The 57,671-nt window shown below is 72.9% G+C and carries 43 protein-coding genes (1 of these 43 running past the window's edge); 12 read left to right on the top strand and 31 right to left on the bottom strand.

Going from position 1 to position 57,671, the window contains the following annotated elements; translation table 11 throughout:
• The 3 genes in view from ACZ407_RS14875 to ACZ407_RS14865 are tightly spaced (at most 52 nt apart) and all read left to right on the top strand, a layout consistent with a single transcriptional unit that may run on beyond the window.
• Positions 1-7,396, top strand: partial view of an amino acid adenylation domain-containing protein gene (locus ACZ407_RS14875; protein WP_468128454.1) — the 3' portion only. Its footprint begins 494 nt before the window's first position; only the last 7,396 of its 7,890 coding nucleotides appear in the window; its start codon lies off the left edge, out of view; it ends in the stop codon at positions 7,394-7,396.
• Positions 7,397-7,448: 52 nt separating this feature from the next.
• Entirely contained in the window at positions 7,449-14,615 is a 7,167-nt protein-coding gene (locus tag ACZ407_RS14870; RefSeq protein WP_468128453.1) for an amino acid adenylation domain-containing protein, read from the top strand.
• Complete coding sequence (locus ACZ407_RS14865) at positions 14,612-15,892, top strand: MFS transporter (protein WP_468128452.1); 1,281 nt, start codon at positions 14,612-14,614, stop codon at positions 15,890-15,892. The genes ACZ407_RS14870 and ACZ407_RS14865 overlap by 4 nt, the downstream gene beginning before the upstream one ends.
• Positions 15,893-16,042: 150 nt before the next feature.
• On the opposite strand, the gene ACZ407_RS14860 is transcribed toward ACZ407_RS14865, so the two are convergent.
• The 13 genes from ACZ407_RS14860 to ACZ407_RS14800 form a co-directional block, all read right to left on the bottom strand.
• On the bottom strand, positions 16,043-17,044 hold the full coding sequence (locus ACZ407_RS14860; protein ID WP_468128451.1) for a methyltransferase: 1,002 nt from the start codon (positions 17,042-17,044) through the stop codon (positions 16,043-16,045).
• On the bottom strand, positions 17,041-18,786 hold the full coding sequence (locus ACZ407_RS14855; protein ID WP_468128450.1) for an ABC transporter ATP-binding protein: 1,746 nt from the start codon (positions 18,784-18,786) through the stop codon (positions 17,041-17,043). Before ACZ407_RS14855 ends, ACZ407_RS14860 begins: the two co-directional genes overlap by 4 nt.
• Before the next feature lie 19 nt (positions 18,787-18,805).
• A complete protein-coding gene (locus tag ACZ407_RS14850) occupies positions 18,806-19,216 on the bottom strand; it encodes a lasso peptide biosynthesis B2 protein (protein ID WP_468128532.1) in 411 nt (136 codons plus the stop codon).
• Positions 19,217-19,230: 14 nt separating this feature from the next.
• Complete coding sequence (locus ACZ407_RS14845) at positions 19,231-19,488, bottom strand: lasso peptide biosynthesis PqqD family chaperone (protein WP_468128449.1); 258 nt, start codon at positions 19,486-19,488, stop codon at positions 19,231-19,233.
• Positions 19,489-19,941: 453 nt separating this feature from the next.
• Entirely contained in the window at positions 19,942-20,421 is a 480-nt protein-coding gene (locus ACZ407_RS14840; RefSeq protein ID WP_468128448.1) for a helix-turn-helix domain-containing protein, read from the bottom strand.
• A gap of 90 nt (positions 20,422-20,511) precedes the next feature.
• Positions 20,512-21,171, bottom strand: coding sequence for an HAD-IA family hydrolase (locus ACZ407_RS14835; RefSeq protein ID WP_468128447.1), 660 nt, complete (start codon positions 21,169-21,171; stop codon positions 20,512-20,514).
• Between the two features lie 212 nt (positions 21,172-21,383).
• Complete coding sequence (locus ACZ407_RS14830) at positions 21,384-21,788, bottom strand: ubiquitination-like system serine protease family protein (protein ID WP_468128446.1); 405 nt, start codon at positions 21,786-21,788, stop codon at positions 21,384-21,386.
• Entirely contained in the window at positions 21,785-22,954 is a 1,170-nt protein-coding gene (locus tag ACZ407_RS14825; protein WP_468128445.1) for a ThiF family adenylyltransferase, read from the bottom strand. The genes ACZ407_RS14830 and ACZ407_RS14825 overlap by 4 nt, the downstream gene beginning before the upstream one ends.
• Positions 22,929-23,189 (bottom strand): multiubiquitin domain-containing protein, encoded by a 261-nt coding sequence (locus ACZ407_RS14820; RefSeq protein WP_033204305.1) that lies wholly within the window; start codon positions 23,187-23,189, stop codon positions 22,929-22,931. The genes ACZ407_RS14825 and ACZ407_RS14820 overlap by 26 nt, the downstream gene beginning before the upstream one ends.
• Before the next feature lie 108 nt (positions 23,190-23,297).
• Positions 23,298-23,582, bottom strand: a complete 285-nt coding sequence (locus ACZ407_RS14815) for a DUF3892 domain-containing protein (protein WP_468128444.1) — start codon at positions 23,580-23,582, stop codon at positions 23,298-23,300.
• 155 nt (positions 23,583-23,737) lie between these two features.
• Positions 23,738-24,763, bottom strand: a complete 1,026-nt coding sequence (locus ACZ407_RS14810) for an ImmA/IrrE family metallo-endopeptidase (RefSeq protein ID WP_468128443.1) — start codon at positions 24,761-24,763, stop codon at positions 23,738-23,740.
• 19 nt (positions 24,764-24,782) lie between these two features.
• Positions 24,783-25,691 carry a hypothetical protein gene (locus ACZ407_RS14805; RefSeq protein ID WP_468128442.1) on the bottom strand — a complete coding sequence of 303 codons (909 nt, stop codon included), beginning with the start codon at positions 25,689-25,691 and terminating at the stop codon, positions 24,783-24,785.
• An 80-nt stretch (positions 25,692-25,771) separates the two neighbouring features.
• Entirely contained in the window at positions 25,772-26,725 is a 954-nt protein-coding gene (locus ACZ407_RS14800) for a hypothetical protein (RefSeq protein ID WP_468128441.1), read from the bottom strand.
• A 512-nt stretch (positions 26,726-27,237) separates the two neighbouring features.
• Between ACZ407_RS14800 and ACZ407_RS14795 the strand changes: the two genes are divergently transcribed.
• Positions 27,238-28,611: a hypothetical protein gene (locus ACZ407_RS14795; RefSeq protein WP_468128440.1), complete on the top strand. Its 1,374-nt coding sequence runs from the start codon at positions 27,238-27,240 to the stop codon at positions 28,609-28,611.
• Positions 28,612-28,911: 300 nt separating this feature from the next.
• Here ACZ407_RS14795 and ACZ407_RS14790 read toward each other — a convergent pair whose 3' ends face one another.
• The 3 genes from ACZ407_RS14790 to ACZ407_RS14780 form a co-directional block, all read right to left on the bottom strand.
• Positions 28,912-30,900 carry a serine/threonine-protein kinase gene (locus ACZ407_RS14790; RefSeq protein ID WP_468128439.1) on the bottom strand — a complete coding sequence of 663 codons (1,989 nt, stop codon included), beginning with the start codon at positions 30,898-30,900 and terminating at the stop codon, positions 28,912-28,914.
• A 363-nt stretch (positions 30,901-31,263) separates the two neighbouring features.
• Complete coding sequence (locus ACZ407_RS14785; protein ID WP_468128438.1) at positions 31,264-32,595, bottom strand: class I SAM-dependent RNA methyltransferase; 1,332 nt, start codon at positions 32,593-32,595, stop codon at positions 31,264-31,266.
• 174 nt (positions 32,596-32,769) lie between these two features.
• A complete protein-coding gene (locus ACZ407_RS14780) occupies positions 32,770-34,818 on the bottom strand; it encodes an APC family permease (RefSeq protein ID WP_468128437.1) in 2,049 nt (682 codons plus the stop codon).
• A gap of 231 nt (positions 34,819-35,049) precedes the next feature.
• Here ACZ407_RS14780 and ACZ407_RS14775 point away from each other — a divergent pair, with 231 nt between their 5' ends.
• Together ACZ407_RS14775 and ACZ407_RS14770 are read left to right on the top strand one after the other, a co-directional pair.
• Positions 35,050-35,718, top strand: coding sequence for a potassium channel family protein (locus tag ACZ407_RS14775; protein WP_468128436.1), 669 nt, complete (start codon positions 35,050-35,052; stop codon positions 35,716-35,718).
• The gene (locus tag ACZ407_RS14770; protein ID WP_328968132.1) at positions 35,715-36,383 is read left to right on the top strand and encodes a potassium channel family protein; all 669 of its coding nucleotides are present in this window, start codon (positions 35,715-35,717) and stop codon (positions 36,381-36,383) included. Before ACZ407_RS14775 ends, ACZ407_RS14770 begins: the two co-directional genes overlap by 4 nt.
• A 135-nt stretch (positions 36,384-36,518) precedes the next feature.
• Here ACZ407_RS14770 and ACZ407_RS14765 read toward each other — a convergent pair whose 3' ends face one another.
• The 7 genes from ACZ407_RS14765 to ACZ407_RS14735 form a co-directional block, all read right to left on the bottom strand.
• Positions 36,519-37,301 carry a DUF3159 domain-containing protein gene (locus tag ACZ407_RS14765; RefSeq protein WP_468128435.1) on the bottom strand — a complete coding sequence of 261 codons (783 nt, stop codon included), beginning with the start codon at positions 37,299-37,301 and terminating at the stop codon, positions 36,519-36,521.
• Positions 37,302-37,304: 3 nt separating this feature from the next.
• Positions 37,305-37,724: an OB-fold nucleic acid binding domain-containing protein gene (locus ACZ407_RS14760; RefSeq protein ID WP_468128434.1), complete on the bottom strand. Its 420-nt coding sequence runs from the start codon at positions 37,722-37,724 to the stop codon at positions 37,305-37,307.
• A 96-nt stretch (positions 37,725-37,820) separates the two neighbouring features.
• On the bottom strand, positions 37,821-38,507 hold the full coding sequence (locus ACZ407_RS14755; RefSeq protein WP_468128433.1) for a response regulator: 687 nt from the start codon (positions 38,505-38,507) through the stop codon (positions 37,821-37,823).
• The gene (locus tag ACZ407_RS14750; RefSeq protein WP_468128432.1) at positions 38,504-41,176 is read right to left on the bottom strand and encodes a sensor histidine kinase; all 2,673 of its coding nucleotides are present in this window, start codon (positions 41,174-41,176) and stop codon (positions 38,504-38,506) included. The genes ACZ407_RS14755 and ACZ407_RS14750 overlap by 4 nt, the downstream gene beginning before the upstream one ends.
• A 148-nt stretch (positions 41,177-41,324) precedes the next feature.
• Entirely contained in the window at positions 41,325-42,107 is a 783-nt protein-coding gene (locus ACZ407_RS14745) for a DUF3710 domain-containing protein (protein ID WP_468128431.1), read from the bottom strand.
• A 1-nt stretch (position 42,108) separates the two neighbouring features.
• On the bottom strand, positions 42,109-42,642 hold the full coding sequence (gene dut, locus ACZ407_RS14740) for a dUTP diphosphatase (protein ID WP_468128430.1): 534 nt from the start codon (positions 42,640-42,642) through the stop codon (positions 42,109-42,111).
• Positions 42,642-43,226, bottom strand: coding sequence for a PaaI family thioesterase (locus ACZ407_RS14735; RefSeq protein ID WP_468128429.1), 585 nt, complete (start codon positions 43,224-43,226; stop codon positions 42,642-42,644). The genes dut and ACZ407_RS14735 overlap by 1 nt, the downstream gene beginning before the upstream one ends.
• Before the next feature lie 57 nt (positions 43,227-43,283).
• On the opposite strand from ACZ407_RS14735, the gene ACZ407_RS14730 reads away from it, so the two are divergent.
• Entirely contained in the window at positions 43,284-43,763 is a 480-nt protein-coding gene (locus tag ACZ407_RS14730) for a DUF3093 domain-containing protein (RefSeq protein WP_468128428.1), read from the top strand.
• A 91-nt stretch (positions 43,764-43,854) separates the two neighbouring features.
• Here ACZ407_RS14730 and ACZ407_RS14725 read toward each other — a convergent pair whose 3' ends face one another.
• The 4 genes from ACZ407_RS14725 to ACZ407_RS14710 form a co-directional block, all read right to left on the bottom strand.
• Entirely contained in the window at positions 43,855-44,799 is a 945-nt protein-coding gene (locus tag ACZ407_RS14725; protein ID WP_468128427.1) for a hypothetical protein, read from the bottom strand.
• A gap of 8 nt (positions 44,800-44,807) precedes the next feature.
• Positions 44,808-45,104 (bottom strand): DUF4193 domain-containing protein, encoded by a 297-nt coding sequence (locus ACZ407_RS14720; protein WP_226731851.1) that lies wholly within the window; start codon positions 45,102-45,104, stop codon positions 44,808-44,810.
• 396 nt (positions 45,105-45,500) lie between these two features.
• Positions 45,501-46,745, bottom strand: a complete 1,245-nt coding sequence (locus ACZ407_RS14715) for a sensor histidine kinase (RefSeq protein WP_468128426.1) — start codon at positions 46,743-46,745, stop codon at positions 45,501-45,503.
• A 5-nt stretch (positions 46,746-46,750) separates the two neighbouring features.
• Positions 46,751-47,404 (bottom strand): response regulator transcription factor, encoded by a 654-nt coding sequence (locus ACZ407_RS14710; RefSeq protein ID WP_150206941.1) that lies wholly within the window; start codon positions 47,402-47,404, stop codon positions 46,751-46,753.
• 249 nt (positions 47,405-47,653) lie between these two features.
• Between ACZ407_RS14710 and ACZ407_RS14705 the strand changes: the two genes are divergently transcribed.
• Positions 47,654-47,821: a hypothetical protein gene (locus tag ACZ407_RS14705; protein WP_468128425.1), complete on the top strand. Its 168-nt coding sequence runs from the start codon at positions 47,654-47,656 to the stop codon at positions 47,819-47,821.
• Between the two features lie 138 nt (positions 47,822-47,959).
• Here ACZ407_RS14705 and ACZ407_RS14700 read toward each other — a convergent pair whose 3' ends face one another.
• Together ACZ407_RS14700 and ACZ407_RS14695 are read right to left on the bottom strand one after the other, a co-directional pair.
• Positions 47,960-48,763 carry an inositol monophosphatase family protein gene (locus tag ACZ407_RS14700; protein WP_468128424.1) on the bottom strand — a complete coding sequence of 268 codons (804 nt, stop codon included), beginning with the start codon at positions 48,761-48,763 and terminating at the stop codon, positions 47,960-47,962.
• 56 nt (positions 48,764-48,819) lie between these two features.
• Positions 48,820-49,965, bottom strand: a complete 1,146-nt coding sequence (locus tag ACZ407_RS14695; protein ID WP_468128423.1) for a ferrochelatase — start codon at positions 49,963-49,965, stop codon at positions 48,820-48,822.
• 156 nt (positions 49,966-50,121) lie between these two features.
• On the opposite strand from ACZ407_RS14695, the gene ACZ407_RS14690 reads away from it, so the two are divergent.
• Both ACZ407_RS14690 and ACZ407_RS14685 read left to right on the top strand, forming a co-directional pair.
• Positions 50,122-51,378, top strand: coding sequence for an MFS transporter (locus ACZ407_RS14690; protein ID WP_468128422.1), 1,257 nt, complete (start codon positions 50,122-50,124; stop codon positions 51,376-51,378).
• Entirely contained in the window at positions 51,323-52,666 is a 1,344-nt protein-coding gene (locus tag ACZ407_RS14685; protein ID WP_468128421.1) for a D-arabinono-1,4-lactone oxidase, read from the top strand. Before ACZ407_RS14690 ends, ACZ407_RS14685 begins: the two co-directional genes overlap by 56 nt.
• A gap of 24 nt (positions 52,667-52,690) precedes the next feature.
• Here ACZ407_RS14685 and ACZ407_RS14680 read toward each other — a convergent pair whose 3' ends face one another.
• The gene (locus ACZ407_RS14680; RefSeq protein WP_468128420.1) at positions 52,691-53,641 is read right to left on the bottom strand and encodes a hypothetical protein; all 951 of its coding nucleotides are present in this window, start codon (positions 53,639-53,641) and stop codon (positions 52,691-52,693) included.
• A gap of 518 nt (positions 53,642-54,159) precedes the next feature.
• On the opposite strand from ACZ407_RS14680, the gene sepH reads away from it, so the two are divergent.
• Positions 54,160-55,191, top strand: a complete 1,032-nt coding sequence (sepH, locus tag ACZ407_RS14675) for a septation protein SepH (protein WP_468128419.1) — start codon at positions 54,160-54,162, stop codon at positions 55,189-55,191.
• A gap of 163 nt (positions 55,192-55,354) precedes the next feature.
• Here the strand turns inward: sepH and ACZ407_RS14670 are convergent, their stop codons facing one another.
• Positions 55,355-56,221 (bottom strand): sulfurtransferase, encoded by an 867-nt coding sequence (locus ACZ407_RS14670; protein ID WP_468128418.1) that lies wholly within the window; start codon positions 56,219-56,221, stop codon positions 55,355-55,357.
• A 193-nt stretch (positions 56,222-56,414) separates the two neighbouring features.
• On the opposite strand from ACZ407_RS14670, the gene ACZ407_RS14665 reads away from it, so the two are divergent.
• Positions 56,415-57,176 carry a VOC family protein gene (locus ACZ407_RS14665; protein ID WP_468128417.1) on the top strand — a complete coding sequence of 254 codons (762 nt, stop codon included), beginning with the start codon at positions 56,415-56,417 and terminating at the stop codon, positions 57,174-57,176.
• Positions 57,177-57,671: the final 495 nt, after the last annotated feature.

The following is a 57,671-nucleotide window of genomic DNA, read 5'->3' as shown; positions in this document are numbered from 1 at the left end:
GTACGCGGGCGGCGAGCCGGAGCCGGTGCGGCCCTACCGCGAGTACCTGGCGCACCTCGCGCGCTGCGACCGGCCCGCCGCCGAGGAGGCCTGGCGCGCCGCCCTGGCCGGCCTCGACGCGCCCGGGCGGCTCGCGGACGGCACCGGCCGGGTCGCCCCCGGCGCCACCCCCGAGGACGTGGTGGTCCGGCTGGACGAGGAGCGGACGGCGGCGCTGACCGCCCGGGCCCGGGAGTGCGGTCTGCTGCTGACCAGCGTGGTCCAGGGTGCCTGGGCGGCGCTCATGGCCCGCACCACCGGGCAGGAGGACGTGGTCTTCGGCCTCACCGTCAGCGGCCGTCCCGCCGAACTGCCGGGTTCGGAGCGGATGATCGGCATGCTGATCAACACCGTGCCGGTGCGGGCCCGGATCGACGCGGCCGCCCCGCTGCGCCGGATCTGCGCCGAGCTCCAGCGGGAGCGCGCGGAGCTGGTGGACCACGACCACCTGGGGCTGACCGAGATCCAGAAGCTGGCCGGCGCGCCGTCGGCCCTGTTCGACACCAACCTGGTCTTCGAGAACTTCCCGATGAGCGACTACGCGCTCGACCTGCCCGGCTTCGGCCTGGAGGCGCGGATCCGGTTCCGGGACACCACGCACTTCCCGCTGACCCTGGTGGTCGAGCCGGGGGCGGCGCTCGGGCTGCGGCTGAGCCACCACCCCGGGCTCGTCGGCACCGAGCGGGTCCGGGAGCTCGGCGAGCGGCTGGTGCGGCTGCTGGAGCGGTGGACGGCGACGCCGGACGCACCGGTGGAGGTCCTGGACGCGCTGACCGCGGCCGAGCGCCACCGGGTCCTGGCCGAATGGAACGACACCGCCGCCGCCCTCCCGGAGACGACGCTGACCGCGCTGCTCGCGGAGCAGGCGGCCCGGACCCCCGAGGACACCGCCGTCGTCTTCGAAGGGGAGTCCCTGACCTACCGGGCGCTGGACGAGCGGGCGGGGCGCCTCGCGGACGTGCTCGCGGCCCGCGGCATCGGACCGGAGAGCCTGGTCGCGGTCGCCGTACCGCGCTCCCTCGACCTGATGGTCGCCCTGTGCGGGGTGCTGAAGGCGGGCGCCGCCTACCTGCCCCTCGACCCCGGCCAGCCCGCGGAGCGCAACCTCGGGATCATGGCCGACGCCGCCCCGGCGCTGGTGCTCAGCACCGGCTGGGAGGTGCCGGGGACGCCGGTGCTGCGGCTGGACGCCCCGCTGCCCGCGGCGGATCCCGCTCCGCGGCCGGCGGTCCTGCCCGACCACCCCGCGTACGCGATCTTCACCTCCGGTTCCACCGGCCGCCCCAAGGGCGCCCTCGTCCCGCACCGGGCCATCGTCAACCGGCTGGAGTGGATGCAGCGGGAGTACCGCCTCGGGGCCGGGGACCGGGTGCTGCAGAAGACGCCGAGCGGCTTCGACGTCTCGGTGTGGGAGTTCTTCTGGCCGCTGCTGACCGGGGCCACCCTCGTGGTCGCCAAGCCCGGCGGCCACCAGGACCCCGCCTACCTGGCCGACCTGATCGCCCGGGAGTCCGTCACCACCGCGCACTTCGTGCCGTCCATGCTCGACGTCTTCCTGCGCGAGCCCGCCGCGGCGGGCGCCCGCTCCCTGCGCCGGGTGATCGCCAGCGGCGAGGCGCTGCCCCCGCACACCCAGGACGCGTTCTTCCGGGTGCTGCCCGGCGCGGAGCTGCACAACCTGTACGGCCCGACCGAGGCCGCGGTCGACGTCACGCTCTGGTCCTGCCGGGCCGGGGACGCCGCCGTCCCGATCGGCCGGCCCGCCGCCAACACCCGTACGTACGTCCTGGACGGCCGGCTCGCCCCGGTGGCGCCCGGTACCGCGGGCGAGCTCTACCTGGCCGGCGTGCAGCTGGCCCGCGGCTACCTCGGCCGGCCCGGGCTGACGGCCGACCGGTTCGTGGCCTGCCCCTTCGAGCCGGGGGCCCGCATGTACCGCACGGGCGACCTGGTGCGCTGGCGGGCCGACGGGGTCCTGGAGTACCTGGGCCGCACCGACGACCAGGTCAAGATCCGCGGCTTCCGCATCGAGCCGGGCGAGGTGCAGAGCGCCGCCGCGGCCTGCGCGGGCGTCTCCCACGCGGCGGTCGTCGTCCGCGAGGACCGCCCGGGCGACCCCCGGCTCGTGGCGTACGTGGTGCCCTCCCCGGGCGCCGCGCCGACCGCCGGCGGGGTGCGCCGCGAGCTGGCCGCCGCGCTGCCCGAGCACATGGTCCCGGCCGTGGTCGTGCTGGACGAGCTGCCGGTGACGCCCAACGGCAAGCTCGACCGGCGGGCCCTGCCCGCCCCCGCCGTGCGCACCGGCGCCCGCGGCGGCCGCACCGAGCGGGAGCGGATCCTGACGGGCCTGTTCGGGTCGGTGCTCGGCCTGCCCGAGGTGGGCGCCGAGGACGACTTCTTCGAGCTGGGCGGCCACTCCCTGCTGGCGATGCGGCTGGTGGCGCAGGTGCGCGGGGCGTTCGGCGCGGAGCTGGGCATCCGCGAGGTGTTCACCGCCCGCACCCCGGCCGCGCTCGCCGCGCTGCTCGACGGCGCGGACCGGGCCCGTCCCGCCCTGCGGCCGCAGGTGCGCCCGGCGCAGCTGCCGCTCTCCCCGGCGCAGCGCCGGCTGTGGTTCCTGGACCGGCTGGACGGGCCGAACCCGGCGTACCACAGCGCGGTCGCGGTCCGGCTCGGCGGCCCGCTCGACGTGGCGGCGCTGCGCGGGGCGCTGGCCGACCTGGCCGAACGGCACGAGATCCTGCGCACCGTCCACCCGGAGGCCGACGGCGAGCCCCGCCAGGTCGTCCTGCCCCCGGCCCCGCCGGTCCTGGAGCTCCTCGACGCGGACGGAGCGGCCGAGGCGGCCGGGCTGGTCGCCGAGATCGCGGGCCGCCCCTTCGACCTGGCCTCGCAGGTACCGCTGCGGGCCGCGCTGCTGGCCACCGGGCCGCAGGAGCACACGCTCGTGCTGGCCCTGCACCACATCGCCACCGACGGCGAGTCCTGGGGGCCGCTGCTGGCCGACCTGGCGCACGCCTACGCGGCCCGTACCGGCCGGGGCGCGGACCCGCGCACCCCGCTCGCCGTGCAGTACGCCGACTACACCCTCTGGCAGCGCGACCTGCTGGCCGACGCGGCCGAGGAGCAGCTCGCCCACTGGCGCACCGCGCTGGCGGGGCTGCCCGAGGAGCCCGCGCTGCCCACCGACCGGCCCCGTCCCGCCGTGGCCGACCCGGCGGGCGCCGCCCTCGGGTTCGAGCTGGACGCCGCGCTGACCGCCGAGCTGGAGGCGCTGGCCCGGGCCCACGGGTGCACCGTCTTCATGGTGCTCCAGGCCGCCTTGGCGGTGGTGCTGTCCCGGCTCGGGGCGGGCACGGACGTGCCGATCGGGACGGTCGTCGCCGGCCGTACCGACGAAGCCCTGGACGAGCTGGTCGGCTTCTTCGTCAACACGCTCGTCCTGCGCACGGACCTCTCCGGCGATCCGACCTTCGCCGAACTCCTGGAGCGGGTCCGGGACACCGACCTGGCCGCCTTCGCCCACCAGGACGTCCCCTTCGAGCAGGTCGTCGAGGCGGTCAACCCGCGCCGCTCGCTCTCCCACCACCCGCTGTTCCAGGTGGCGCTGACGATGCGCCGGGCGACCGCCGCGGCGGCACTGGAGCTGCCCGGGCTGACCGCGGTGACCGAGGAGGTCGACGTACCGCAGGCCGAGTTCGAGCTGGCGCTGCAGTTCACCGAGGGGACCTCCGCGCGCGAGGGGCTGCGTGCGGTCGCCAAGTACCGGACGGGCCTGTTCGACGAGGGCACCGTGCGCGCCCTGGTGGAGCGGCTGCGGGGAGTCCTGCGGGCCGCGGCGCGCGCGCCGCGCGGCCGGGTCTCGGCGCTGGAGGTGCTGCTGGAGCAGGAGCGCGAGCAGCTGCTCGGCGCCTGGCTGCCGCAGGGCCCGCAGGCGGCCGCGGCGGGCTCCGTGCACGAGGAGTTCGCCCGCCGGGCCGCCCTGCACCCGGACGCCGTGGCCCTCGTCTCGGGTCCGGACGAGATCACGTACGGGGAGCTGGACCGGCGGTCCGACCGCCTGGCCCGGCGCCTGGCCGGGTACGGGGTCGGCGCCGAGACCCCGGTCGGCGTGCTGATGGCCCGCTCCCCCGAGGTCGTCGTCGCGATGCTGGCCGTCCTGAAGGCGGGCGGGGCGTACGTGCCGCTGCACACCGGGCACCCGGCCGCACGCATGCAGAAGGTCCTGGCCGCTGCGGGCTGCCCCGTCCTGCTGGTCGACGAGTCCTTCGCCCCCCTCGGCCTGGAATGCGCCCGCACGGTCCTGGTCACCGCGGCGGACACGGCCGCGGCCGACCCGCAGGACGGGGAGTTCACGGCCGTGCCGTGCCCGCCCGGGCAGCTCGCCTACCTGATGCACACCTCGGGCTCCACCGGCGAGCCCAAGGGGGTCGCCGTCGCCCACCGGGAGGTCCTGGACCTCGTGGCCGACCGGGGCTGGCACACCCGGGGCGCGGAGCGCGTCCTGTTCCACGCGCCGCACGCCTTCGACATCGCCGACTACGAGCTGTGGGTGGCGCTGCTGTCGGGCTGGCAGGTCGTCGTCGCCCCCGAGGGGGAGCCGACGGTCGCCGGGCTGGGCGCCCTGATCCGCGGGGCGGGCATCACCGCCGTGCACCTGACGGCCGGGCTGTTCCGCGTGGTCGCGGAGGAGGACCCGGGCCTGCTGGCCGGCGTCCGCGAGGTGCTGACCGGCGGGGACGTGGTCAGCCCCGCCGCGGTCCGCGCGGTGCTGGCGGCCTGCCCCGGCACCGTGGTCCGCCACCTGTACGGGCCCACCGAGGCGACGCTCTGCGCCACCAGCCACCTGATCACCGGCGCCGCGGACGCCGAGGGGCCCGTGCCGATCGGCCGCCCCCTGGACGGCACCCGTGCGTACGTGCTGGACGAGCGGATGCGCCTGGTGCCTCCGGGCACGCCGGGTGAGCTGTACCTCGCCGGCGCGGGTGTCGCCCGCGGCTACCACCGGCGGCCCGCGGCCACCGCGGAGCGGTTCGTCGCCGATCCGTTCGGCGCGCCCGGGACGCGCATGTACCGCACCGGCGACCTCGCCCGGTGGCGGGCCGACGGGCTGCTGGAGTTCCTCGGCCGGGCCGACGAGCAGGTGAAGGTCCGCGGCTTCCGCGTGGAGCCCGGCGAGGTCGAGGCCGCACTGGCCGCGTGCCCGGGCGTCTGCCAGGCCGTGGTCGCCGTACGGGCCGCCGCGGACGGCGAGAAGCGGCTCGCGGGGTACGTGGTCGGGGACGTGTCCGGGCCCGCGGTGCGGCGCCGGCTGGAGCGGCTGCTCCCGGACTACATGCTGCCCTCGTACGTCCTGGTCCTGGACGCGCTGCCGCTGACCCCCAACGGCAAGGTGGACTACCGGGCCCTGCCCGAGCCCGCGCTGCCCGGTGCCGGCGGACGGGCCCCGCGTACGCCCCGGGAGGAGATCCTGGCGGGGCTCTTCGCCGAGGTGCTCGGCCTCGACGCGGTCGCCGCCGACGCGGGATTCTTCGAGCTGGGCGGCCACTCCCTCCTGGCGACCCGGCTGGTCAGCCGGATCCGTACGGCCCTCGGGGTCGAGCTCTCGCTGCGGGACGTCTTCCGCGCGCAGACCGTGGCCGCCCTCGCGGAGCTGGCGGGGAGCGCCGACCGGGCCCGGCCGCCGCTGCGGCGTGCGGAGTCCGGGCAGGGTGCGCCGCTGTCCTCGGCGCAGCACCGGCTGTGGTTCGCGCACCAGGCCGAGGGCCCGTCCGGGCACCACAACGTGCCCTTCGCCTACCGGCTGACGGGTCCGCTGGACGCCGGGGCGCTGCATGCGGCGCTCGGCGACGTCGTGGCCCGGCACGAGGTGCTGCGGACCGTCTTCGACGAGTGCGGGGGCGAGCCGGTGATCCGGCTGCTGGAGGGTGCGGCGGCCGAGGTGCCGTTGGAGGTCCGCGCCGTCGCGGAGCCCGGGGCCCTCGCGGACGCCGTACGGGAGGTCACGGGCCACTGCTTCGACATCGCGGCCGAACTGCCGCTGCGGGCCCGGCTGCTGGAGCTGGGCCGGGAGGAGTGGGTGCTCGTGCTGGTGGTGCACCACATCGCCACCGACGGCTGGTCCTGGGGGCCGCTCCTGACCGACCTGGCCACCGCCTACGCCGCCCGCCTCGCGGGCGCGGCGCCCGGCTTCGAACCGCTGCCCGTGCAGTACCGGGACCACACCGTCTGGCAACGGTCCGTACTCGGCGCGGAGGGCGACCCGAACGCCCTGATCACCCGTCAGCTCGGCTTCTGGGCCAAGGAGCTGGCCGGCGCCCCGGCCGAACTGGACCTGCCCTACGACCGCCCCCGTCCGGAGGTGGCGAGCTTCGCGGGCGGGTCGGTCCCCCTGGAGTTGGACGCACAGCTGCACCGGCAGCTCCTGGAACTGGCCCGCGCACACGGCTGCACCCTCTTCATGGTCCTCCAGGCAGGCCTGTCCGTACTCCTCTCCCGCCTCGGCGCCGGCACCGACATCCCGATCGGCACCGTCGTCGCCGGCCGCACGGACGAAGCCCTCGACGACCTCGTCGGCTTCTTCGTCAACACCCTCGTCCTGCGCACCGACCTCTCCGGCGACCCCGCCTTCACCGACCTCCTCGAACGCGTCCGCGAGACCGACCTCGCCGCCTACGCCCACCAGGACGTGCCCTTCGAACGGGTCGTGCTGGAGGTGAACCCGGAGCGGTCCCTCGCCCGCCACCCCCTCTTCCAGGTGCTGCTGCAGGTGCAGAACGAGCCGCCCGCCCTGCCCCGCCTGACGGGCCTGACGGCCCGGCCGCACCCCGTCGAGTGGGCGGTGTCCAAGTTCGACCTCGGCGTGGACCTCGGCGAGCAGCGCGCCGCCGACGGCACCCCGCTGGGCCTCAGCGGTGAACTCACCTACGCCACCGAGCTGTTCGACCACACGAGCGCCGAGCAGCTGGCAGCCGACCTGGCCCTGGTGCTGCGCTCCGTCGCGGCCGCCCCGGACCGGCCGGTCGGCTCGGTCGACGGCCCGGCCCCGCGCCCGGCCGCAGCCGCCCCCGCAGCGCCGGAGCCGGCCGCGGACCCGGGCGGCAGCACCGAGGACCGCGTCCGCGCCCTGTACGCCGAGGTGCTCGGCCGGGACGAGGTCGGCCCGGACGACAACTTCTTCGCCCTCGGGGGCCACTCCCTGCTGGTCACCCGCCTGATCAGCCGGATCCGGGCCGAGCTCGGCCGGGAGCTGAAGATCCGCCAGCTGTTCCGGGACCCGACCCCGGCCCGCACCGCCGCCCTGCTCGCCGACGCGCCGAAGGCCCGTCCCACGCTCCGGCGCGCCGCCGATGCCTGAGCCGTCCCCCGCCCACGCCCCCCGCCCCACCCCGCACGCCCCCGGAGGTCCCGTGTTTCCCGTTTCGTTCGCCCAGCGGCGGCTGTGGTTCCTCAACCAGCTCGGCGAGACCGGCGCCGCGTACAACTGCCCGCTCACCACCCGGCTGCGCGGTCCGCTGGACCCGCAGGCCCTGGCCGCGGCCCTCGGCGATCTCACCGGGCGCCACGAGGTGCTGCGTACGGTCTTCCCCGAGGTGGACGGCGAGCCCGTGCAGCAGGTCACCGACCGGGCGCCGGAGCTGCCCGTCGTCCCCCTCGGCGAGGCGGAGCTCGCCGCCGCGCTGGCCGCCGAGGCCGGGCACGTCTTCGACCTCACCACCGAACTCCCGGTACGGGCACGCCTCTTCGCCCTGAACGAGCAGGAGTGGGTGCTGGCGCTGGTGATCCACCACATCGCCACCGACGGCTGGTCCTGGGGGCCGCTCCTGACCGACCTGGCCGCGGCGTACGCCGCCCGGTGCGCGGGCGGGGCACCCGCCTTCGAGCCGCTGCCGGTGCAGTACCGGGACTACACGCTGTGGCAGCGCGAGCTGCTCGGCGCGGAGGACGACCCGGACAGCCTGCTCGCCGCCCAACTGGCCTTCTGGACGGACGAACTGGCCGGGATCCCGGCCGAGCTGCCGCTGCCCGCCGACCGGCCGCGCCCGCAGGTGGCGAGCTTCGCGGGCGGCTCGGTCCCGCTGGAGTTGGACGCACAGCTGCACCGGCAGCTCCTGGAACTGGCCCGCGCACACGGCTGCACCCTCTTCATGGTCCTCCAGGCAGGCCTGTCCGTACTCCTCTCCCGCCTCGGCGCCGGCACCGACATCCCGATCGGCACCGTCGTCGCCGGCCGCACGGACGAAGCCCTCGACGACCTCGTCGGCTTCTTCGTCAACACCCTCGTCCTGCGCACCGACCTCTCCGGCGACCCCGCCTTCACCGACCTCCTCGAACGCGTCCGCGAGAGCGACCTCGCCGCCTTCGAGCACCAGGACGTGCCCTTCGAGCAGGTCGTCGAGGCCGTCAACCCCGAGCGGTCCCTCGCCCGCCACCCCCTCTTCCAGGTGATGATGACCCTGGACAGCGGCGCGGAGCCCGCCTTCGCCCTGCCCGGGCTGGAGTCCGCGGAGCAGTCCGCCGCCTGGGACGTCGCCAAGTTCGACCTCACCGCCGACTTCCAGGAGCGGTGGGACGCGGACGGCGCGCCGGCCGGGATCGGCGGGGCCCTGGAGTACGCGTCGGACCTGTTCGACCGGGCCACCGCCGAGGACCTCGCGGCCGCCCTCGCCCGGGTGCTGGAGCGCCTCGCCGCCGACCCCGCCGCCCCGGTCGGGCAGGCCGACCCGCTCTCCGCCGAGCAGCGCGCGCTGGTCCTGTCCGGCTGGAACGACACGGCCGCGCCGGTGCCCGCCGGGACCCTGCCCGAACTCTTCGAGGAGCAGGCCGCCCGCACCCCCGACGCGACCGCCCTGGTCTTCCGGGACACCGCGCTGACCTTCGCCGGGCTCGACGCCCGCGCCGACGCCCTGGCGCACCGGCTCGCCGGGCACGGGGTCGGCCCGGAGCAGCTGGTGGCCCTGGCCCTGCCCCGGTCCGCCGACTCCGTCGTGGCGCTGCTCGCCGTACTCAAGGCGGGCGCCGCCTTCGTCCCCGTGGACACGGACTACCCGGCCGAGCGGATCGCCCGGCTGCTGTCCACCGCGACCACCGTCGTCACCGACTCCGCGACCGCCCCGGCACTCCCGGAAACCGGCGCCGTCCGCGTCCTCGTCGACGCCCCGGGCCCGGTCCCGGCCGGTGCCCCCGGCCCCGTCCCGGGCCGCCGGATCCTGCCCGGCAGCGCCGCGTACGTGATCCACACCTCGGGTTCGACCGGCGAGCCCAAGGGCGTGGTCATCGACCACGCGGGGCTGCGCAACCTGTACGCCTTCCACCGGGCCGGGGTCATCGCCCGCGCGGAGGAGCTGCACGGCGGGCGCCGGATGCGCATGGCGCTGACGGCGGCGCTGTCCTTCGACACCTCGTGGGAGGGGCTGCTGTGGATGGTGGCCGGCCACGAGCTCCACCTCGTCGACGACGACACCCGCCGCGACGCGGCCGCGCTGGTTCGGCACATCGCCCGCACCGGCATCGACGCCCTCGACGTCACCCCCACGTACGCCGAACAGCTCGTGGAGGAGGGCCTGCTGGACGACCCCGCGCACCGCCCCAAGGTGCTGCTGCTCGGCGGCGAGGCGGCGGGCGCGGCCCTGTGGACGCGGGTCCGCGCCGCGGAGGGGATGCTCTGCCACAACCTGTACGGGCCCACCGAGTGCAGCGTCGACACCCTGTGGTGGGACGCCGCCCTCAGCGAGGAGCCCCTGGTGGGCCGCCCGCTCGCCAACACCCGGGCGTACGTGCTGGACGCCGGGCTGCGGCCGGTCGCCCCGGGCGTCCCGGGCGAGCTCTACCTCGCCGGACCGAGCCTGGCCCGCGGCTACCTGAACCGGCCCTCGCTCACCGCGGGCCGCTTCGTGGCCTGCCCGTTCGAGGACGGGGCCCGCATGTACCGCACCGGCGACCTGGTGCGCTGGGACCGCGAGGGCCGCATCGAGTACCTCGGCCGCGCCGACGACCAGGTCAAGATCCGCGGCTTCCGCATCGAACCCGGCGAGATCGAGGCCTCCTTGCGGGCCTGCCCGGAGGTGGCGCAGGCCGCGGTGCTCGCCCGGGACGGCGGGCCCGCCGGGAAGCGCCTCGTGGCGTACGTGGTGGCGGCCGCGGGCCGCACCGCCGAGCCGGCCGCGCTGCGCACACGGCTCGCCGCACGGCTGCCGGACCACATGGTGCCCTCGGCCTTCGTGGTCCTGGACGCCTTCCCGATGAACCGGAACGGCAAGCTGGACCGGGCGGCGCTGCCCGCACCGGACTTCGGCGCGCTGCTGAACTCCCGGGCCCCGCGCGGGCCCCGCGAGGAGCTGCTGGCCGAGCTGTTCGCGCAGGTGCTGGGGCTGCCGTCGGTCGGCGCCGAGGACAGCTTCTTCGAGCTGGGCGGCCATTCGCTGCTCGCGACCCGGCTGCTCTCGCGGATCCGCGCCGTACTCGGCGGCGACCTGGGCATCCGCCTGCTGTTCCAGTACCCGACGGTGGCCGGGCTGGCCGCCTGCCTGGCGCAGGACTCCGCGGCCGGGGCGGCCCCGCGCCCGGCCCTGACCGCGGCGGCCGAGCGGCCCGCGGCCCCGCCGCTGTCGGCCGCCCAGCGCCGGCTGTGGTTCCTGAGCCGCGCGGGGCAGTCCGCGGGCTACCACTGCCCGTTCGCGCTGCGGCTGCGCGGCCCGCTGGACACCGCGGCGCTGGCCGCGGCCCTGGGGGACGTCACCGACCGGCACGAGGCCCTGCGCACGGTGTTCCCGGAGACGGCGGGCGAGCCGTACCAGCGGGTGCTGCCCGCCGGCGGCGGTGTGCCCCTGGACCTGGTGGAGTGCGGTCCGGAGGGGACCGCGGGCGCCCTCGACGCCCTGCTGGCCCGCCCGTTCGACCTGGCCGCGCGGCCCCCCGTCCGGGCGGCCCTGCTCGCGGCCGGGCCGCAGGAATGGGTGCTGGCCCTGGTGGTGCACCACATCGCGCTCGACGGGTGGTCCTGGGGGCCGCTGTTCCGGGACCTGTCCGAGGCGTACGCCGCCCGGTGCGCGGGCACCGCGCCCGACTTCGCCCCGCTGCCGGTCCAGTACGCCGACTACACGCTCTGGCAGCAGGAGCTGCTCGGCGCGGAGGACGACCCGGCGAGCCCGCTCGCCCGCCAACTCGCCTTCTGGACCGGTACCTTGGGCGGGGCGCCGGCGGAGTTGGCACTGCCCTACGACCGGCCGCGCCCGGTGCTGCCGGACTTCGCGGGCGGCTCGGTCCCCGTCGGCCTGGACGCCGAGCTGCACGCCCGGCTGCTGGAACTGGCCCGCGCACACGGCTGCACCCTCTTCATGGTGGTGCAGGCGGCGCTGGCGGTGACCCTGTCCCGGCTCGGCGCGGGCACCGACATATGCATCGGGACGCCGGTCGCGGGCCGCACGGACGAGGCCCTGGACGACCTCGTCGGCTTCTTCGTCAACACCCTGGTCCTGCGCACCGACGTCTCGGGCGACCCGACGTTCGCCGAACTCCTCGGCCGGGTCCGGGAGACCGACCTCGCCGCGTACGAGCACCAGGACGTGCCCTTCGAACGGGTCGTGGAGGCGGTCAACCCCGAGCGCTCCCTCGCCCGCCACCCCCTCTTCCAGGTGCTGCTCCAGGTGCAGGACGGAGCGGACGGCACGCTCGCGCTGCCCGGCCTCGACGTCCGCCCCGAGCCGTTCCGCTTCGACCTCGCCCAGTTCGACCTGACGCTCGACGTCCAGGAGCACCGGGACGCCGAGGGCCGCCCCGCCGGGATCTCCGGCTTCCTGGAGTACGCGGCCGAGCTGTTCGACCACACCACCGCCGAGGACCTCGCCGCGGCCCTGGTACGGATGGCCGGGCTGCTCGCGGCGGCGCCCGGGCTGCCGGTGGGCACCGCCGACCCGCTGAGTCCCGCGGCCCGCCGCCGGGCGCTGACCGAGTGGAACGAGACCGCGCTGCCGGTGCCGGACGCCACCGTGCCCGAGCTGTTCACCGCGCGTGCCGCCCGCACCCCGGACGCGACCGCGCTGGTGCACGACGGGGAGCGGATCGGCTTCGCCGCCCTCGACGCCTGGTCCGACCGGCTCGCCCGGCGCCTCGTCCGCGACGGGGCGGGGCCGGAACGGGTCGTGGCCATCGCCCTGCCGCGCTCCCCTGCCGCGGTGGCCGCGGTCCTGGCCGTCCTCAAGGCCGGTGCGGCGTTCGTCCTGGTGGACACCGGCTACCCGGCCGACCGGATCTCCCACATGCTGGCCGATTCCGCCCCCGCGCTGCTGGTCACGGACTCCGCCACCGCCCCGCTGCTGCCGCTCGCGGAGGCCGTGCGGGTCCCGCTCGTCCTCACCGACGAGGAGGACGCGGCGGACGCCGCGCCGGGCACCCCGCCGCTGCCGCGCCCCCGGCCGGGCGATGCCGCGTACGTCGTGTACACCTCGGGCTCCACGGGCCGGCCGAAGGGCGTCGTCGTGGACCACGCGGCGCTGCGCAACCTGTACGCCTTCCACCGCGCCCACACCATGGCCGAGGCGGAACGGGGCGCGGCCGGGCGGCAGTTGCGGGTCGCGCTGCTGGCCTCCCTGTCCTTCGACGCCTCCTGGGACGCCCTGATGTGGATGGTGGCCGGCCACGAACTCCACCTGATCGGCGACGCCGTGCGCCGCGACTCCGCGGCCTTCGCCCGGTACGTCGCCGACGCCGCCCTCGACGTCCTGGACACCACCCCGACCCACGCCGAGCAGTTGATCGAGGAGGGCCTGCTCGACGCCCCGCCGCGGCTGCTGCTGATCGGCGGCGAGGCCGCCGGCGACGGACTGTGGAGCCGGCTGCGCGCCACGGAGGGGATGCTCTCCTACAACATGTACGGGCCCACCGAGTGCACGGTCGACGCCCTGTGGTGGGACACCGCGCGCAGCGAGCGCCCGCGCATCGGCGCTCCCGTCTCCAACACCCGCGCCTACGTGCTGGACGCGGCGCTGCGCCCGGTGGCCCCGGGGGTGCCCGGCGAGCTGTACGTCGCGGGGGCCGGGCTGGCGCGGGGCTACCTGCGGCGCCCGGGGCCGACGGCGGAGCGGTTCGTGGCCTGTCCCTTCGAGGACGGGGCCCGCATGTACCGCACCGGCGACCTCGTCCGCCGGGACCGCGAGGGCCGGATCGAGTACCTCGGCCGCGCCGACGACCAGGTCAAGGTCCGCGGCTTCCGCATCGAACTCGGCGAGATCGAGGCCGTGCTCGCCTCGGCGCCCGGAGTGGACCGGGCCGCGGTGACCGTCCGGGAGGACGGCCCCGGCGGTGCGAAGCGGCTGGTCGGGTACGTGGTCCCGGCCCCCGGCGGTACGGGCTCCGCGCCGGCCGCGGCGCAGTTGCGCGCCCACCTGGCGGGGACGCTCCCGGCGCACATGGTGCCCTCGGCATTCGTCGTGCTCGACGCCTTCCCGCGGACCCCCAACGACAAGCTGGACCGGGCCGCCCTGCCCGCGCCGGAGCCCGCTGCGGCCGGGGACGGCCGTCCGGGCCGGGCGCCGAGCGGCCGCCGGGAAGAGGTCCTGGCGGGCCTGTTCGCCGAGCTGCTGGGGCTGCCCGCCGGCGCCGTGGGTGCCGACGACGGCTTCTTCGACCTGGGCGGCCACTCCCTGCTGGCGGCCCGGCTGATGGCCCGGGTGCGCGAGGCGCTGGGCGAGGAGCTCGGGGTCCAGGACCTGTTCGCCGCGCCCACGGTCGCCGGACTGGCCGCCCGCTCCGGCGGCGCGGCGACGGGCGGGGACGCGGATCCCCGCCGGGACGCGGACCCGCTGGCGCCGCTGATCACGCTGCGCACGGGGGCACCCGGCGCGCCTGCCCTGTTCTGCGTCCACCCGGGCGCGGGCACCGGCTGGGTGTACCGGGGCCTGCTGGAGCACCTCGACGCCCGACGCTCCGTACACGCCCTGCAGTCGCGGGCGCTGAGCGAGCCGGGGGCGCGGCCCGGAAGTGTCGCGGACATGGCCGCGGACTACGCCGCGCAGATCCGCGCGGTGCAGCCGCACGGCCCGTACCACCTGCTGGGCTGGTCCTTCGGGGCGGTGGTCGCGCACGCGGTGGCCGTGCGGCTCCAGGAGGACGGCGCGGAGGTGGCCGGGCTCACCCTGCTCGACGGGTATCCGGCGGCCCCCGGGGAGACGGCCGCCCCGGCCGCGGACCCGCTGGCGGACCTGCTGGAATCGCTCGGCTACCCGCCGCGCGAAGAGTGCGGCGCGGACCCGCTGACGCTCGACGGGCTGGTGGCGGCGGCCGCCGCCGAGGACGGCCCGCTGTCGGTCTTCGACGGAGAGACCGTCGCCGCCCTGGGCGGGGCGTACGTCCACCACGACCGGCTGGCGGCCGCCCACCGTCCGGGGGTGTTCCGGGGCGGGGTGACGCTGGCCGTCGCCGCCCACGAGCCGGACGCGCCCGCCCCGCAGGTGTGGGAGCCGTACCTCACGGGCCCGGTCGCCCACCACCAGATCCCCTGCGCCCACGGCGAGATGATGGCGCCCAAGGCCGCCGCCGAGATCGCGGCGCTGCTGGGCGAGGGCACGGTGGGCCGGTGAGCGCCGGTCGCGGCGCGCTGCGCCGCCGGGACTTCCGGCTGCTGTGGGCCGGGGAGTCCGTGAGCCAGTTCGGCAGCGCGGCCACCCGGGTGCTGCTGCCGCTGATCGCGGTGGACACACTGGACGCGGGGCCCTTCACCATGGGGGTGCTGGGCGCCGCGGCCTGGGTGCCGTGGCTGCTGTTCGGGCTGCCCGTGGGGGCGTGGACCGACCGGATGCGCCGCCGCCCGGTGATGATCGTGTGCAACGCGGTGTCGGCGCTGCTGATGCTGTCGCTGACCGCAACGGTGGCGTTGAACCTCCTGACCACGACCCAACTCATCCTGGTGGCGGTCCTTTCGGGAACCGCCGACGTGTTCTTCCGGGCCGCCTACAGCGCGTACCTGCCGACCGTGCTGCCGCACGAGGAGCTCGCCGACGGCAACGCCCGCCTCCAGACCAGCGAATCGGTCGCGGAGGTCGTGGCACCGGGGGCGGGCGGAGCACTGGCCCAGGCCGGGAGCGCGGCGGCCGGCTTCCTCGCCGACGGCCTGAGCTTCCTGGTCTCGGCGGCCCTGCTCCTGCGCATCCGGACCCCGGAGGCGCCACCGGGCGGCGAGGAGCGGACGGCGAAGGAAAGGTCGTTGACGGCGGAGATCCGCGAGGGGGTGGCCTTCCTCACCCAGGACCCGTTCCTGCGCACGATCCTGCTCTGCGACGCGGCGATGAACCTGTTCCTGGGCGGCGCGCAGTCCCTGTCGATCCTGTTCCTGAGCCGGACGGTGGGCGTGCCGGGCGCGCTGATCGGTGTGCTGATCGCGCTGGCCGGGCTGGGCGGAGTCCTCGGCGCGGTGGTCTCACCGCGCCTGGCCCGCCGGTTCGGAACGGCCCGGGCGGTCCTGCTGTGCGCGTTCTGCGCGGGCCCGTTCGGCCTCCTGATCCCGCTCACCACGGACGGCGTGGGCCTGCTGGCCTTCCTCGTCGGGGAATTCACCCTGATGACCGGAGTGGTGGCCGGCAACGTCGTCATCGTGAGCTTCCGCCAGGCCTACTGCCCCCCGGACATGCTCGGCCGGGTCGGCTCCACCATCCGCTTCGTGATGTACGGCACGATCCCCCTCGGCAGCCTCCTGGGCGGCGCCCTGGGCACCCTCCTGGGCGAACGCGACGCCCTGTGGCTCCTCTACACCGGCAACGCCCTGTCCGCCCTCCTCCTCCTGACCGGCCCCCTCCGCAGGTCCCCCGACCTCCCCCCACCCCCGGAAACACCCGCAAAGGAGCCCCACCCCACCCACTGACACCCCGCCCGCCGGAGGCCACCCACCCCCGGCGGCCACCCCCGTCACCACGACCCCGCAGATCAGCCCTCGCCGCGAACGGTCGACGGGGCGCCACCTGAGCGGTCGGCTGGGGCTCACGTCACGCTTCGCCGCCCGGACCCCGAGGCTTCAGGAACGTCTCTTGCGGAAGACGAGTAGCTGCAGCCCCGGCGGGGTCTTGATCGTCGATTGGTACGCCATGCCGGCCGCGCTCGCGAGCTCGCGGAGCTGGGCCGCGGTCCGTTCCTTCCCGCCGAGGAACAGGAACATACGCAGGTCCATGGCGGTGATGGCCCGGGGGTCGGCGTGGTCCACGAGCCGCTCCACGACAACGAAGGTGGAGTCCTCTCGGCCGGCTTCGGCGCACCGGCTCAGAAGGGCGGCTGCCTGTTCGTCGTTCCAGTTGTGGACGACGTTGACGAGCGTATACACGTCCGCACCGTCCGGCAGGGGGTCGAAGAAGCTGCCGGCCACTGGTGTGAACCGATCGCCGAATCCGGCGGCCGTGATACGGGCGGTGGCGGCCGCCACCGCCCCGGGGAGGTCCACGAGCACGGTGCGCAGGGTGCTGTGGGTGCGCATGAGGGCTTCTACGAGAACTCCCGTGCCGCCACCCACGTCGACCATGCGCCTGGCCTGGTCCCATGGATACGCAGCCAGTAGGTCCGAGACGTAGCTCTCGGCGTGCGTGTGGCGCAGGCCGTCGAAGGCCGGGCCGCTGGATTGGAGGGCGAGGTCCTCGTAGAAGGGCCGCCCGTGCAGCCTGGGGTAGGAGGGCTCACCGCTGCGCAGCGCGCCGAGGAGGTCTCCGACTGCGGCGTCCATGCGCGCCCCGGCTCCTGAGGCATCGAGCCATTCGCGCAGGCCCGAGGGGTGCCCGTTCAGGAGGGTGAGGGACAGTGGGGTGAGCGCGTAGGTTCCCGGGCGAGGCTCGGCGAACACGCCCCGGCATGCGAGGAACCGAAGAACGCGACGGAGCAGGTCCGGGTCGGTGCCCGTCCGCTCGGCCAGCGACAGGACGTCGTCGTGGCCTGCGGCTATGTGGTCGGCCATCCGCAGAGTGGCGGCAGCGCGGAGCGCGATGGGGGCGAGTCCGCTCGCTGCCTCGGCGAACTCAAGGTCGGCGGTCACTTCTGCACTCCCGAGAAGTCGGTGTGGTCGTCGTCCGTGATCTGGGTGCCCAGCAAGAGCCGGTAGTGCTCGCTGGCGCGCACCAGTTCGTGGTGGCTGCCTCTTGCGACCACCTCTCCTTCGTCGACGACGAGGATGTGGTCGGCATCGCGCACGGTCGAGAGGCGGTGGGCGACGATCAGCACGGTGACGCAGTCTTCGTGGAGGCGGCGCAGTCCGTCCATCACCGTCTTTTCATTCTCCGCATCGAGGCTGGACGTCGGCTCGTCGAGAAGCAGAAGGGCGGGCCGGGTCAGCAGGGCCCGCGCGATCGCCAGGCGTTGACGCTCGCCGCCGGACAGCTGCGACCCGTGCTCACCCACCTGGGTGTCAACGCCGTCGGGCAGGGTCTCAACCCAGTCGTGGAGGTTGACCTGGCGGAGCACCCTGTCTATTTCGGCCGCATCCGAGGGCCGGCCCATGCAAAGGTTCTCCCGGATCGTTCCGTGGAGTACCGGGGCACTCTGCTCGACAAGCGACACGAGCTGACGGCATTGGACGCGGGTCAAGGAGGCTGCGTCGTGGCCGAGATAGCTGATGGTGCCACTCGTCGGCTCATAGAACCGGCAGATCAGGGAGAGGATCGTCGACTTGCCGGATCCGGAGGTGCCGACCAACGCCGTCCTCGACCCGCGGGCAAGTTCGAAGCTGACTCCGCTCAGGGCGGGTCTGCCGTCATAGGAGAAGCGAACGTCGGCGAAGGAGAGCGCCGGTGCGCCCGGAACGGCTGCCGCGATCGCGCCGGACGTGCTGTCGTCGGACTCGGTGGGCAGATCCAGTGCCTCCTGCACGCGCTGAAGTGCTCCCATGGCCCGCTTGAGCGTGGTGAGGCCTTCCAGCAGGTTGCCAAGAGGCATCACCAGGTAGGTGGCGTACAGCAGTACTGCGACCAAGTCGCCGAGTTCGAGACGCCCGGAGGCGACGCGCATGCCACCGACCACGAGAGCGAGGAGGAAGGAGCCGGACGCGGCGAGCTGGATCGCGGGCTGGGCGGTGGCTGCCAGGCGCGCGCCCCTGACCCCTGCATCGAAAGCCGCATCGGCCGAGGCCAGGAGCCGGTCCGTCTCCGGCTGCTCCGCCTGGTGGATGCGGATGGTCCGGATCGCTGACAGGGTCCTTTCGAGATCCGCGGTCAGCACACCCACTGCGGTCCGAGACTGCTCGGCCGCTTCCCGAATGCGGTTCAGTACGACTGTCACACCCAGCGCAGCGACAGCGAAGACACCCAGAACGACCAGGAACAGGACGGGGTCGATGGCAATCATGAGCGCCGTCGCACCCGTGACGGTGAGAGCTCCCACCGCGATCTCCACCAGACCACGGGTGACGCTGTCACGCAGTGCCAGAGTGTCACCGGTGGTCCGGGAGATCAGATCTCCGCCGCGATGGGTGTGGAGTACGGGCAACTGCACGCGAATGAGCCGCCGGACGAGCAGCTGCCGCAGCCCGCGGACAACGCTCTCGCCGGTGCGTTCGAGGAGGTAGCGGCCGGCCGTGTCGATCAGCGTCTGCGCCACGAAGAGCAAGGTGAGGGTCAGCACAAGCCCGGCGATGGGCTCGGACGTGCGGACGCGGTCGATAATCCGGCCGGCGAGCACCGGCTGCGCGAGACCGAGCGCGGAGGCGGCGATCACCAGAGTGACCGCGCCGACGACGAGACCCCGGTGCGGCCGGAGCAGGCGAAGGAGTGCCGCGAGCCCCACGGGCGCGGCCGTGTCCCGACTAGGAGACATCAGCAGCCCCCACATGCATGAGTACCCCGTAGGCCGTCGGCGTCCCCGGCTCGGCGACGACCCTTCCATCCGCTTCGAGCCAGGCATGTGCCGCGAAGGGCGGCGTCCGGCGGACACCGACGTTCCAGTCCGGCCACCTGCCCTCAGCCCGGCACAGGAGCGCCACCGCGATCGAGCGGGGGAGGCATCCCTGCCACCCGGCACAGCGGGGGCTGGCCGCGGCTACAGCACGGTAGTGGGCCTCCACCGTCTCGTACTCCGCCTGCCGGGCTCCGCCCGCCGCCCCCCGCATAACGGAGCGGATCCGATGCGGGGGCATGCGCGCCAGGAGCAACCCGGCCAGGACGGCGATCCTTACCTTCGCCCGCCGCCACAAGCCGCCCGGCTCTCGGGCGGGCATGGTCATTCCGGCGCTCACGGCTGGACCAGCTCCGCCTCACGCAGCTGGGCGATGAGCGCTGCGACATCGGAGGCCGCCTGTTCCTCGCCGATGTCGTACTCGGCCACGAGCTTCCTCGCGACGTGCGCCGCGTCGTGCTGCTCGATCAGGCCAGTCACCACTTCCGTGCCCGTGGGATTCAGCTGGAAGTAGACGCCGGTGCGCTCGTCGAGCAAGACCGATCCGTATTCGGTGGGCACCATCGAGATGTGGTCGTACAGCTTGAAACCCATGAGCGTCTCCTGTCTGTGCTATTCGTGTTCCAGGCTGCGGAGCCACAGCTCGCAGGCCACGGTGGTGAGCAGTGCACCGTCGTCCAGTTCGGCGGAGGCCGGGCGCGCGCACAGGCATGCCAGACGCTGCCCGTCGCGTGGCGGCGTACATCGGCCCGTACGGCTGTGCGTGCGAGCCGCGGGCGTGTTCGTCTCCGATGCAGGCTGCGACGGCGGCGTTCGTGACGAGCTGACCGTGGACGCTGAGCCGGTCCAGAGCGTGCTCGCTCATCTTGGGCTCGATCCGGTCCGCCTGGGCCGCCGCGAGGAGGAAGCCCTGCTTGGTGCGCCCATCACGGAGATTGACCCACGCGGTCGTGGCGGCGAGATGGGCGTCGCGCAGTTCGTCCCTGCCTTGGACGGCGATCTGCCGTCCGTATGTCAACGCCGCGTATGCCAGGTCTCGCGAGTCGATCACGTTGGCGGCCACGCCCGCGGTCTGGAAGGTGTCGATACGGACGCCGGCGGCGTCGAACCGGGCGCGGGCTTCTGGAAGGAGCCGCCCGAGGAGGGTACCGAGCTCAGCGTACCGCCCTTCCCAGTAGGCAGCGTCCGCGCGACGAACGACCGCTCGAAGTTCTTGACGCTTCCCGGCTCGACCTCGGCGGGGATGCCGATGGCAGCGTCGTGGGTCGCCGCGGAGACCAGACGCAGCGCGGCCCTCTCGTCGCGGTCCAAGGACCGGCGGGGCGCCTGCTGCCCGAGGAGCACGGCGATGTCCGTACCGAGCGCGTCGGCGATCGACAGCAGTGACGGCAGGGAACCCGTCCCGCCGCCTTCGAGCTTGCGGACGACGCCGACGGACACACCGGCGGCCTCCGCTAACTGCTCCTGCGTCATGGCACTGCGCAACGCCTTCAAGCGCTCAGAGGTGGTGTACTCCGACCACTGCATGCTCCAGAACCTCCGCGCGATGGGCCCCACACGGACAGTACTCACAGAAGCGGTGCGGTGGACCGCCTTCGGCCAGGCGGCAGTTGACGCTCAGACCGTGAGCACAGCCGTGACGCCGAGAAGGGCCTCCAGCTCGGCGACCGCCCTGTCCTCGTCAGTGGCGTGAACAGTCGTGATGCCCAGCTCGGCAGCGGGCGGGAGGTTCACCTCATGGTCGTCCACGAACACGCACTGCTCGGCAGGCAACCCGATCCGCGCCAGGGCCAACCGGTAGATTGCCGGGTCCGGCTTCGCCAACCCCTCCAGTTCGGACACGACGTGCACGTCGAGGAGGTCCCAGACCCCCACGTGCTCGTACGGGTTGAACGGGTCGAGCCCGAAGCTGTTCGACAGCAGCGCGAGCCGATGCCCGGCAGCGAGCGCGGCCCGGGCAAGCGCGATCATCCGACGCGCCGGAGGCACCTCGGCCCAGGCCCGCCCCATCAGGTTCACGGGGTCCACGTGCTCGCCCAGCAGAGCTGCTGTTCCTTCATTCCACTCGGCCTGCCCGATCTCCCCGATCTCCAGCGCCGCGTACAGCCGCCGACCTTCGGGGTGATCGTTGAGGGTGGCACGCCACGCGCCTGGCTCCAGTCCTTCGGACACGCACCAGGCCCGATGAACCTCGATGGGGCTGGCGGTCAGCACCCCCACGAAATCCAGGATCAGTCCCAGTTGCTCATACCCGTCAACCCTGTTTCCGCGGACCATCCGGTGTTCGCCCCTTCCGGGATCGGTCTCGCACGGCGACGCTACCGTGCAACCGCCAACCGGAACATACGGGCAGAAGTCGACCACAGCGTACGACCTGATGGCGGGAAGTACCTGGCCCAACGCACCAGCAACTCCAGCGCGAGCGGGAGTCGGAGTACCGCCAGACCCAACCTCGGTCGTCATCCGGTCAAACGGAGCGCAGTGCCGGCTTACTGACGCCAAAGCCTCAGATAACGGCGGAGACCAGCCGTTCGTCGCGGCCGCTGCTCTCCCCTGTCATGGACGACCAGCAAACGGAGGTCTCGGTCCCGGTTTTGATCGATTTCTGCCGCCGAGTAGCGGCGGCTCCAGTGGACGCGACCGTCGCGGATCCAGTAGTGAGACTGGCACGGGAGGGACCAGTTGCCGATCGATGGGGTGAGGGAAACATTCTCGCCGTCGTAGGTGAGGGACCACTGGGCCGGGGAGAGCGGTGTGACGACTTCGTGCCCGCATCCGCAGCAGCACAAGTGGCCACAGGTGCGGTAGGGGATCGAGATGTAGAGCACCCCTGCGTCCATGGCCTGGGGAAAGGTCTCGGTGAAGACCGGGCTCAGGGTGTCTTGCGGAGTCACGGCCGGTCCTCGTTGGCGATCTCGTTGGTGATCAGCGAGTACGTGGTGTGGGCCTCGTCGGTGGCGTCGGCGTAGATGCCGAGGGCGCGTTTCCAGCGGATGACGGCCAGGATGGCGTTGAGCGCGTTGAGGTCCGAGGTCTGGATGTTGCTTGCGTAGGCGTCGCGTTCGGGCGCGGGCTTGGGGATACGTCGGCGGGCGGCTTCTCGGCGACCGGGGAGGCTGGTGGTGATGCGGAGCAGTCCGCTGAGGCGGCCGTCGATCTCTTCGATGCCCATGCCGACATCGATGAATGGCACGTCGTGCGCTTCGATCCAGTTGATGATGGCCGGTTTGCTGGCCGCGTCGTCGGAGGCGAGGAACACGAACGTCGCCCCTTCGAGGAGGTCGAGGTTGCACTCGTCGAGGTACTGCACGCAGCCGGTCACACTGCGGTGCATGTTGGCGTAGACCGAGGCGAGATAGGTGGCCTTGGGCGGACGGGCGCGGAGGATGTCGAGGGTGGGGGCCCCGGGTGCGCGGAAGGCGTTGTGGTTGTCGAAGGTGTCGCCGTCGATGAGGAGGATCGAGTCGACCTCGGTCTTGGCGACCTGGTCGAGGATGTAGCTTCCGCTGCCGCCGAGGCCGACGATGACGATGCGCTCTCCTCGGAATCGGCGGTTGATGGCGGTGATGCCGGCGCGGGAGGTGGCGGTGTCGCGGTAGGCGAAGGGGCTATCGTCGTCGATCTCCTGCCACGCGGCGCCGGGGGTGGGCGTGGCTGAGGGGTCGAGGGCGTAGGCGTGGTCGGCGATGATCCGCGCGTATGCGGTGATCTTCGTGTACTGGTCGGGGTAGCCGTTGGGGGTGGGCTTGCTGGAGAGCATGAAGTTCGCCTGCATGTCCTCGGCGATCACCCGGGTCTCCGGGTTGGCGAGGGTCAGGGGGCGGCCGTGCTCGGTGCACGGGGTGGAGCCGCCGAACCAGATGCGGTGGTCGGTGTCGGAGACGACTCGGTCTCCGCTGACGGTCACGGGGTAGGCGAGGAAGCCGTACTCGACGGTGCGGTTCTCGGTGACGTACGGGATGCGCTGGACGACGATGTGGCCAGCGCGCACGACGACGTCGTAGCCGTCGTCGAGGAGGCGGGACAGGTCGGGGTCACGAGCGAGAAGTGCGATAGACATCGAAAACCATCCCCTCCTTCACGCGGACGCTGTGGCCGGCCGTGAGGCTTCCCGCTCCGTGTCCGTCGTGTCCGCGGCTGTAGCGGACGGTGTAGGTGTCCTGGTCGTTCGGCGGCTGGCCGGGGTAGGCGAGGTCGACAACCTGCTCGTAGGTGATGGCCTTCGCCTCCCAGGTGTGGGGGCGGGCGTTGACGATGATCGTGACGGGCTTGGGCCCGTGGCTGTCCTGGGACATGGGGTCCTCCTGAAGTGGGGAGCGCGTGTTCGGAATGGTGAGTGCCGGGGGTGTCAGGCGTGCCGCCGCAGGGGGCGGCACGTCGGGCGGCGGTTTCGCGATGGCGGGTCAGCGCCGGGGAAGAGCGAGGAGGTTGTTGGTCCACACGCCGTCGGCGTGGGTCCGCAGGTACTTCTCGCCTCGGGCGGGCGTCACGACGGCGACTTCCGTGCGGTGGCCGGCTGCGTCGCTGGTGTATGCCTTGCCGGCCTGGTTCTCGATCCAGTCGACGATCTGCGCCCGGGTGCTGCTGCTTGCCTCGCCGGACGTCTGGTTGGTCCACCACAGGTGGGTGATGTGCTCGTGCGTGGTGCCGCCGACCGTCAGGCGTACCGCGGTGATCTGAATGGCCACGTTGCTGTTCCTGCTGTTCCTGCCGGCGACGTTCCGACGGGTTCCCGCAGCCGGCGCCGGGTTCCTTGGGCACCCTGGGTGGGGTGCTTCGCCTGGGACGGACGACGTAACTCGCGGGTAGGAAGACGCGTGCGGTTCGCGGGGCCGGCCGGGCGTCAGGAGCAGTCGAAGCAGCGGTCGCTGTTCGGGGGGAACATCGCGGGCGGGTGCACGATGAAGCAGCCGGGGCAGGCGCGGCCCGGGACACGGGGCGGGCAGGCGCAGCGGCCGCAGTCGGGGCACTGAGGAACGCGGCAGCTTGGGCAGGCGGGTTCGAAGGAGCGGTACTCCTCGTCGCAGTTCGCGCAGATGTAGTTGCGCGACTGGGGGCCGCTGCCTGCGGTGGGCGGAGTGAAGGCGCGCCAGGGGGCGGAGTCGGTGACGAGGACGGCGACGATGTAGCCGTCCATGGGGGCGGTGTCAGTGTGCAGTTCGCGTCCGAGGATGCCGTCGCGGTAGCGGACCTGGGTTCGCCCTTGTGCGCGGCCGGATCCGGTCAGGGCACGGTCGATGACGGGGATGCCACCTTGGAAGCTGCCACGTCGCAGGGGGCGCTCTCCGTGCGAGGCGGAGAAGGCGAGGTGTCCAGTGGGATCGAGGAGGAGAACGTGACCAGGAGCCGGGAGGTGCTGGGCTGCTCGCACGCAGACAGCCATGCGGGAGGCGTTGCTCGCCCGCCACAAGTGGGTGATCGCCAAGGCGGTGGGGCCTTTGACGTCCAGGTGATGACCGACGAGGTGCGCGGGGAGCAGGATCTCGGCGGCGAACGCGTCGCAGGCGGCATCTTCGAGGAGGACGCCGCCGTCGGGTTCCCGGCTGAAGGGCTCCATAAGGTCAAAGCTGCTCTTCTGCAGGTGGTGACCGAGTTCGTGCAGAGCGGTGAAGTCCCGCCGTGCCTGACTGGCGGACATGGCGACCGACAGACGCGGCGGCGGGCCGTAGTCGTATGCTCCGGCGACGCTACAGCCTTGTGCCGCCTGGCCCTCGGGAACGTCTTTGACGGCGAGCTCGGGCCAGGTCCGCAGTTCCGCGAGGGCGCCTTGTGTCAGGCGTTCGAGGGCACCGGGGCGAGCCGCTTCGACTTCCTTGATCATGGCGGCGGCCTGAGTGCGGGCTGCGCCGGCGAGCACGTAATTGACCACGCGAGGTGCCCCTTTTCCTCTATTTGTCCAGGATGAGTTCGAAGTAGCGGTCCGTGCGGGCAGTCCAGTTCGGCTGGGCGCGGTCATCGTCGCGTGCCGCGAGCGTGAAGATGCCGTAGGCGGCGCGCAGTCGGCCGTCGCGTTCAGTCTCGTCGTACTGAGCGGCGAGCTTCTTGATCTGCGTGCGGCGCAGGGGGCGGTTCAGCTCGTGCACGACGACAGGTGGCAAGGCGGGGTTGGCCGCGAGCAGGTACCCGGCCGGCTGGCCGAGGCGCTCGGCGAGTGCGGCGGCTTGGTCGGCGGTGAGGGCCTGCTGTCCTCTCCATACGGCGAGCGCCTGGGGCGGCAGCAGATTCAATGCGGCCGCGAGCTGCGGGGCGGTGATGGCGTGGGCACGAAAAAGCTGGGAAAGGCCTCCCACCCCTTGGGGAGCCCACTGTGCCGAGGCCAAGGCCTCAAGGCGGTCGGCGAGGACTGCGCGGTACTCGTCGGCCGCCGCGGACGGCAAAGCGCCGCTGCCCCGCTTGGTGCCTGCGATGGCATCGGCAAGTGTGCGGGAGGTGAGGATGTCAGGGCGGCTGGTCAGCTCGCCGACCTGCCGGTCCAGCACGCACCACGGAAGCGTCGTCTCCAAGCCCCACCACAATGCCAGCGGCTGTTCCAGGGTGGTCGCCTGAGCGGGCAGAAGCAGGGTGTCGCTGTCAACGTACCGTTCGAAGGAGGTCGGCACTGCACGCACGGTGTCATCGTCACCGATCGTTGTGATCAGCAGCAGCTGGATGGTGTCCTCCCATGCCGCACGCCAGATCTGGCCCGGACGTGGGTCCTGAGGTGGTGCGGTGGCCACCCGGTGGACGGCGTCGGGCACTTTCAATCCCGCCGCGGCGGCTACCAGCCTCTGGTAGGCAGTGGTGTGGACAGAGCTCATGCCGTCTCCCCCGTCTCCTCGGCTGTGGTCCATCAGCGCATTCTCTTCTCACTGGATCCAGACGACGTAACTGGGACGGTTCACGATGGACCGTCGCCGCAGCGCCGCAGCAGTGCGGTCATGACTGCCTGCGGGTCACTGTCCACGGATAGGGCGTCACGGAGCAGAGTTTTGAGATTGGACAGGACCATGGCCGCATGGCCTTGCCGGATCTCCAGCAGCTGCGCCGCGTGATGGGCGTCCTTGTCGAGGTACGGGAGCAGCAGGCGCTCATTGGGTGAGAGGCGCTGCCAGATGTCCTCGGCCACTGCGTCGACCCCGGTCGGGTCCGGTGCGGTGGTGGCCGCCTGCCGTTCGACGATTTCGGCGACGGTGCCTTCGTCGGCGTACAGCGGGGTGAAGCGGGCCGGTGCCAGGAGCTCGAACCGGGCCTCGAGGACCTTGGCGAGGTCCTCCTCCCGCACCGCGCCCTGTGCATGCTGCAGCACGCACAGCAGGATGGTCTTGAGGGCATGGACCGTCTGCTTGGGTGTGGGGCCAGCATGGTTCCAGCGGGTGATGCCGACCCCTGTCACCCGCGCGGCCCGGGCGATGAGATCGTCCAGCTCTCCCTGCCATACAGCTCCATCGGCATGGTCGGCCAGCGCCCAGCGGGGCGGGGAGCCCTTGGTTTTCCGGTAGGCCAGGTCCTCGCTCATCAGCCGGGCGATACGGCGCCGAAGCTTGCCCCGCGGCGTCTTCTTCGCCTCGTCGATGAAGTAGTGCTTGATCGTCGCGAGATACACACGTTCCAGCGAAGCATCGTCCGTGGCGAGCGCGAAGCAGCTTGTGACGAACTTCTGTCCTTTCCCTTCGCGGGTCAGCATCGCCAGGACCACCTCATAGGCAGCGTCATCGCTCCACTCCGCGTGCCCCTCGGGCGGTGGAAAGCCGTAGGAGCGGCGAACCTGGTGGACCAGTCGCCGCAGCATGTCGAACGAGACCGGCCCCAGCTCGCCCGTCCGTGTCAGCTCCTCGAAAGCCCCGCCTGTCACGAGCCACCCCCGATCCCTTACCCCCGCCCCGGCGCCTGCAGCCACGGGGCTTCCAGTCTGCATACATCAGCATCTCCCTCCGCGGCATGCGACACACGCATATTCCCCTCGTCGCGCAGAAGGGCCCACCCGCTATCCGGACAAGGAGGTGTCACGTTCTCTACGCGGCGGCACGGACGGCGGCAGAGACGCGGTGCAGTTCGAGCAAGCAGCGTCCGATCCCGAGGGCGAACCCGAAGCCCTCTACAGAGGTCACAACATCAGCGCCCTACCGTGCGTTTGGTGTCGACTCGTACGAAGGCAAGGGTGCCGGTGAATCCGGTTCCATACGGCCGGTGACGGGGCGTGACGTCGCCAATAGCTTGAGCGAGATCAACGTTGTCGATGGGTCGATTCGCTTCGCGGGCGGGTCGTCCATGCCTTGTGCGCCCCTGCACACTTGCGTGCTCCGGCTGCCGCAACCGTACCTTCGCGGGGTTCTTGAAGTGCCCGTGCGAGCCGTAGGAGACTCATTGAAGCCGGCCAAGAAGGTACTCCTCGACCTCGACGCATCGTCGAACGTGTCCATCCGATCCAACGAAGAACTGCTCGGCAAGGTGCAGTCCGCGATCGCTGCGGACGACAAGGCGCGCAAGAAGAGGGAGGCCGAGCCGCTCCGCCGCAAACCGGTCCTGTCCGGGATCCCGGGCAACGAGCTCGACCGCCGGGTGCGAGTCTCCATGTGGGACGTGCTGCACACGCTCGGCCGGGCCACGACGCTGTCCTGGAAGGGGGCAGGGCGTGGCCTCGCGGAGCACTGGGGAGCCCTGAAGTACAGCCAGGCGTTGACGGGCGGCCCTGACTCGTTTCTCGGGCTCTCGACCGAAGGGCGGAAGATCGCCGAACGGTACAAGACCATCCAGTCGCACGAGCTCGGCATGGCCTTCGGGCTCACGCTCGCCAAGCAGGTGCTCGGGCGGCGGTTCCCCGAGCACTCCGTGAGCATCGTCCCGGCCGACACAGTCTTGCGCGCCGGGTGGGCCCTCACGAGCAGGGAGAAGGGCAACAAAATCGGGTACGGGTACCGGCCGCAGTACTTCGCGGAGGTCTGGCGCCCTGGGGAGCCGTCCCTCGTAATCCCCATCGCGACCAAGGGCAACCACAGCAACGCGGCGATATCGGCCGGCCAGCTGGCGTCCGCGTCTGTGCACGCCGAGGCCGTGCACATCGGCGCGTGGAACGAGACCCCGAGCCTGCTGTTCAGCACGGAACTTCCTGCGGACGGCACCGTGACCGTCCACGCGCTGCAGGCTCCCGGCCGTGACGGCTGGCTCGCCAACCCCTCTGGCGAAAGCAAAGCCGACCTGGACACCGCCCCATCGGAGGAGAATCCCTTTCCGGGGATCCAGCCGCCCCATGTGGGAGGGGTGGCCCGCGAGCCAGTTCCCGGCTGCCACGTGACCCCCGAGTACTTCAAGTGGTTTCAGCAGGTCCTCGGACATGCAGCGGCGGCCGGGCTCATGGCCTTCACCGGCTCCGGTCAGGGCACTTCCCGCTATCTCACCAAGCGGCAGGGCAACGAACGGTTCGAAGACTTCGAACACGCTGCCGCCGGCAGTGTCCAGGACATCAGCCACCGCCTCCTCGGGCACACTTACGCCGGCACCGACCATGTGTTCCGGCTGAACGGGCCGCGCGTCGAAGCGTTCTCCGGCGTGGACAAGGAGCTCTTCGACCTCCTTACCGAAGGGGAGGTCGAAGAGTACCGCCTCCGCGTACACGCGGCCCGGCACACTCGTCCCCAACTCGCCTGGGACAAGAAGTGGGGCGGCCCCGTATCCATCCACGCCGACGGATCCGTCCTCGCCATCCGCCTACTGCCCGGTCAGCGCGTGAAGCGCAGCTAGCGGACCGTCCCGAAAACGCCGGAAGATCGAGCGCGTGACCTGCGAATGCCGACAAAGACCCAGGTCACGCACCCTAACTCACGGATCACACCGAGTGCCTTCTAAGCACTTGACGGGGAGAGCGCGGGCGGCAACCAACACGGGACCGTACTTGGAACCGCTTTCCCCCGGCGCAAGGCTGGAGGGACACGTGCACCAGGGGCGGGCAGGCTCATGCCCGCGTTCAGCGCCTGACAGGCCACAGACGTCCCTCGCTCGGCCAGCTATCACCCAGCGCAGTGGTGATGCCCGGAGAGGAGGTCAGCTCGCACAGCTGCCGGCCGTGCCCCAGCGAAGGAAGTCCGTGGTTCCAGCACCGTCGAGGACTGCCACCGCGTATTGGGCGTAGCCCCATCCCTGCCCCGCGCGAGATTCCGCGAGAACAGTCTGGCAGGCCACGCCAGCGGCGGCCTCTGCCCACTCCTCTCGCGTGCTCTGGTCCCACTCGGGCTTCGTGGCCCACACGTACATCACGCCTTGGTGCGGAGCGAAGCCGATGCTGGTGTTCTCGTCGCTGATGTAGCGGGGGTCTTCGAACAGACGGGAGTTGGCGTTCCAGTCGACAAAGAGCTGGTGGACCGCCTCGGTTGCCACTCTGATTTCGCGCTTGTCGACGCTGGGAATCTGGGCCGCGGCCAGTCCTTCTTCGGTGGGGTGCCAGCTCGGCTCCTGCCCGGGGTCGGCGGCGGTGCGGTCGATGGTCTGCGTGATGCAGCCGGTGTTGACGCGGAAGTCGTCCTCCCACACGATCGCCGGCGCCGTGGACGTGGTGTTGTCGACCAGGACGTACTCGTCATACGGAAGGGACTTGTAGATGCCCTCCATCATGCGCAAGGTGAGGCAGGCGTTCTTGGCCACTCCCTGCACGACGCGTGACTCCATGGCCGGACCGCTGATGGCTATGTAGAGCTCTCTCCGGGCCGGGGCGTAGCCCACGTCGTACTGCCCGCTGTAGTTGTACTCCTCGCCCATGCTGTAGCTGAGGTCGTGTCCGAGTGCGGCCTCGGTCTCGATCTCCGCCTCCCCCTTGGCTCGACGAGCCGCACGCCACGTGGCGATCGTCGCCTCGTCCGCGTTCGCAGGAGTAGGGGATGACACGGCTTCCACCACAGCCTGGGAGCTTGCTGCGGGTGAAGCGGAAGCCGGCATGGTGGCGGTCTGGCTGGGGGATGCGCTGGCAGGAGGGCGGGAACTCGTCGAAGTCGTCTCCGTTTTGTCGGGCTGCAGGGCCAGCGCTCCACCCGCCAGGCCACCTATAACAGTGCCCACCACCGCCGCGATGCCGACGAGTCGTCTGCTGGAACGGGCAGGACGTATCCAGTTCGGGTCGTCCAGAGTGGGAACAGCCCACTGGGCAGCGACGAGATCGCCCACCAGTGTCGGTTCCGCACCCGTCGGCGCGACCTGTGTGGCCTGTGCTGCGAGGAGGACAGCACATGTCTCGGCAGCGTCCCACGCGGTGACTCGGTCCCCCGGCTCCTTGGCAAGAGCGCTGCTCACGATGGCGTGGAGTTCGCCAGGAAGGCCACGCAGATCAGGATCCTCGGACATGACCCGGTAGGCGACCGCGTCGGGGGCTCCGCCGCCGAAGGGCGCGCGACCGGTGGCTGCGAAGGCTATGAGGGCGCCCCAGACGAACATGTCGCTCTCGGGACCCGCTGTACCGGTGCGGTAGTGCTCGGGGCTGATCCATCCTGGGGTTCCGGTCAGAATGCCGGTGTGCGTCACGGATGTGCCGTCGGCGGCATGAGCGATGCCGAAGTCCAGGACTCGGGGACCGACCGGGGTCAGGATGACGTTCTGAGGCTTGACGTCCCTGTGGACGACACCCGCGGCGTGAATGGCCGCGAGGGCCTGGGCTGTGCCCGTAGCGAAGGCGTAGAGGGTTCCACCGGCCAGCGGCCCGTGCGCGGCGATGTACCGATCGAGGGTGAGCCCTGGGGCATAGGCAGTGGCCAGCCACGGTGACGGTGCTTCGGCGTCAGCCGCGACCAGGGGTATGAGGCAGGGGCCCTGGACACGGGCGGAGAGCTGGACTTCTCGGCGGAAGCGCGCCCGGAACTCCGCGTCGTCCGCCTGCGCAGGGTGGACGACCTTGACCGCGACCCGCAGACCGGCGGCGTCGAGGCCGGCGAACACCGTGCCCATGCCCCCTGACCCGAGGCGCCCGATGATCCGGTAGGGGCCGACGCGCTTGGGGTCACCGGGGTGGGCAGCCAGCACCCGCCCACCAGAACGAGCAATGCTCACCGGGCTTCCGATCTCCTTCAGGCGTGCCGCAGGCCAAAGGCCGGACGCATGCCGGTACCTGAGAGCTGGATGTTAGCCGCGCGTCGAGGCGATAGGCACTGCCTTCTCAGGCAATGGTCGGCAACGCTTCCTCATCGAGCGCACAAGAGCGAAACGGAGCCGACGAGCCTCGCTTGCCGTGCTCCGTCGCCTTCGCCGCAGCGCGTCTGTTCATTGGTGCGCGCCGCGGCCTGGCCCTCCCCGACAATCGACGGACACCCCATCAGAACGAGCGTCAAATGAGCGTCACGGGCGTCATCTCAGCGTCAAGATATCGCCCGCAGCGCCCGCACGGCACCTACCGCGCACCCGCGAAACCCCAGGTCAGGCGTCCTTCTTCACCGGCTCCAGGATCGCCACGCACTCCACGTGGTGCGTCATCGGGAAGAGGTCGAAGGCCCGGAGGGTGCGGGGCTTGTAGCCGGACTCGCGGAAGTAGGCCAGGTCGCGGGCCAGGGCGGCCGGGTCGCAGGCCACGTAGGCGATGCGGCGGGCGTTCAGGGAGGCCAGGTGGCGGACCGTCTGCTTGCCGGCGCCGGCGCGCGGCGGGTCCAGGACGATCAGGTCGCACTCGGTGATGCGGGTGCGGGGCAGGACCTGCTCGACCTTGCCCTGTTCGATGCGGACCCGCGGGAAGTCGGCCAGGTTGTGGCGGGCGTCCTCGACCGCGCGCTTGCCGGCCTCGATGCCGAGGACGGCGCCGGTCTCGCCGAGGCGCTCGGCCAGGGCGCCGGCGAAGATGCCGACCCCGCAGTAGAGGTCGAGGGCCATCTCGCCCTTGCGCGGCATCAGGCCCTGCATGACGGCGCGGATCAGGGTGTCCGCGGCCTGCGGGTGGACCTGCCAGAAGCCGCCCATGCCCACGCGGTAGGTGCGGCCGTCGGCGCGCTCGCGCACGAAGGGGCGGCCGTGGACGCGGTGGACCCCGCCGTCCTTCTCCTCGACGCGCAGCACCGAGACCGGCTTGTCGAGCTCCACGAGCGGGAGCCGGCCGCCGGGGCGCGGGGTCAGGACGACCTGGCGGTCGCCGGAGCCGGAGGCGGCGATGGCCTCGACGGTGGCCATGGCCGGCCACTCGCGCTTCTCGATGCCGAGTTCGGTGACGCCGGGGGCGGCGATCATGCAGTGGTCGACGACCTCGACCTCGTGGGAGCGGTGCCTGCGCAGGCCCGCCCGGCCGTCCTCGTCGATGGCGAACTGGACGCGGGTGCGCCAGGCCGGGACCTCGCCCGCGGGCAGCTTGTCGCCCTCGGCCGGCACGACGGTGCCGTCCCAGCCGGCCTCCTCGGGGGTGAGCCCGGCCAGGCGGCGCAGCTGCTCCGCGATGACCTCGCCCTTGAGGCGGCGCTGGGCGCCGGGCTTGGCGTGCTGCCAGTCGCAGCCGCCGCACTTGCCGGGGCCGGCGTACGGGCAGGGGGCCTCGACCCGGTCCTTGGAGGCTTCGAGGACGGTGATCGCGTCGGCGCGCAGGAAGCGGGAGTCCTCCTCGCCCTCGGTGACCTTGGCGACCACCTTCTCGCCGGGGAGGGCGTGGCGGACGAACAGGACCCGGCCGTCGGCGGTGCGGGCGATGCAGTGGCCGCCGTGCGCGACGGGGCCGACCTCGACCTCGTACTCCTCCCCGACCAGGGACTGCTTCTCGTTCTGCGTGGCCATGGCGGGGAGACTCCAGGGGAGGTGAGGGGGGTGAAGACGAACGGCCGGGCGGCCGACCCACCAGTCTACGTGGATCCCGCCCGGCCGCTCGCCACCGGCGCCCGGCGGCCTCAAGGCCCGGCCCGGCGCCGCCGGATGCGCCGCCGGTACGCAGCCGGTACGCCGCCGGTACGCCTACCCCTTGGAGCTCGGCTCCTTCGCCCGCGTGTCGACCGGCCCGCGGCGCACCGCACCCGGCGCGTTCCAGTCCTGGCGCCTGCGCGCCCGCTTCTTGGCCAGTTCGGAGGACTGGAGCTGGTACGGCACGGAGGTGACCATCACGCCGGGCGTGAAGAGCAGCCGGCCCTTGAGCCGCAGGGCGCTCTGGTTGTGGAGCAGGTGCTCGTACCAGCGTCCGACGACGTATTCGGGGATGTACACGCTGACGGCGTCGCGCGGGTTCTCGCTGCGCAGCCCCTTGACGTACTCGACCACCGGGCGGGTGATCTCGCGGTACGGCGAGTCGAGGATCTTCAGCGGCACGTTGATCCCGCGCCGCTCCCACTCGTCGCGCAGCGCCTTGGTCTCGGCCGGGTCCACGCTGATGCTGAGCGCCTCCAGCGTGTCGGAGCGGGTCAGCTTGGCGAAGGCGAGGGCGCGCAGGGTGGGCTTGTGGACCTTGGAGACGAGGACGATGGAGTGGACCCGGGAGGGCCGCACGCTGTCGTCGCTCGGGCCCTCGTCGGCGGCGATCTCGGTGGCGACCCGGTCGTAGTGCTTCCGGATCGCGGTCATCGTGCCGTAGAAGATCACCATGCCGAGCAGGGCGACCCAGGCTCCGTGCGTGAACTTGGTGGCGAGGACGACGACCAGCACCAGGCCGGTGAAGGTGGCGCCGAAGGCGTTGATGGCCCGGGAGCGGACCATCCGCCGGCGGGCGGCCTGGTCCCGCTCGGTGCGCAGGTGGCGGTTCCAGTGCCGGACCATGCCGATCTGGCTGAGCGTGAAGGACACGAACACGCCGACGATGTAGAGCTGGATCAGCTTGGTGGAGTCCGCGTCGTAGATCCAGACCAGCAGGATGGCGGCGCCCGCGAGCAGCACGATGCCGTTGGAGAACGCGAGCCGGTCGCCGCGGGTGTGCAGCTGGCGGGGCAGGTAGCGGTCCTGGGCGAGGATCGAGCCGAGGAGCGGGAAGCCGTTGTACGCCGTGTTGGCGGCCAGGAAGAGGACGAGCGCGGTGGCGGTGGCGAGCAGGACGAACAGGAAGCTGCCGTTGCCGAAGACCGCCTCGGCGACCTGGGAGATCACCGGGTTCTGCACGTAGCCGGGGCCGACCGGGACCCCGTTGACGAGGAGGTCCTCGCCGGGCTTCTCGGCCATCCGCACGTCGGTGGCCATGGCCAGGCCGATGATGCCGCAGAACATGGTCACGGCCAGGCCGCCCATGAGGGCGAGGGTGGTGGCCGCGTTCTTGCTCTTGGGCTTGCGGAAGGCGGGGACGCCGTTGCTGATGGCCTCGACGCCGGTGAGGGCGGCACAACCGGAGGAGAACGCCCGCAGCAGCAGGAAGACCAGCGCGAATCCGGCCAGGCCCTGGTGTTCGGCCTTGATCTCGAAATCGGCGGTGGGGGCCTTCATGGTCTCGTCCATGACGATCCCGCGCCAGGCACCCCAGGCGATCATGATGAACACGCCCGCGACGAAGACGTAGGTGGGAATCGCGAAGAGTTTTCCGGATTCCTTCACACCGCGCAGATTCATCAGCGTGAGCAGAAGGATCATGACGATCGCCGAGAGCACCTTGTGTTCGACGACGAAGTCCACCGCGGAGCCGAGATTCTCCACTCCGGAAGCGATGGAGACGGCGACGGTGAGCACGTAGTCGACGAGCAGGGCGCTGGCCACGGTCAGTCCGGCCTTGGGCCCGAGGTTGGTGTTGGCCACCTCGTAGTCGCCGCCGCCGCTGGGGTACGCGTGCACGTTCTGGCGGTAGGAGGCCACCACCGTGAACATGAGCACGACGACCGCGGCCGCGATCCAGGGGCTGAAGTTGTACGCCGACACGCCCGCGATGGAGAGGACGAGGAGCACCTCTCCCGGGGCATATGCCACGGAGGACAGGGGGTCGGACGCGAAGACGGGAAGGGCGATCCGCTTCGGGAGGAGAGTTTCCCCGAGGCGGTCGCTGCGCAGCGCCCGGCCGATGAGGATCCGTTTGGGCACGTCGGTCAGTTTGGACACGGAGAGGATGTTAAGCGTTCGAAAAGAGCGCTGACCAACCACCACCCGACCTGCGCGCAACCGCCACCCCACAAGCGCACGCCGGGGGCCAATTGCGCGCCCGGCTGTGCGTGCGCCGTGCACAAGGGGTCACACTGGTGACCGCCCGTGTGTAGCTTGGGCCATGGTCTGAGACCCTGTGAAGCCTGAGCACCACGAGGGTCTGAACTATTGACAGCCGGAAGGACGGCCGTGCACATCGTCATTATGGGCTGCGGAAGAGTGGGTTCCGCTCTCGCGCAGACCTTGGAGCAGCAGGGGCATACGGTCGCCGTGATCGACCAGGACCCCACCGCGTTCCGCCGGCTGGGCTCCGGCTTCGGCGGCCGCCGGGTCACCGGGGTCGGCTTCGACCAGGACACCCTGCGCGAAGCCGGGATCGAGGAGGCGGGAGCCTTCGCCGCGGTCAGCAGTGGTGACAATTCCAACATCATCGCCGCCCGCGTCGCCCGCGAGATGTTCGGCGTGGAGAACGTGGCCGCCCGCATCTACGACCCCAAGCGCGCCGAGGTCTACCAGCGCCTGGGCATCCCGACCGTGGCCACCGTCCGCTGGACCGCCGACCAGATGCTGCGCCGGCTCCTGCCCTCGGGCGCCGAGCCGCTGTGGCGGGACCCGAGCGGCGCCGTGCAGCTGGCCGAGGTGCACACCGCTCCCTCGTGGATCGGCCACAAGGTCAGCCGGCTCCAGGAGGAGACCGGGGTCCGGGTGGCCTTCCTCACCCGCCTGGGCGAGGCGATGCTCCCGACCTCGCAGACCGTGCTGCAGGAGGGTGACCTCATCCACGTGATGATGCGTACGGACGAGATCGAGAAGGTCGAGGCGGCCTTCGCCGAGGGCCCCGAGGAGGCACACGCATGAGGGTCGCGATCGCCGGGGCCGGCGCCGTGGGCCGCTCCATCGCGGGCGAGCTGCTGGAGAACGGCCACGAGGTGCTCCTCGTGGACAAGGCCCCCACCGCCATCTCGGTGGAGCGGGTGCCGCAGGCCGAGTGGCTGCTGGCCGACGCCTGCGAGATCACCTCGCTGGACGAGGCGGCGCTGCAGCGCTGCAACGTGGTCATCGCCGCCACCGGAGACGACAAGGTCAACCTGGTCGTCTCGCTGCTGGCCAAGACCGAGTACGGGGTCCCCCGCGTGGTGGCCCGCGTCAACAACCCGAAGAACGAGTGGCTCTTCAACGAGTCCTGGGGCGTGGACGTCGCCGTCTCCACCCCGCGCCTGATGTCGGCGCTCGTCGAGGAGGCCGTCAGCGTCGGCGACCTGGTCCGCCTGCTGCGCTTCAGCCACGGCGACGCGAACCTGGTCGAGCTGACCCTGCCGCCGGAGTCCCCGATGGCCGGGGTCCAGATCAGCGACGTGGCCTGGCCCGAGGACACCTCCCTGGTCACGATCATCCGCGGCAACCGGGTGCTCACCCCGCACCCCGAGGAGACCCTGGAGGCCGGCGACGAGCTGCTGTTCGTGGCCGCCCAGGCCCGCGAGGAGCAGCTGGAGGAGCTGCTCAACGCCCGCCGCGACGGCTGACCGCGCCGCGCGGCCGGACCGCGTACGCCGAAGGGCCCCGGAACCGCTCGGTTCCGGGGCCCTCCGCACGGGGAGCGGCGCATGCGACCCGCGCCGCGGTACGCGCACCCCCGTCGGGACGCCGTACCCGGCCGGCTAGGCCTCGCGGGCCGCCGCCTTGCGCTCCTTCTCGGCCTGCTCCTCGGCCTCCCACTCGGCGATCACGTCGATCGGCGGCGGGGCCTTGGCGAGGAAGACCCAGGTGAAGTACACGGCCAGCACCATGGGCGGCAGCTTGAGCGCGACCAGCAGCCAGCCGAGCTGGGTCTCGTCCCCCCAGAAGTACAGCGGGAAGAGGATCGCGTACTTGGCCAGGAAGATCAGGCCCCAGGCCAGGCTGGCCTTGACGTAGGCCTTCTTGCGCCCGGGGTTGCGGGTGCGCCAGGAGAGGTTCTCCTTGAACACCGGGCCCAGGACGACCCCCAGCAGCGGGAAGCCCACCAGCGCGGACAGCGTGAACGCCAGGCCCAGGCAGGCCCCGTAGATCATGCCGGGCAGGTAGAAGCCCTTGGCCGAGCCGGTGAACAGCGCGAAGGCCACGCCCACCCCGACGCCGAAGACCCCGCTGAAGGCGTGCTTGACGGTGTCCTTGCGCAGCAGCCGCACGGCCACGAGGGCCACCGCCACGCCGCCCGCCGCGAGGGCGGACATCCGGACGTCCTTGTTGAACGTGTAGATCATGACGAACAGCAGGCCGGGCAGCATCGTCTCGACGGTGCCCCGGATCCCTCCGAACGCGTCGAAGAGCGCCGCCTGGGTCACGGCCTTGACGTCCTGGTCCTGCGGTCCCTGCCCGGCCGGGGCTGCGCCCGGCCCCGCGGCGGGGCCGGCGGAGTGGCCGGCGCCCTGGTCCGCGGTCGGTTTGTCGAGTGACGTCACCGGCTAGTGCTCCTGTCCGAGCGGTCGGAGTTCGTACTTCGGGTTGAAGAGGACCCGGCGGCCGTGGCTCATGGCGATGCGGCCCGAGGCGATCATCTTGCGGCCCGGCTCGATGCCCACGATGGAGCGGCGGCCGAGCCAGACCACGTCCAGGGCGGCCGAGCCGTCGAAGAGCTCGGCCTCCAGGGCCGGCACTCCGGCCCGCGGGCGCAGGGTCACCGTGCGCAGCGTGCCGGTGACCTTGACTATCTGGCGGTCGTGGCTGTCGCAGATCCGGGTGCACCCCGCAGCCTCTGCGTCCTCCTGCAGCTCCGCGGAGTGCAGTTCTTCCTGGGAGGTCGACAGGCGTTCGATCATCCGGCGGAACCGGCCGCCCTGCTTCGCCGGCTTGGCGGGCTTCTCGGAACGAGGTACAGCACTCATACAGGAAGCCTACCGGCGCGGCGGCCCCCGCTCGAAGCGGTACGGCCCACCCGTTCGCCGCACGGCCGCGGCGGGGGTCCGGCGGTCCCTCCGGGCTCACTTCTCGAAGCGGTAGCCCATCCCCGGTTCGGTGATGAAGTGCCGGGGGTGGGAGGGGTCCGCCTCCAGCTTGCGGCGCAGCTGGGCCATGTACACCCGCAGGTAGTTCGTCTCCGTGCCGTAGCCGGGCCCCCAGACCTCCTGGAGGAGCTGCTTCTGGCTGACGAGCCGGCCGGTGTTGCGGACGAGCACCTCCAGCAGGTGCCACTCGGTGGGGGTCAGGCGGATGTCGCGGCCGTCGCGGGCGGCCTTCTTGGCGGCCAGGTCCACCACGAAGCCGTCGGTCTCGACGAGGACCTCCTCCCCGCCGGCCCCGGCGACGGGCTCGGCGCGGCGTACGGCGGCCCGCAGCCGGGCGAGCAGCTCGTCCATGCCGAATGGTTTCGTCACGTAGTCGTCGGCCCCGGCGTCCAGGGCCTCGACCTTCTCGTCGGAGCTGTGGCGGGCGGACAGCACGATGATCGGGACCCGGGTCCAGCCCCGCAGCCCCCTGATCACCTCGACCCCGTCCATGTCGGGCAGCCCGAGGTCGAGCACGACCACGTCCGGGTGGCGGGCGGCGGCCAGCTCCAGGGCGGTGGCCCCGTCGCCCGCGGCGTCCACCTCGTACCTGCGCGCCTTCAGGTTGATCACGAGGGCGCGGACGATCTGCGGCTCGTCTTCCACCACGAGCACCCGGGTCATTGGGGTCCTGCTTTCTGTTGCGTCGGTTCCGGTGCGCCGTCCCCGTGCGGGGCGGCCCCTCGGCGGGGTCCCGCGTACGGGAGCCCCTCGGACGGTACGGGGCGGGAGCCGCCCGCGGGTGCGGATCCGGGCAGGCCGGGGGGTTCCGCGGCCGGGTCCGGGCCGGTCGCGGCGGCGCGCAGGGTCAGGACCATGGTCAGCCCCCCGCCGGGCGTGTCCTCGGCCGCCAGGGTGCCTCCGACCGCCTCGGCGAACCCGCGGGCCACCGCGAGCCCGAGGCCCACGCCCGCCCCGCGGGGGGCGTCCCCGTGCCGCTGGAACGGCTCGAAGATGCGGTCCTTGGCCCCGTCCGGCACCCCGGGCCCCCGGTCGGCCACCCGCAGCTCGACCTGCCCGCCGAGCGCGCTGGCGGCCACCAGCACGCGCGAGCCGGCCGGGCTGTACTTGACGGCGTTCTCCACGATGTTCGCGACCGTGCGCTCCAGCAGCCCCGGGTCCACCGCCACCATCGGCAGGCTCTCGGGGAGGTCCAGCTCCACGCTGTCCTCCGGTACGCCGCCCAGCGCCACCGGGACCACCTCGTCGAGGCCGATCGCGCGGATCAGCGGGGTCACGGTGCCGGTGTTGAGCCGCGACATGTCGAGCAGGTTGCCGATGAGGTGGCCGAGCCGGTCGGCGCCCTCCTCGATGCCTTCGAGCAGCTCGGCCCGGTCCTCCTCCGACCACTCCACGTCCGCCGAGCGCAGGGAGCTGACGGAGGCCTTGATCCCGGCGAGCGGGGTGCGCAGGTCGTGGCTGACGGCGGCGAGCAGGGCGGTGCGGATCCGGTTGCCCTCGGCGAGCCGGCGGGCCCCTTCGGCCTCGCCCAGCAGCCGCTGCCGGTCCAGGGCCACCGCGGCCTGGGCGGCGAAGGCGCCGAGCACCCGCCGGTCCCCGGCGGGCAGCACCCGGCCGGACAGGGCCAGGGTCATGTTCTCGCCCACCGGCATGTCCACGTCGGCGTCCTCGGGCCGGCCGGCCGGGGCGGTGCCGGCCGAGGCGGCCGCGGTCCAGGGCTCGGTCTCCCCCGCCCGCTCCAGCAGGACGGCGGACTCCATCCCGAACGTCTCCCGGAGCCGTTCGAGCAGGGCGCCGGGGGTGTCCTCGCCCCGCAGCACGCTGCCGGCGAGGAAGGAGAGGATCTCGGACTCGGCGCGCAGCCGGGCGGCCTGGTGGGTGCGGCGGGCCGCCAGGTCCACCACGGAGGCCACGGCCACCGCCACGGCGAAGAAGACCGCGATGGCCACGATGTTCTTCGGGTCGGCGATGGTGAACCGGTGGGTGGGCGGGGTGAAGTAGTAGTTCAGCAGCAGGGAGCCGAAGGCCACCGAGGCCAGCGCCGGCAGCAGCCCGCCCAGCAGGGCCGCCGCGACGGTCAGCGCCAGGAAGAGCAGCATGTCGTTGGCGAGGCCGAGGTCGGCGTCCACGTGCGTGAGCAGGAGGCTCAGCAGGGCCGGGAAGAGGACCCCGACGACCCAGCCGGCGAGGATCCGGGTCCGGCCCAGCCGGGCGGCCCCGCCGGGCGCCGCCGGCAGCCTCCGGCCGCGCGCCGCCTCCTCGTGGGTGACGAGGTGGACGTCGAGGTCGGGCCCCGATTCCCGGGCCGCGGTGGCGCTCACCCCGGGCCCGAACACGTACTGCCAGGGCCTGCGCCGGCTGACCCCCAGCACGATCTGCGTGGCGTTGACCCCCCGGGCGAACTCCAGCAGGGCCTGCGGGACGTCCTCGCCCACCACGTGGTGGAACGAGCCGCCCAGGTCCTCGACCAGGGTGCGCTGGGCAGCGAGCTCCTTCGGCGAGGCCGGGTTCAGCCCGTCCCCCGCCGCCACGTACACGGCGAGCACCTCGCCCCCGGCGCCCTTCTCGGCCAGCCGGGCCGCCCGCCGGATCAGCGTGCGCCCCTCCGGGCCGCCGCTCAGCCCCACCACGATCCGCTCGCGCGCCTGCCAGGTCGCGCGGATGCCCTGCTCCCCGCGGTACTGCCGCAGGTACTCGTCCGTACGGTCCGCCACCCACAGCAGCGCCAGCTCGCGCAGCGCCGTCAGGTTCCCGGGCCGGAACCAGTGCGACAGCGCCGCGTCCACCTTCTCCGGCCGGTAGACGTTCCCGTGCGCCATCCGGCGCCGCAGCGCCTGCGGGGACATGTCCACCAGTTCGACCTGGTCGGCCCGCCGCACCACCTCGTCCGGGACGGTCTCCCGCTGCCGGACCCCGGTGATCGTCTCGACCACGTCGCCCAGTGATTCGAGGTGCTGGATGTTGACGGTGGAGACCACGTCGATGCCGGCCTGGAGGAGTTCCTCCACGTCCTGCCAGCGCTTGGGGTTGCGCGAACCCGGCACGTTCGTGTGCGCGAGCTCGTCCACCAGGACCACGGCCGGCCGCCGCGCCAGCACCGCGTCCACGTCCATCTCCGTGAAGGCCGCACCCCGGTGCTCCAGGGACCGCCGCGGTACGACCTCCAGGCCGCGCAGCATCAGCTCGGTGCGCGGGCGCCCGTGGTGCTCCACGAAGCCGACCACGCAGTCGGTGCCCCGCTCCGCGCGCCGGTGCCCCTCCGCGAGCATGGCGTACGTCTTGCCCACACCCGGCGCCGCACCGAGATAGATCCGAAGCCTGCCGCGTCCCATGCCCTCATTGTCTGCCACGTCCCTTCTGCGCATCGCCCGGGGTCCACCCCTTGACCAGGGCTTTCGCGGGGTACGGGCCGTGCTGCCGGGGGCGGGGACGCAAACGGGCCGTACCCCCGCGGGGAGTACGGCCCGTCCTGCGTGCGGGTCAGCGGACCTCGGTGATCTCCGGGCCGCGCTCCAGCTGGCCCATGCCGCCGGAGAAGCGGGAGCCGTCCTGGTCCTCGGTCTGCACGTCGTCCGGCACCATCTGGGCGTCGTTCGGCAGCTTCAGGACGATCGGGTCGCGCGGGGCCATGGGGCCCTCGCCGCGCACCACGACGGTGTCCCGGAAGATCTGCTCCAGCAGGCCGGCGGCCTCGGGCTGCACCGCGCCCTGGCCGGAAATCACACCGCGCAGGAACCAGCGCGGGCCGTCGACGCCGACGAACCGCACGAGCTGGACACCGCCGGTGCCGTCCGGCAGCTGCACCGGGACCTGCGCCCGCAGCTCCCAGCCCAGCGGGCCTTCGACCTCGTCGATGATTCCGCCCTGCTGGGTGATGCCCGAGGCGATCTCCTCGCGCACCTCGCCCCAGATGCCCTCCTTCTTGGGGGCGGCGAAGGCCTGGAGCTGCACCGCGCTGTCGCGCAGCACCACGGTCGCGGCGACGATCGCGTCACCGGCGACCTCCACGCGCAGTTCCATGCCCTCGACCCCGGGCACGAAGATGCCGCCCAGGTCCACGCGGCCCTCGCCGGGCGCGGTGACCTCGGAGAGGTCCCACGGGCCGTCCGGCCGCGGGGCCGGCGGCAGGTTGACCCTGCGCTGCCCGCCGGTGGTCAGACCGGCGAGCTCATCGGCGTCCTGCCCGGCAGCGACACCATCGACGACCTGCTCGGCCTCGTCGCTCCCGCTGACGGAGCTGCTCTTCTTGCGACGTCCGAACACGTCACTGTCCTTCCCGGTCGGATACGACCGAAGCGTAGCCAGTCCCACCCTGCTGCCCAGCGCCGGATCCGGCCACGGCCGCATGCCCGCCGGTCGACCCGAATCCCCCCTCGGCCCGTGCCGACCCGGGAAGTTCCGCCACCTCGTGGAAGCGCACCTTCTCGACCCGCTGGACAACCAGTTGGGCAATGCGGTCGAAGCGCTCGAACCGGACGCTTTCGCGCGGGTCGAGGTTGACCACAATCACCTTGATCTCCCCACGGTACCCGGCATCCACCGTCCCTGGGGCATTCACGAGGGCGAGCCCGCAGCGGGCCGCCAGCCCGGAGCGCGGGTGGACGAAGGCTGCGTAGCCGTCCGGCAGGGCGATGGAAACGCCGGTGGGCAGCACGGTCCGCTCTCCGGGAGCGAGCTCGGCGGCCTCCGTGGTCACCAGGTCGCAGCCGGCGTCGCCGGGGTGGCCGTACGCCGGAATGGGGACCTCCGGGTCGAGCCTGCGGATCAGTACGTCCACGGGAGCGTGGTTCTGGGACATCAGGGGTTCACCTCGAAGGCGCGTGCGCGCCTGACCTGGTCCGGGTCGGCCATGGCCGCCCGGATCTCCTCGGGACGGCCGTTGTCGATGAAGTGGTCGACCTTCACCTCGATGAAGAGGGCCTCGGCACGGACCGCGACCGGGCCCCCCGGTCCGCCGATGCGGCCGACCGCGCGGGAGTAGATCTTGCGCCCGGCCACGGCCGTGACCTCGGCCTCCAGGTGCAGCACCGTGTCCACGGGGACGGGCCGTACGAAGTCGGTCTCCAGCCTGCCGGTCACCGCGATCACCCGCAGCAGCCAGTTCAGCGAGCCGAGGGTCTCGTCGAGCGCCGTGGCCAGCACCCCGCCGTGGGCGAGGCCGGGCGCGCCCTGGTGGGCGGGCTTGACGGTGAACTCGGCGGTGACGCTGACGCCCTCCCCGGCCCGCGCCTCCAGGTGCAGGCCGTGGGGCTGGCCCTCGCCGCAGCCGAAGCAGTGGCCGTAGTGCGCACCGAGGAGCTCGCCCGGTGCAGGGGCGTCGGGGTGCCGGACGGGCGCGGTGGCGTCGTCCGGGGGCGTCAAGGCCGTGTTTCGTCCACTCACAGGCGCAGACCTTACCCGCGCGGCTACCCGCCGGTCGCCCCGTGCCAAGCTTGGGGCATGCAGCTCCCCGTCTCGCACCACGACGAACGTCTGACCGCTCCGCGCTCCTGGTGGGCCGTCGCCGCCCTGACGGGGGTCGCCTGCGCCCTGATGCTGCTGCCGCTGGGCGTCCTCCCGCTGGTGGCCGGCCTGGTGGCGGGCACCGCGCTCGCGGGGCTGCTGGTGAGCTCGTACGGATCGGCGCGGGTGCGCGTGGTGGGCGGCGTGCTGGTCGCCGGGGACGCCCGGATCCCGGTGACGGCCCTGGGCGAGCCCGAGGTGCTGGACGCCGAGGAGGCGCGGGCCTGGCGCACGTACAAGGCGGACACCCGGGCGTTCATGCTGATGCGCAGCTACGTGCCGGGGGCGGTGCGCGTCGAGGTGACCGACCCGGCGGATCCGACCCCGTACGTGTACCTGTCCACGCGGGAGCCGCAGGCGCTGGCCGCGGCGCTGCGGGCGGCGCGGATCCCGCAGCAGGCGGACGGCGGGGCGTAGGCGGGGCGGCGCGGGGGCCGCTGGGATCCGGAGAGCCGGAGGTCCCCGGATCCGCCCGGCGCGCACGGCGGCGGGCGGCCCGGTGGCGCTGTCAGCGGTCCGGCCCCGCGGGGCCGTCCAGGGGCCTGGGGCGGCCGGTCTCGGGCAGCGGGTCCGCGTGCCGGTCGAGCGGCGGGAGCTGCGGGAGGGCGTCCCAGGGGACGGCCCGGCGCCGCAGGTCCTCGCGGACCTTGGCGGCGAGGCGCAAGGTGTCGCGCCGGTTCATCAGGGCGCCCACTGCGGCGCCGACCATGAACGGGATCAGGTTCGGCAGGGTCCGGACCATCCGCTTCATGATCTGCTGGCGGAGTTCGCGCTTCATCCTGCCGCCGAGCGCCGCGTTGACGGCGGCGGGCTTGGTGACGTCGATGCCGCGCTCCTCGGTCCATGCGGTGAGGTACGCGAGGCTGCGCTCCTTGAGCGCGCCGGGCGGGCGGAGGCCGTAGACCTCGTGGAGCTCGGCGATCAGCTTCAACTCCACGGCCGCGACGCCGGTGATCTCGGCGGCGATCTCCGCGGGCATCGCCGGCGGCACGGGCAGCATCGCGGCCGCTCCGATGCCGGCGCCGACGGTGGAGCTGCTGTGGGCGGCGCCCGCGACCAGCTTGTCGGCGATCTCTTCGGGCCCGAGGCCCGGGAACTGCGCGCGCAGGGTGGCGAGGTCCCGGACGGGGATGCGCGGGGCGACCTCGATGACCAGGTCGGCCAGGTGGGCTAGCCCCGCGCGTGCTCCTTCGCCGCCCTTGCGGACACCGTGCAGGACGGCATCCACGGCCTTCTCGGCCCCGGCGCTGCGGTACAGGCGACGCGCCCCGGTCTTCAGCCGGGGCTCTGACGGCCTCTGGCCTTCGTCGCCCCCACCGGACGGTGCCGGCACGGCGGAGGGCACGGAGGAGGCGTCCAGGCCCGTTTCCGGGCCCGTGCCGCCTTCGTACGCCTCCGCGGATCCCAGCTCCTTCCGGAAACGTCGTTTCCGGAACGGCGTCGCGCCTGCCACGACGGACGTCAGTCGCAGTCGACGCAGATGGGCTGGCCGTTCTTCTCGCGCGCGAGCTGGCTGCGGTGGTGCACCAGGAAGCAGCTCATGCAGGTGAACTCGTCGGCCTGCTTCGGCAGGACCCGGACGGCGAGCTCCTCGTTGGAGAGGTCCGCGCCGGGCAGCTCCATGCCCTCGACGGCCTCGAACTCGTCCATCTCGATGTTCGAGTTGGACTTGTCGCTGCGCCGGGCCTTCAGCTCTTCGAGGCTGTCGTTGTCGACGTCGTCGTCGGTCTTGCGTGGGGTGTCGTAATCCGTTGCCATGTTCGCTCTCCCCCTCTGGGTGTTAGCGGTGTCTCAGCGCACGTAACGCGCGAGAGGCCGGACTTGTGCCCGACCTGAGGCGGAGATTTTGCCTCACATCAAGGTCTGTTACTCAATCGACACCCAGCCGCACGCCTGAAGGGGCGACCGGCTGGGATGGCGAACGGGACCGTACACGGTCCGGTGGTGGTGATGCACGGGCGCCACCCCGTGTATTTTCCGCCTTTCAGGTGGCCGGAAACCCGGACTTTCCCGGGCTTTCCGGCCCCCTGGGGGTCACGGAACGTGCATGACCCGGCACACTGAACTGTGATCGATCACACATGAACCGACATTGTGCAAGTGTGGCAGATTTCGCTCGAAGCGAATATCCCACCCAAGTCGGACATGGCCCGCTCAGAGCGGGAGCGTGACACGCATCACCAGGCCACCGCCCTCGCGGGGCACCGCGGCGATCCGTCCGCCGTGCGCCCGGGCCACCGATCGCGCGATCGACAGGCCCAGCCCGACACCCTTGTCACTGCCGGTGCGCTCGGTCCGCAGCCGCCGGAACGGCTCGAACAGATTGTCGATCTCGTACGCGGGAACCACGGGACCCGTGTTCGACACCATCAGCACCGCTTGGCCGTGCTGGGCCTCGGTCGTGACCTCGACCCAGCCGCCCTCCGGCACGTTGTAGCGCACGGCGTTCTGCACCAGGTTCAGGGCGATCCGCTCCAGCAGGACCCCGTTGCCCTGCACGACGGCGAGCGCCCGCTCCCCGCGGATCTCCACCCCCTTGGCCTCGGCCTCCGCCCGCGCCTGGTCGATGGCCCGGGAGGCCACCTCCGCCAGGTCCACCGGCTTGCGCTCCACGATCTGGTTCTCGCTCCGGGCGAGCAGCAGCAGGCCCTCCACGAGCTGCTCGCTGCGCTCGTTGGTGGCGAGCAGCGTCCTGCCGAGCTGCTGGAGCTCGACCGGGGCCGCCGGGTCCGAGAGGTGCACCTCCAGCAGGGTGCGGTTGATCGCCAGCGGGGTGCGCAGCTCGTGGGAGGCGTTCCCGACGAACCGCTGCTGGGCCGTGAAGGCCCGCTCCAGCCGGTCGAGCATCTCGTCGAAGGTGTCGGCGAGCTCCTTGAGCTCGTCGTCCGGCCCGTCCAGCTCGATCCGCCGGGTCAGGTCCGAGCCCACCACCCGGCGGGCGGTACGCGTGATCTTCCCCAGCGGGGAGAGCACCCGGCCGGCCATCGCGTAGCCGAAGGCGAAGGCGATGATGCTCAGGCCCAGCAGGGCCATGAGGGAGCGGCTGAGCAGGTCGTCCAGGGAGTGCTTGCGCTGGGTGTCCATGCAGGCCGCGACGGCGGTGTTGAACTGCTCGATGGTCTGCTTGCCGCCGACGGCGGGGCAGGTGGAGCTGGTGACCTGGATCTCCTGGCCGTCCACGATCCGGAACGGCGGCGAGCTGCCCACCTGCAGCGCCTGCGCCGCGAGCAGGTAGATGATCGACAGCAGCAGGATGCCGGCGATCAGGAACATGCCGCCGTACAGCAGGGTCAGCCGTATGCGGATGGTGGGTCTGAGCCACGGGAACGGGCTCTCCAGCTGGGCGGGGTCCCAGGTCGGTTTCGGGGGCGCCGACGGGGGCGGCGGAGTGCTGGCCACCCGCGTCAGATCCGGTAGCCGGAGCCGGGCACGGTCACGATGACCGGCGGCTCGCCCAGCTTGCGCCGCAGGGTCATGACGGTGACCCGCACCACGTTGGTGAACGGGTCGGTGTTCTCGTCCCAGGCCTTCTCCAGGAGCTGCTCGGCCGAGACCACGGTGCCCTCGCTGCGCATGAGCACCTCCAGCACGGCGAACTCCTTGGGTGCGAGCTGCACCTCCTTGCCGTCGCGGAACACCTCGCGGCGGTTCGGGTCCAGCTTGATGCCGGCCCGCTCCAGGACCGGCGGCAGGGCCACGGTCGTACGCCGTCCCAGCGCGCGGACCCGGGCGGTCAGCTCGCTGAAGGCGAAGGGCTTGGGCAGGTAGTCGTCCGCGCCGAGCTCCAGGCCCTCCACGCGGTCGCTGACGTCGCCGGAGGCGGTGAGCATCAGCACCCGGGTGGGCATGCCGAGCTCGACGATCTTCCGACAGACGTCGTCCCCGTGCACCAGGGGGAGGTCGCGGTCCAGCACGACCACGTCGTAGTCGTTGACCCCGACGCGCTCCAGGGCCGCCGCGCCGTCGTACACGACGTCGACGGCCATCGCCTCCCGGCGCAGTCCGGTGGCCACCGCATCGGCGAGCAGCTGCTCGTCCTCGACGACGAGTACGCGCACGTCGATTTCCTTCCTCGTAGCCCATCGGGCGGGGTGTGTCGGATGCCCGGAGCGGTCTCCTGAGCCTCTCCATCCTGCCGGTTTCGGCCGTAAACCGGCTGTAAGACGCCCCTTGCACAGCGGAGGCGAGGATTCCCGGGCCTTGCGAGGTTTCTGCGTCCCGGGAGGCGGGGAGGACGACTGCACGCCCTCAACCAACCCCCTCCAGAGCGGCGTGCCATGCCCCGGCCGAGGAAGAGGAGGCGCACCATGGACGCATTCACCGCAGGTCTTCTGCAGCGCATCAAGACCACGGAGTCCGACCTCACACGGGCGCGCGAGACCGGCGACGACTTCCTCGCGGAAGTCGAACAGGCGGAGCTGGAAGATCTGCACCGCCTGGCCGCCGAACACGGCGTAGCCGTCTCCGCAGCCTGACCCGACCACGAAGGCCCCGGTCCACCCGAGGTGGACCGGGGCCTTCGTATGTCCGCGCCGGTCGTCCCGGCCCGCCGTCGGGGGACCCGCCCGTCGTCCGGGGACCGCCCGGGCGCCGGGAGGCCCGCCGGGCGCTGCTCAGTCGTGCCAGGCCCCGGCCGCCTCCAGCAGCGCCTGGAGCGGCCCGAAGACCGCCGGGGTGGCCGCCACCGCCAGCTGCCCGGAAGCGGGCTCTCCCGGCCGTCCGCCGGTCAGGGCGCCCGCCTCGCGGGCGATCAGCTCCCCCGCCGCCAGGTCCCAGGGGTGCAGCCCGCGCTCGTAGTAGCCGTCCAGCCGGCCGGCGGCCACGTCGCACAGGTCCACCGCGGCCGAGCCGCTGCGCCGGATGTCCCGCAGCTCCGGGATCAGCCGCTGCGCCACGTCCGCCTGGTGGCTGCGGACGGCGTGCACGTAGTTGAAGCCCGTGGCCACCAGCGCCTGGTCCAGCGGGGCCGCCGCCCGGCAGCGCAGCGGTCCGCCGCCCGCCAGCCAGGCCCCGCCGCCGCGCACCGCGTGGTAGGTCTCCCCGCGCATCGGGACGGCGACCACCCCGGCCACGGTCTCGCCGTGGTACTCGGCGGCGATGGACACCGCCCAGGCGGGGAGGCCGTACAGGTAGTTCACGGTGCCGTCGAGCGGGTCGATCACCCAGCGCACCCCGGTGGTGCCGGGGCTGCTGGCGCCCTCCTCGCCCAGCAGGCCGTCGTCCGGACGGTGTTCCGCCAGGAACCCGGTGATCAGCTTCTCGGATGCGAGGTCCATCTCGGTGACGACGTCGATCGGGCTCGACTTGGTGGCGGCCACGCCGAGGTCGGCGGGGCGCCCGTCGCGCAGCAGCTCCCCGGCCTGCCGGGCGGCCTCCAGGGCCAGCCCGAGCAGCTCGGCGGTCAGCGGGTCGGTCACGGGGTCGGTCTCCTCAGGTGCGGTGCGGGGGCGCGGAGCGGCGTGCGGGCCGGCGGCTACGCGTACGGGCTGTCTGCGCCGGCGGCGGCGGGGCGCGGGGCGCGGGCCGGGCAGCAGCCCACCGGGCACACGTCGTGGCTCTGGCCCAGCATGCCCACCCAGCACTCCGGCGGGTGCTCGCCGCGCTCGCGGGCGGCGCGTTCCAGGACCAGTTCGCGCACGGCCGCGGCGAAGCGCGGGTCGGCTCCCACGGTGGCGGAGCGCACCGCCGGCAGGCCCAGCTCGGCGGCCTTGGCGGTGGCCTCGGTGTCGAGGTCGTACATGACCTCCATGTGGTCCGAGACGAAGCCGATGGGCACCATGACGACCGCCGGGACCCCGGCGGCGTGCGCCGCCTCCAGGTGGTCGCAGATGTCGGGCTCCAGCCACGGGATGTGCGGGGCGCCGCTGCGGGACTGGTAGACGAGCTGCCACTCGTGGGCCCGTCCGGTGCGCTCGGCGACCCGGTCGGCGATCACCCGGGCCACGTCGAGGTGCTGCTTGACGTAGGCCCCGCCGGCGCCGCCCTCGGTGTGGTCGGCGACCGGGCCCGAGGTGTCCGCGGCGGCCGTGGGGATGGAGTGGGTGGTGAAGACGAGGTGTGCGCGGTCGCGCACCTCCTCGGGCAGCGCGGCCAGCGCCTCGGTCACCCCGTCGGTCATCGGCTCCACGAAGCCGGGGTGGTTGAAGTAGTGCCTCAGCTTGTCGACCCGGGGCACGTCCAGCCCTTCGGCCTCCAGCGCGGCCAGCGCGTCGGCGAGGTTCTCCCGGTACTGGCGGCAGCCGGAGTACGAGGCGTAGGCGCTGGTCGTGAGCACGGCGATGCGGCGGTGCCCGTCCCGGACCATCTCGCGGAGGGTGTCGGTCAGGTACGGGGCCCAGTTCCGGTTGCCCCAGTGGACCGGCAGGTCCAGCCCGTTGTCCGCGAAGTCCTTGCGGAGGGCGGCGAGCAGCTCGCGGTTCTGGGCGTTGATGGGGCTGACCCCGCCGAAGCCGAAGTAGTGCTGTCCGACCTCCTTGAGGCGCTCGCGGGGGATGCCGCGGCCGCGGGTCACGTTCTCCAGGAAGGGCACCACGTCGTCGGGGCCCTCCGGGCCGCCGAAGGACAGCAGCAGCAGGGCGTCGTACGGGCTGGCGGCGGTCTCATCACGCTGGTCTGGCATGACCGGAATCCTGCCACCCGGGGGCCACGGGCGGTAACCGGCGCCGCTCCGCAAGACAGGTAAGGTCTACCTAACTTCCCTGTTCGAAATCCCGTGCGGGCGCGGCCCCTCCGCCGTAACATGTACGGGCCACACACCTGCCTCCCGGAGGGCCCCTTGGCCAGTCCCTACCGCGCCCTCTTCGCCGCCCCCGGCACCCGCGCCTTCACCGCCGCGGGCCTCCTGGGGCGGATGCCGCTCTCCATGCTCGGCATCGGCATCGTGACGATGGTGTCCCAGCTCACCGGCCGGTACGGGCTGGCCGGAGCGCTCACCGCAACCCTGGCGCTGTCCGCGGCCGTGCTCGGGCCGCAGGTCTCCCGGCTGGTCGACCAGCACGGGCAGCGGCGGGTGCTGCGGCCCGCGGTGCTCGTGTCCGTGGCGGCGGTCGCCGGGCTGCTCCTGGCGGCCCGGCTGGAGGCCCCGGACTGGGTCCTCTTCGCCTGCACCGCCGTGGCCGGCTGCACGCCCAGCATCGGCGCCATGCTCCGGGCCCGCTGGACCGCCCTCTACCGGGAGTCCCCGCGCGAGCTGCACACCGCGTACTCCTTCGAGTCCGTCATGGACGAGGTGTGCTTCATCATCGGGCCCATCGCCTCCATCGGGCTGTCGACCGTCTGGTTCCCCGAGGCGGGGCCGCTGATCTCCGCGGTCTTCCTGCTGGCGGGCGGCTGGTGGCTGACCGCCCAGCGGGCCACCGAGCCGGCCCCGCACCCCCGGGTCCCGGGCGCGGACCGCACCTCGGCCCTGCGCTCCCCCGGCCTCCAGGTGCTGGTGGCCACCTTCACCGCCACCGGGGCGATCTTCGGCTCCATCGACGTGGTGACCGTCGCCTTCGCCGAGGAGGAGGGCCACAAGGCCCTCGCCAGCGTGGTGCTCGCCGTCTGGGCCCTGGGCTCCTGCCTGGCCGGACTCGGCTTCGGCCTGCTCCATCTCAAGGGGCGGAAAGAACGCACCTGGGTACTGGGCATCTGTGCGATGGCCGTGAGTATGATCCCCCTCCTACTGGCCGGGAACCTTCCGTTTCTGGCCGTGGCGCTCTTCGTCGCAGGCCTGGCCATCGCTCCCACGATGGTGACCACGATGGCCCTGATCGAGGCGCACGTACCACGCGCGAAGCTGACCGAGGGCATGACCTGGACGGGCACCGGGCTCGCGGTCGGAGTCGCGCTCGGGTCCTCCGTGGCCGGCTGGGTCATCGACTCCGCCGGGGCGCGGTCCGGGTACGTGGTCTCCATCTCGGCGGGGGCGGCCGCGGCGGCGGTGGCGTTCGCGGGTTACCGCAGGCTGACGAGGCCCGCGCAAGGGGAGGAACCCGATGGGTACGACGAGCACGAGGGCAGGCCGGACCGCAACACCGAGCACGTGGCGTAACTGGGCGGGGACCGTCTCCGCCACCCCCGTCCGGACCGTCGCCCCGACCACGGTGGCCGCGGTCCAGGAGGCGGTGCGCCGGGCGGCGGCCGACGGCCTGAAGGTGAAGGCGGTCGGCACCGGCCACTCCTTCACCGCGGCAGCGGCCACCGACGGGGTGCTGATACGCCCGCAGGCCCTGTCCGGGATCCTGGAGATCGACCGCGCGGCCGGCACCGTGAAGGTGGCCGCGGGCACCGCCTTGAAGGACCTGAACGTGGCGCTGGCCCGCGAGGGCCTGTCGCTCACGAACATGGGCGACATCATGGAGCAGACCGTGTCCGGGGCGACGAGCACCGGCACCCACGGCACCGGCCGGGACTCGGCCTCGATCGCCGCCCAGATCCGCGCGCTGGAGCTGGTCACCGCCGACGGCAGCCTGGTGGCCTGCTCGGCGGACGGCAGCCCGGAGGAGCGGGAGCTGTTCGCGGCGGCCCGGATCGGCATCGGCGCCCTCGGCATCGTCACCGCGATCACCTTCGCCGTGGAGCCGCTGTTCCTGCTGACGGCCCGTGAGGAGCCGATGCGCTTCGAGCAGGTGACGGCGGAGTTCGACGAACACTTCGCGGAGAACGAGCACTTCGAGTTCTACTGGTTCCCGCACACCGGCAACTGCAACACCAAGCGCAACAACCGCAGCGCCGGCCCGGCCGCCCCGCCCGGCGCGTTCGGCGCCTGGATCGAGGACGAGCTGCTGTCCAACGGGGTCTTCCAGGTGGCCTGTTCGGTGGGCCGGGCGTTCCCCGGGGCGGTTCCCGGCATCGCCCGCGTCGCCAGCCGCGCCCTGTCCGCCCGTACGTACACGGACATCCCGTACAAGGTGTACACCAGCCCGCGCCGGGTGCGGTTCGTGGAGATGGAGTACGCCCTGCCGCGGGAGCGCGTGGTCGGGGCGCTGCGCGAGCTGAAGGCCATGGTGGAGCGCTCGGACCTGCGGATCGGCTTCCCGGTGGAGGTGCGCACCGCGCCCGCCGACGACATCACCCTGTCCACGGCCTCGGGCCGGGACAGCGCGTACATCGCGATCCACATGTACCGGGGCACCCCGTACCATGCGTACTTCACCGCCGCCGAGCGCATCTTCACCGCGCACGGCGGGCGGCCGCACTGGGGCAAGGTGCACACGCGGGACGCGGAGTACCTGGCCTCCGTCTACCCGCGCTTCGGCGAGTTCACGAAGCTGCGCGACCGGCTGGACCCGGACCGGGTGTTCGGCAACGACTACCTGCGCCGGGTGCTCGGGGACTGAGGGGACCGGGGCCGGGGCGCCGGGCTACCGCGCCTGCGCGTCCCCGCTCCCGCCGCCGGCTCCCGCGCCGGCCTCCCCGGTGCCGTTTGCGCCGCCCATGCCGCCGCCGTCCGCGGCCGGCGGCTGCGAGGGCTCCTTCGACTTCGAGGGGCCCGGGTCCGGGGTGGGCGTGGGCTTCGGGGTCGGGGTCGGGGTCGGCGTGGGGGTGGGAGTCGGGTCGGGAGTGCCGGACGGGGCCGGATCGGGATCCGGGGTGGGCCGCGCCGGGCCGGTGCCGGCGCCGCCGTCCGGCCTGTTGCGGCGGTCCTCCCCGCCGGAGCGCGGGGTGGCCGGGGCGTCCGGAGCGCCCTTCCCGCCCCCGTGCCCGGAACCGCCGGTGATGGCCGTGCGCAGGGTGGAGGAGCCGCCACCGCTGAGGTTCGAGCCGGACAGGCCCTCGTAGGCGGTGATGCCGCCCATCGAGACGCCGAAGACGAGGGCGGCGGCCAGCGCGGTCCGCTTCCACCCGCGGACCCGGGTGCCGTGGGTGGACGCGGCGCCGAACTGCCCCTCGCCGGGGGCGTGCACGGGGGCGCGCAGGAGCATGGTGCGGTCGTGCCGGTCGTGCGCCGGGAGCGCACGGGTGGGGTCGGCCGCGTGCAGCAGCCGGGTCTGCTCCCCGGGACCCGAAGCCGGCCCGGGCGGTACGGGGACCTGCCGGGCCTTGGGGCGGGCGGCCTCGCCCACCTCCCGCAACTGCTCGCCGGTGCGGCGGAAGACGTGCTGGATCACCGGGCCGCCCGCGGTGGCGACCACGCTGACCACGCCCGCACCGAGGATGGTGCCGTAGACGCCCAGCTTGGAGGCGAGCACGGCGGCGGCGACCGTGGCGAGGGAGCTTCCGGCGACCTGGGCGAGGCTCAGGTCGATCCGCTTCCCCTTCTCCTCCCCGTCCTGCCCGCCGGTGTTCTCCTCGTCCTTGCGTGCCACCTGCATGCCAACCTCTGCCGTGTACCGCGACGCCGCTTACAGCAGTTACTGACAGATGGGCGAAGAAGATAGTTCCATTTTTGGTGATTCTGTGAACCATGACACCCCAAATCACCCGCAGCCCAAGGGGCCGTAGGGCACCGGCGCCTTCAACTCCCCGGCCACGGGACAACTTCGGCGGCGCGGCGGTCCACCGAGGTGGCCCGAATGGAGTACTGTGGCGAGCCCTGGGACCGTCCGTCCTTTCGGATGTCCGGACCCGGGAGAGGGGGCCGGTTGATGGAGAAACGGCACTCGACACCGGCGGCGCCGCGGCACCGCACGGCCGCCTGATGCGCAGAGTGACCAACCGGTCACTGTCCGTGGCCAACAGGTAACCGTGCCATAACGGCGATCAAGGGCGCATGCCCGACACGCCGGTTTAACTCGGCAAGGTTGTGGCAGGCTGCACCCGGGCAGGCCACACTCGACTAGCGGAAGCAGCGACGCACGTGACGTCGGCAGGCACCACCCGGGAGGTCCCCATGCCCGAACTGCGTGTCGTGGCCGTCTCCAATGACGGCACACGACTGGTGCTCAAGGCTGCGGACAGCACGGAGTACACCCTTCCGATCGACGAGCGGCTGCGTGCGGCGGTCCGCAACGACCGGGCGCGGCTCGGGCAGATCGAGATCGAGGTGGAGAGCCACCTCCGGCCCCGGGACATCCAGGCGCGGATACGGGCCGGTGCCTCCGCTGAGGAGGTCGCGCAGCTCGCGGGCATCCCCGTGGACCGGGTCCGGCGCTTCGAGGGACCGGTGCTCGCGGAGCGGGCGTTCATGGCGGAGCGCGCCCGCAAGACCCCGGTGCGCCGCCCCGGTGAGAACACGGGCAACGGACCCCAGCTCGGCGAGGCGGTCAACGAACGCCTGCTGCTCCGCGGGGCCGAGAAGGACACCGTGCAGTGGGACTCCTGGCGCCGTGACGACGGCACCTGGGAGGTCCTGCTGGTCTACCGGGTGGCCGGCGAGCCGCACTCGGCGAGCTGGACGTACGACCCGCCGCGCCGGCTGGTGCAGGCGGTCGACGACGAGGCCCGCTCGCTCATCGGCGAAACGGACGACCTGCCCGCGGCTCCCGAGCCGAGCTTCCCGTTCGTGCCCCGGATCGCGCGGCTGCCGCGCGACCGGCCGCTCGACCGTGCGCTGGACCGCCAGCTCCCGGCCGTGGCCTCCGCCGGGGCGCCCGCGGAGCCGGAGGAGGAGCGGGACTCGCTGACCAGCCTGCTGGAGGCGGTGCCCAGCTTCCGCGGGGACCTGGTGGTGCCGGAGCGCCCGGCGCCGCTGGAGAGCGCGGAGGAGGCGGAGGCCGAGGAGCCGCCCGCGGCCTCGGCGGCTTCGGCCGGCTCGGCGTACGCGGACGTGCTCATGCCGCGCACGGTGGCCGGGCACCGGGAACGCCTCACCGGCACCACGGACCGCCAGGCCGAGGCCGACGGCGTCCGCCCCGGCCGCCGAGCGGCCGTACCGAGCTGGGACGAGATCGTCTTCGGCACGCGCCGCAAGAAACAGGAGTAGCACGGCAGAAGCACCACGGGCAGGGCCCGGCGGACACACCCGCCGGGCCCTGCCCGCGCCCTGCCCGTGCTGCTCGGGGCCGCGCGGCCGTGCGCTCGGGACCGCGCACCCGGCCTGACGGAATCCGGGGTCGGGCGGAATCCGGGGCCGGGCGGTCCGGCGGTCAGAGCGGGTCCGGGCCGGTGGCCACCGGGCGGGACTCGTCGGAGGACCACTGCGACCAGCTGCCCGCGTACAGCGCGGCCGGGATCCCCGCCACCTCCAGCGCGAGCACCTCGTGCGCACCCGAGACCCCCGACCCGCAGTACACCCCGACCGGCGCCCCGCCGGCCGCGCCCAGGGCCGCGAACCGGGCCCGGAGTGCGGCGGGCGCGAGGAACAGCCCGTTCGCCGCCACGTTTTCCGTGGTGGGCGCCGAGAGCGCGCCCGGGATGTGCCCGCCGATCCGGTCGATGGGCTCCACCTCGCCGCGGTACCGCTCCCCCGCCCGCGCGTCGAGCAGCACCCCGCTGCGCGCCAGGGCGGCGGCCCCGTCGGCGTCCAGGAGCCCGAGACCGCCCGGAGTTGGCTTGAAATCGCCCTCCTCCGGTGCGGGAATCTCGGTGGTGACCGGACCGCCCGCCTCGGTCCAGGCGGCCAGCCCCCCGTCCAGGACCCGGACCTCCGTGTGCCCCGCCCAGCGCAGGAGCCACCAGGCGCGCGCCGCCGCCCAGCCCAGCCCGCCGTCGTACACGATCACGGGGGTGTCCCGGCCGACCCCGGCCCGCCGCATGACCGCCCCGAAGGCGTCCGTGTCGGGCAGCGGGTGCCGCCCCTGCTTCCCGTCGCCCACCGGGCCGGCGAGCTCGTGGTCCAGGTCGACGAAGACCGCTCCGGGCAGGTGCCCGGCCTCGTACGCGGGACGCTGGTCGGGTCCGCCCAGCTGCCAGCGCACGTCCAGCAGCACCGGCGGGCGGGCGTCCGCGAGCCGGTCCCCGAGCTCGGCGGCGGAGATCAGGGGGGAGCCCTCTGAGGGGGTGTGGGTAGTCATGCGGCCCATCTTCCTCCCCGCCGGCGGGCGCCGTGTAACAACACCGACATCCGGAGCCCGTACCGATTCGGACATCTCTGCCCCGGACGCGGTGAAAGCGGCGCGGCCGGACGCACCGGGGCTCCGGGAGTGCGAGCATCTGGCCCACAACGTGCAGCGCAGCGTGCGCACTGGGGCACGGAGAGAGGCGGCCATGAGCGATTCGGGGATGCGGCGCGCGCCCGGCACACCGTGCTGGGTCAGCCTGATGGTGCACGGTCTGGGCGAGATCGAGGACTTCTACGCCGCCCTGTTCGGCTGGGAGTACGCCCCCGGCCCGGCCCAGCTCGGGCCGAACGTGCGGGCGTCCCTCAACGGGCAGGACGTGGCGGGCATCGGACAACTCCCGCCCGACCGGCACCTGCCGACGGCCTGGACCACGTACCTGGCGACGGACGACGCGGACTCGACCGCGGAGGCCATCCGCAGCTGCGGCGGCACGGTGGCGGTGGGGCCGCTGGACGCGGGCGGGGCGGGGCGGGTCGCGATCTGCTCCGACCCGATCGGGGCGGTGTTCGGGGTGTGGCAGGCGGGGGCGCACGTGGGCACCCGGCTGACCGGGGTGCACGGGACGCCGGCCTGGAACGAGCTGGTGACCCAGGACACGGGGGTGGGGAAGTTCTACCAGTCGGTGTTCGGGCACCTCACCGAGGCGGTGGTCTCGGCGGACATGGACTACCTGACGCTCCATCTGGAAGGGCGCCCGGTGGCCTCGGTGCACGGCGTGGGGCGGGCGCTGCCGCACGACCGGGGCGCGCACTGGATGACGTACTTCCAGGTCGACGACCCGGACGCGACGGCGGCCCTCGCGGCCGGACTCGGCGGCCGGATCCTCCAGCCGGGGCGCGAGGCGGAACGGGGCCGCACGGCGGTCCTGGCGGACCCGGAGGGCGCGGTCTTCACAGTCATCCACTGACCCCGCCCGGGGTACCGGGGCCGAGCCCCGAGCCTTCCAGCCCCGCGCGGGCACGCTCCAGCCCCGCCGGGCAACCTCCAGCCCCGCCGGCGCTTGAGGCGCGCGGTACGGGGCGGAGCCCCGGGCCTTCCAGCCCCGCGCGGGCACACCTACAGCCCCGCCGGCGCTTGAGGCGCGGGGTCTGGGGCAGAGCCCCGGGCCTTCCAGCCCCGCGCGGGCACGCTCCAGCCTCGCCGGGCAACCTCCAGCCCCGCCGGCGTTTGAGGCGCGCGGTACGGGGCGGAGCCCCGGGCCTTCCAGCCCCGCGCGGGCACACCTACAGCCCCGCCGGCGCTTGAGGCGCGGAGTCTGGGGCAGAGCCCCGGGCCTTCCAGCCTCGCGGGGCACACCTCCAGCCTCGGCGGGGGGGGGGGGGGGGGGGGGGGGGGGGGGGGGAAAGGGGGGGGGGGGGGGGGGGGGGGGGGAGGGGGGGGGGGGGGGGGGGGGGGGGGGGGG

It is taken from the genome of Streptomyces sp. NPDC030809 (assembly GCF_055572195.1).
The sequence above is the reverse complement of the archived record's forward strand: the minus strand, read 5'-3'. Positions and strand labels throughout refer to the sequence as shown.

Bases quoted from the DNA above. Each gene is read 5' to 3' on its own strand.
- ACZ407_RS14850 (WP_468128532.1), bottom strand. From the start codon at position 19,216: ATGCCCGCCCGAGAGCCGGGCGGCTTGTGGCGGCGGGCGAAGGTAAGG.
- ACZ407_RS14845 (WP_468128449.1), bottom strand. From the start codon at position 19,488: ATGGGTTTCAAGCTGTACGACCACATCTCGATGGTGCCCACCGAATAC.
- ACZ407_RS14840 (WP_468128448.1), bottom strand. From the start codon at position 20,421: ATGCAGTGGTCGGAGTACACCACCTCTGAGCGCTTGAAGGCGTTGCGC.
- ACZ407_RS14835 (WP_468128447.1), bottom strand. From the start codon at position 21,171: ATGGTCCGCGGAAACAGGGTTGACGGGTATGAGCAACTGGGACTGATC.
- ACZ407_RS14825 (WP_468128445.1), bottom strand. From the start codon at position 22,954: ATGTCTATCGCACTTCTCGCTCGTGACCCCGACCTGTCCCGCCTCCTC.
- ACZ407_RS14820 (WP_033204305.1), bottom strand. From the start codon at position 23,189: ATGTCCCAGGACAGCCACGGGCCCAAGCCCGTCACGATCATCGTCAAC.
- ACZ407_RS14805 (WP_468128442.1), bottom strand. From the start codon at position 25,691: ATGAGCTCTGTCCACACCACTGCCTACCAGAGGCTGGTAGCCGCCGCG.
- ACZ407_RS14785 (WP_468128438.1), bottom strand. From the start codon at position 32,595: ATGGCCACGCAGAACGAGAAGCAGTCCCTGGTCGGGGAGGAGTACGAG.
- ACZ407_RS14770 (WP_328968132.1), top strand. From the start codon at position 35,715: ATGAGGGTCGCGATCGCCGGGGCCGGCGCCGTGGGCCGCTCCATCGCG.
- ACZ407_RS14760 (WP_468128434.1), bottom strand. From the start codon at position 37,724: ATGAGTGCTGTACCTCGTTCCGAGAAGCCCGCCAAGCCGGCGAAGCAG.
- ACZ407_RS14755 (WP_468128433.1), bottom strand. From the start codon at position 38,507: ATGACCCGGGTGCTCGTGGTGGAAGACGAGCCGCAGATCGTCCGCGCC.
- ACZ407_RS14750 (WP_468128432.1), bottom strand. From the start codon at position 41,176: ATGGGACGCGGCAGGCTTCGGATCTATCTCGGTGCGGCGCCGGGTGTG.
- dut (WP_468128430.1), bottom strand. From the start codon at position 42,642: ATGTCCCAGAACCACGCTCCCGTGGACGTACTGATCCGCAGGCTCGAC.
- ACZ407_RS14730 (WP_468128428.1), top strand. From the start codon at position 43,284: ATGCAGCTCCCCGTCTCGCACCACGACGAACGTCTGACCGCTCCGCGC.
- ACZ407_RS14720 (WP_226731851.1), bottom strand. From the start codon at position 45,104: ATGGCAACGGATTACGACACCCCACGCAAGACCGACGACGACGTCGAC.
- ACZ407_RS14705 (WP_468128425.1), top strand. From the start codon at position 47,654: ATGGACGCATTCACCGCAGGTCTTCTGCAGCGCATCAAGACCACGGAG.
- ACZ407_RS14695 (WP_468128423.1), bottom strand. From the start codon at position 49,965: ATGCCAGACCAGCGTGATGAGACCGCCGCCAGCCCGTACGACGCCCTG.
- ACZ407_RS14685 (WP_468128421.1), top strand. From the start codon at position 51,323: ATGGGTACGACGAGCACGAGGGCAGGCCGGACCGCAACACCGAGCACG.
- ACZ407_RS14680 (WP_468128420.1), bottom strand. From the start codon at position 53,641: ATGCAGGTGGCACGCAAGGACGAGGAGAACACCGGCGGGCAGGACGGG.
- sepH (WP_468128419.1), top strand. From the start codon at position 54,160: ATGCCCGAACTGCGTGTCGTGGCCGTCTCCAATGACGGCACACGACTG.
- ACZ407_RS14670 (WP_468128418.1), bottom strand. From the start codon at position 56,221: ATGACTACCCACACCCCCTCAGAGGGCTCCCCCCTGATCTCCGCCGCC.
- ACZ407_RS14665 (WP_468128417.1), top strand. From the start codon at position 56,415: ATGAGCGATTCGGGGATGCGGCGCGCGCCCGGCACACCGTGCTGGGTC.